Genomic DNA, 47,401 nt, shown 5'->3' with positions numbered 1-47,401 from the left:
CGGCAAAGGTCACGCCGCAATCGACCATCAGCCATTTGCCGGCGGTGCCGTAGAGATTGACGTTCATGCCGATTTCGCCCGATCCGCCGAGCGCGACGAAAAGCAGTTCGTTCTTGGGTGTCACTGGGTTCCTGACTTTGGAAATGGGTTTGGCCGGTCGCAAGATGTGCGACGATATGCGGCACCACGATGTTTAAGGTTGGATATGGCGACGCTGCCACAGGATCGCCAGCCCCTGAATGGTGAGGTCTGGTTCGATGACATCGAACGCGTCGCTATGCTGTTCGAACAACACCGCCAGCCCGCCGGTCGCGATCACGCGCGCGGGCCGGCCGATTTCAGCGCGCATTCGCGCCACCAGCCCCTCGATCATGGCGACATAGCCCCAGAAGATGCCGATCTGCATCTGGCTGACCGTCGTGCGTCCGATCACGGTCGGCGTATCGGGCGCCTGAATGGCGATACGCGGCAGCTTGGCCGCCGCCCCCACCAGCGCGTCGAGCGACAGGTTGATGCCCGGCGCGATGATCCCGCCCTTATAGGCCCCCGAATAATCGGCGACGTCGAACGTGGTCGCGGTGCCGAAATCGACAATCACCAGATCGCCGTCATATTTTGCGTGGGCCGCAATCACGTTCAGCGCGCGATCGGCACCGACATTGTCCGGTTCGTCGACATCCAGCGCAATGCCCCACGGCAGGTCGCGGCCGGCGACCAGCGCAGGCGTGCCGAAATATTTCTGCGCCAGCACTTCCAGATTGTGCAGCGCGCGCGGCACGACGGTGCCGATCACCACTGCCTCCACGTCCTCACGCGAATAGCCCTCCAGCATCAGCAACTGGTTGAGCCAGACGACATATTCGTCGGCGGTGCGGCGCGGATCGGTGGCGATGCGCCAGCGCGCGCGAATGCTGCGGTCGGCATCGACCAGCGCGAAAACGACGTTGGTGTTCCCGGCATCGACCGCGAGCAGCATTTGGATAATCTCCGCGAACTTAAAGAAGGAACACGTCGCCTGCGTGGATGACACGCGCGCGCCCGTCCGCCAAGCGCAGGATGAGCGCGCCGTCACCATCCAGCCCTTCAAACAGGCCGGACACTGCTGCGCCGTCGGCTTCGTGCAGGCGAATGGGCGTGCCGTGGGGATGTGCCCGTTGCAGCCACGCCGCGCGCACGGCCGCCACGCCGCCGTGACGCCAGCGATCGACCCAACGCGCGACCGCCTCGACAAGCGTGTCCGCAAAGATCGCGGGCGATACGGTCCCACCCTGCGCTGCGATCGAAATGGTCGGGCGGTCCGGCAGATCGGGATGGTGCGCCAGATTGACGCCGATCCCGATCACAACCGCCTCATTGCTGCGTTCAAGCAGGATACCTGCCAGCTTTGCGCCGCCAAGCAACAGATCATTGGGCCATTTCAGCCGCAGGTCGCGTGCGTCGGGCAAAAAAGCGGCCACCACTTCGTGCAGCGCCACGCCCGCGATCAGCGACAGCGACGGTGCAGGCGGATCGCCGGGACGAAGCCGAACCAGCGCGCTGCCGTAAAAATTGCCTGCCGGGGACGACCATGTGCGCCCCTGTCGGCCCCGCCCCCCGGTCTGCCGTTCGGCGCAGAGCCATGTGCCCTCCGCCGCTCCGCTCGCGGCGAGCGCGAGCAGGTCGGCATTGGTCGAACCCGTTTCCCCGACGGATAGAATGCGGCTCAGAACAGCGCCCGTGCAGCCGTCAGGCTGGCGGCGCTGAGCGCCGGGATCAGCAGATAACCCAGTGGCGAGACAAACACCGCGCTGACGGCGATCAGGCCCTTTTCGACATGGCTGTCGCTCGGTGCAAAGGCCGGCGCCGCATCGTCGAAATACATCGTCTTGACGATCCGCAGATAATAATAGGCGCCGATCACCGACGCGGCGATGCCGATCACCGCCAGCGGGAACAGCCCGGCCTGAACCGCGGCGTCGAACACCGCGAACTTGGCATAGAAGCCGAACAGCGGCGGGATGCCCGCCAGGCTGAACATGAACATCGCCAGCGCCAGCGCCAGGGCCGGCCGCGTGCGCGACATGCCCGACAGGCTGGCGATATCCTCAACCGGCTGCCCGTCAGCGCCGCGCATCTGCAACACGACGAGGAAGCTGCCCAGCGTCATCACGACATAGATGACCATATAGGTTAGCACCGCCGCCACGCCCTGCTCGGTCGCGGCGGCAAGGCCGACCAGCGCAAAACCGACATTGTTGATCGACGAATAGGCCAGCAGGCGCTTGATGTTCTTCTGCCCGATCGCCGCGACCGCGCCGAGGATGATCGAGGCGAGTGCGGCAAAGATCACGATCTGGCGCCAGTCGGCCGATGCCGGTCCCATCGCCTCGATCGCGACGCGCAGCGCGAGCGCAACGGCGGCCACTTTCTGCGCGCTGGCGAAGCTGAGCGTCACCGGCGTCGGCGCGCCCTCATACACGTCGGGGGTCCACATGTGGAACGGCACCGCCGCGATCTTGAACGCCAGCCCCGCGAAGACGAACACCAGCCCGAACAGCAGCCCGGTCGAGGTGCCCGCGGCATAGGCGCTCGCGATGCCGGTATAGAGCGTGGTGCCCGAAAAGCCGTAAACCAGGCTGATGCCGTAGAGCAGGATGCCCGAGGCCAGTGCGCCGAGGATGAAGTATTTGAGGCCCGATTCGGCCGAACGCTGGTCACGCCGCATGAAGCTGGCGAGGACATAGGCCGCGAGACTCTGAAGCTCCAGGCCGACATAAAGCGTCAACAAGTCCGCCGCCGACACCATCATGCCCATGCCGACTGCCGCCAGCAGCATCAGCACCGGATATTCGGGCCGCAGGTCGTCGCCCGAGGTTTCGGCGAAGAAGCGCGGCGCGATCAGGATCGCGACGGCGCTGGCGATATAGATCAGCACCTTGGCAAAGGCGCCGAACGCATCGGCGCGCCACAGGCCGTCAAAGGCCATGCCTCCGCTGGAAGCGGGTCCGAACAACGCGATGCCCGCGCCCGCCAGCAAGGCCACGGACGCATAGCTGATCGCGCGGGTCGCGGCCTGACCGCCCCATGCCGCCGCGAGCATCAGCGCCAGGCTGCCCAGCGTCAGCACCAGTTCGGGCAGGATGAACAACATCTGTGTCGCGTAGGACATTAGTGGCCTCCGCCATGCGCGGGCGCTTCGGCAGCGGCGGCATGACCGCCCGCGCCGTCCCCGCCATGGGCCGTAACTTCTTCGACATGGGCGCGGTGCGCGGCGACGGCCTGCGGATTACCCGCAGTGGGTCGCGAATCGCCACCCGGATTGGCGCGGTCGATCCGCTCAAGCAGCGTGGTCACGTCGGCCCGCATCGGCGCGATGAAGCTTTCGGGATAGACACCCATCCACAACACCACCGCTGCGACAGGCGTGAGCAACGCCATCTCCCGCTTCGAAAGGTCGGGCATCACGCGTACATCGTCGGACTTGATCTCACCCCACACCACCCGGCGATAGAGGTAAAGCATATAGGCCGCGCCCAGAATGATGCCGGTGGTGCAGATCAACGTCATCCAGGTCGACACCTGATATGTGCCGGCAAGGCTCAAAAACTCACCTACGAACCCGCTGGTGCCCGGCAAGCCGATCGAGGCCATGGTGAACAACAGGAACAGGATGGCGTAACGCGGCATGTTGTTGGCCAACCCGCCATAGCGCGCGATCTCACGCGTGTGCAGCCGGTCATAGATGACGCCGACACACAGGAACAGCGCGCCCGACACCAGCCCGTGGCTGAGCATCACGATCATCGCGCCTTCCAGCCCCTGCTGATTGAAGGCGAACAGGCCGATCGTCACGATCGCCATATGCGCGACCGATGAATAGGCGATCAGCTTCTTCATGTCCGACTGTACCAGCGCGACGAGGCTGGTGTAAACGACCGCCACCGCCGACAGCCCCAGGATCAGCCACGCCAGTTCGCCCGATGCCTCAGGGAACATCGGCAGGCTGAAGCGCAGGAAGCCGTATCCGCCAAGCTTGAGCAACACGCCCGCCAGGATGACCGAACCCGCGGTCGGCGCCTGAACGTGCGCGTCGGGCAGCCAGGTATGGACCGGCCACATCGGCATCTTGACCGCGAACGACGCAAAAAAGGCCAGCCACAGCCATGTCTGCACCCCGCCGGGGAAGTCATAGGCCATCAGGTCGGGGATGAACGATGTGCCCGCCGTCACGCTCATATAGAGCATGGCGATGAACATCAGCACCGAACCCAGCAGCGTATACAGGAAGAACTTGTAGCTGGCGTAGATCCGGTTGGCGCCGCCCCAGATGCCAATGATGAGATACATCGGAATCAGGCCGGCTTCGAAGAACATATAGAACAGGAACAGGTCCTGCGCCGCGAAGGTGCCGATCATCAGCACTTCGACGCCCAGGAACAGCGCCATATATTCGGGCACGCGTTCCTCGATCGCTTCCCAGCTGGCGCCGATGCAGATCGGCATCAGGAACACGCTGAGCATGATGAGCATCAGCGCGAAGCCGTCGATGCCCAGCGCCCAGGCGAAGCGGCCGAAGACCGGCGCATATTCGGTGAACTGCCATTGCGGCGCCGACGGGCTGAGGTCGAAATTGGCCCAGAGCAGACAACCGAGCACAAAATCGACCAGCGTGGCAATCAGCGCGACCCAGCGCGCCATGTGCTTGTCGACAAACAGGCAGGCGACCGCCGCGATGAGCGGCACGGCCAGCATGACGGAGAGGATTGGAAAACCGTTCATGACCTCACCGCCCCGCAATGGCCCAGGTGACCGCGGCGGTAAGCCCGATCAGCATGACGAAGGCATAGGAATAGACATAACCTGACTGGACGCGCCCCGCGACCCGGCTGCCAAGCGAAACCAGCGCCGCCGAGCCGTTGGGGCCGAAGCGGTCGATGGTGCCCTCGTCCCCGGCCTTCCAGAACAGGCGGCCGAACGCGAAGGCGGGCTTGACGAAGAGCAGGTCGTAAAGCTCGTCAAAATACCATTTGTGGAGCAGGAACCGGTGCAGCACGCGGAACGTGTCCGCGAACTTCGCCGGAAAACCCGGACGGATGAGATAGGCATAGATCGCCGTCACCAACCCGATGACCATCACGATCGTCGCCGCCAGTTTCACGAACAGCGGCACTTCGTGCATCGCGTGCGAAAGCTCGGCATTGAAGAACAGCGATCCGTTCCAGAACGCCGCTTCCTCAAGGAAGGCGTGATGGAACGCCAGCCCGGCGCCCACCGCACCGATGGTCAGCACCAGCAGGGGCACCAGCATGACCAGCGGGCTTTCATGCGGGTGATAGCCCGCCGTGCCTTCAACCTCGGCATGACCGTGATCGTCATGGGCATGAGCCGCGTGCGCGACCGGGGCGTGGCCGGCATCTTCCTGCGCGGGCGCGTCATGATCGTGGCCATGGCCGTGATCGTCGTGCACCGCGTGCTGGATATGCTCGGACCCGGCCCAGCGCGGCTTGCCCCAGAAGGTCAGGAACATCAGCCGCCACGAATAGAAGCTGGTGAGCAGCGCCGCCAGCGTGCCGACCCAGAATGCGCCCTGGCCCGCGCCCGACGCCCAGGCTGCCTCAAGGATCGCGTCTTTCGAATGGAAGCCCGCGAACCCGCCGATGCCATAGATACCAACGCCGGTGATCGCCAGCGTGCCAGCCATCATCGTCCAGAAGGTGATCGGGATATGACGCCGCAGGCCGCCGTAGAAGCGCATATCCTGTTCATGGTGCATCGCATGGATGACCGAGCCGGCGCCCAGGAACAGCAGCGCCTTGAAAAAGGCGTGCGTGAACAGGTGGAACATCGCCGCACCATAAGCGCCGACGCCCGCCGCAACGAACATATACCCAAGCTGCGAGCAGGTCGAATAGGCGATGACGCGCTTGATGTCGGTCTGCACCGTGCCGATCGTCGCGGCGAAGATACAGGTCGCGGCGCCGATGCCGGTGACGACGGTCAGCGCGAATGGCGAGACCTCAAACATCGGCGACAGGCGGCACACCATGAACACGCCCGCCGTCACCATTGTCGCCGCGTGGATGAGCGCCGACACCGGGGTCGGCCCCTCCATCGCGTCAGGCAGCCAGGTATGCAGGCCAAGCTGCGCCGACTTGCCCATCGCACCGACGAACAGCAGCAGGCACAGCACCGTCATCGTATCAAGACGATAGCCCAGGAACCCGATGGTCGCGCCCGCCATCGACGGCGCAGCCTCGAGGATCGCCGGGATCGAGATCGTGCCGAACACCAGATAGGTGCCGAAAATGCCGAGCATGAAGCCCAGATCGCCGACGCGGTTGACGACGAACGCCTTGATCGCGGCGGCTTGCGCCGAGGGCTTTTTATACCAGAAGCCGATCAGCAGATAGCTGGCGAGGCCCACGCCTTCCCAGCCGAAGAACATCTGGATCAGGTTGTCGGCCGTCACCAGCATCAGCATGGCGAAGGTGAACAGCGACAGGTAGGCGAAGAAGCGCGGCTGATCGGGGTCCTCCGCCATATAGCCCCAGCTATACAGGTGGACGAGCGCCGAGACGGTCGTGATGACGATCAGCATGACAGCCGTCAGCGTGTCGACGCGCAGTGCCCACGCCGCCTCCATCGTGCCCGAACGGATGAAGTCGAGAACATGGGTGACTTCGGCTTCGCGACCGCCCGACAGGAAGCCGAGAAAAATCGCCCATGACAGCGCGCACGCCGCGAACAGCGCGGCCGTCGTGACGGACTTGGCCGCATAGTTGCCGATCGCGCGGTTGCCGAAGCCCGCGACGATTGCCGCGATCAGCGGCAGAAAGACGATTGCCTGGATCACCAGATGCTTACCCCTTCATCCGGTTGGCATCATCAACCGCGATATTGCCGCGGCCACGGAAGTAGATGACGAGAATGGCAAGGCCGATGGCGGCCTCGCCCGCCGCGACGGTCAGCACGAACATCGCGAACACCTGTCCCACCAGATCGCCGAGAAAGGCGGAAAAGGCGACGAGGTTGATGTTCACCGCCAGCAGGATCAACTCGATCGCCATCAGGATGACGATCAGGTTCTTGCGGTTGAGGAAAATCCCCATCACGCCCAGCGCGAACAAAATCGCTCCGACCGCCAGATAGTGGTTGAGACCAATCATAGCTCCACCCCCTGCCCGACGGGCTGATTAATGTTGCGGGTTGCGTCCTTTTGACGCCGCGCAACCTGCCGCCCTACATTCTGCTTGTGCACGCCCGTCCGGTCGCGATGCGTGAGCACGATCGCACCGATCATTGCGACCAGCAGGACCAGGCCGGCCCCTTCGAACACCAGCAGATAACGGGTGTAGAGCAGCCGCCCGATCGCCTCGATATTGGGGACCATCGTGTCGATCGGCGCGATGCGCGTCGACAATTCAATCCCGCCCGCGCTCCATGCGCCGACACCGATCATCAACTCGGCCGCAAGCGCGATCGCAAGGACGAGCCCAAGCGGCAGATACCGCACGAAGCCCGCGCGCAGTTCGGCAAAGTCGATGTCGAGCATCATGACGACGAACAGGAACAGCACCGCGACCGCGCCGACATAGACGATGACCAGCAGCATCGCGATGAACTCGGCGCCGACCAGCACCATCAGGCCCGCCGCATTGAAAAATGCCAGGATCAGCCAGAGCACGGAGTGCACCGGATTGCGCGCGGTGATGACCATCGCCGCCGACAGGACGACGATGGCCGCGAACAGATAGAAAGCGATTGCCTGGATCAAGCGAACGCCCTCCCGGCTGCGACCGCGCGGCGCATGTCGCGCCCGGCGGAGTGGAACTGTTGCATGGCTGACCCCTTATGCCCGCGCCGCTTAACGATAGGGGGCGTCGGCGGCAAGGTTCGCGGCAATCGCGCGTTCCCACCGGTCGCCATTCGCGAGCAGCTTTTCCTTGTGATAGATCAGCTCTTCGCGCGTTTCGGTCGAAAACTCGAAATTCGGCCCCTCGACCACCGCGTCGACCGGACATGCCTCGGCACACAGGCCGCAATAAATGCACTTGGTCATGTCGATGTCGTAGCGCGTGGTGCGACGGCTGCCGTCCTCGCGCGGTTCGGCCTCGATCGTGATCGCCAGCGCCGGGCAGACCGCTTCGCACAGCTTGCACGCAATACAGCGCTCCTCGCCATTGGGATAGCGGCGCAGCGCATGTTCGCCGCGGAAACGAGGGCTTAGCGGGTTTTTCTCATACGGATAGTTGATCGTCGCCTTTGGCTTGAAGAAATACTTCAAGGTCAGGAGGTGCGCCGACACGAACTCGGCCAGCGCGAAGGATTTGAGGGTCTGAGCGAAACTCATGCCGAAACTCCAACCCGCGCCAGCATCAGGAAACCCGACACAAGGAACACAAACACCAGGCTGAGCGGCAGGAAGATTTTCCAGCCCAGCCGCATCAACTGGTCATAGCGATAACGCGGCACCGTCGCCTTCACCCAGCTGAACAGGAAGAAGAAGAAGCCCATCTTCAGGAACAGCCAAAGGATGCCAGGCACCACATAAAGCGGCGCCCAGTCGAACGGCGGCAGATAACCACCCCAGAACAGCAGCGCGTTGAGCGCGCACATCAGGATGACATTGGCATATTCGCCAAGCCAGTAGAGCGCGAATGCCATCGACGAATATTCGGTCTGATACCCCGCGACCAGTTCCGACTCCGCCTCGGTCAGGTCGAACGGCGCGCGGGCCGTCTCTGCCAGGGCCGAGATGAAGAACACCACCGCCATCGGGAACAAGAGCGGGTTGAAGCCGAAGCCGTTTATCGGGAGGAAAGACAGACCCCAGACGCTGCGCTGCGCCTCGACAATGCTGGTCAGGTTGAAGCTGCCCGCCCACAACACGACCGACACCAGCACGAAACCGATCGCGACTTCATAGCTGACCATCTGTGCCGCGGCCCGGATCGCGGAGTAGAAGGGGTATTTCGAGTTTGATGCCCAGCCCGCGAGGATGATGCCGTAAACACCCAGCGACGACGCCGCGAGCACGTAGAGCAGCCCGACATTGATATCCGCGAGCACCACTTCGACATCGAACGGCACCACCGCCCACACGATCAGTGCGACGGTGAAGGTGATGATCGGCGCAAGCAGGAACAGCCCCTTGTTCGCGCCGGTCGGGATGATCGTTTCCTGCAGAAACACCTTCAGCCCGTCGGCAAACGACTGAAGCAAGCCGAACGGACCCACGACGTTCGGTCCCCGGCGCAGCGCCATCGCCGCCCAGATCTTGCGATCGGCATAGATAATCATCGCCACCGCCAGCATGACCGGCAGTGCGATCAGCAGGATGCCCGCCAGCGTCGCGACGGTCCAGGCCGCCTCGAAAGGCAGGCCGAGCCATTCGAAGAAAGACGTCACTCGGCGGCCTCCGCGAAATCCTCGCCATGGATCAGTTCAGCCGAGCAGCGCTGCATCGTCGGCGAAGCTCGGCAAATGGCGTTGGTGAGATAGAAATCCGCGATCGGATACGCGACCGCGCCTTTGCCCTTGCCATCAAGCGCGGGCGGATTCCAGTCATAACCGGCCAGCCCTTCGCGGCCCAGCGCCGGCACGGCGGCAATCATCGCCCGGCGCAGGCCGGCGAAATCGTCGAACGGCAGCGTCTTGCCCAGCACATCGGACAGCGCGCGCAGGATCGACCAGTCGTCGCGCGCATCGCCGGGGGCGAACACCGCGCGCTCGCTGAACTGCACACGGCCTTCCAGATTGACATAGGTGCCGGGCTTTTCGGCATAGCTGGCGGCGGGCAGCACGACATCGGCGTGATGCGCGCCCTTGTCGCCGTGATGACCGACATAGACCTTGAAACTGCCTGCAAAGGCCGCGAAATCGACCTCGTCGGCGCCCAGGAAGAACACCAGCTTCGGCGCCGCCGCGACGATATCGGCAATCCCGCCCGGCTGTGCATAGCCGAGCATCAGCGCGCCCATGCGAGCGGCAGCGGTGTGGACGACATTGAAGCCGTTCCAGCCATTCCGCACCACGTTGAGCGATTTGGCCAGCGACAGCGCCGCGCCGTGCCCGGCCTTGAGCGCGCCGGGACCGACGACGATCATCGGCCGCTCGGCCTTTTCGAACATATTGGCCGCGACCGAGGGCAGATTGCCCAGCAGCGACAGGTCGTCGCCCAGCCATTCCACCTTGTAGGTCAGGTCGACCTGCCGCCCGATTGCGAACACACGCGCGCCGCGCTTGATCGCCTTGCGGACGCGCGTGTTGATGAGCGGCGCTTCCCAGCGCAGGTTGCTGCCGACCAGCAGGATCGCATCGGCGTCCTCGACCCCGGCAATCGTCGTGTTGAACGCGACCGCACCCAGATTGCTGACGTCATAGGCCATGCCCGTCTGCCGCCCCTCGAGCAGCGACGAACCGAACGCACCGACCAGTTGCCTGGCCGCGAACATCGTCTCGCAATCGACCATGTCGCCGGCAATCGCGGCAACGCCCTGCCCCGCGGTGGCGGCGACCTGAGCGATCGCGGCGAACGCCTCGTCCCAGCTTGCGGGCTGGAGCTTGTCGTCACGGCGGACATAAGGCTTGTCGAGGCGGCGACGGATCAGGCCGTCGACATGATGGCGCGTCTTGTCGTGCGCCCATTCCTCGTTCACATCCTCGTTGATGCGCGGCAGCACGCGCAACACCTGACGACCCCGGCTGTCGAGACGGATGTTGCTGCCGACCGCGTCCATCACGTCGATCGCCAGCGTCTTCTTCAATTCCCACGGCCGCGCGTTGAACGCATAGGGCTTCGACGTCAGCGCACCGACCGGGCACAGGTCGACGACATTGCCCGACAATTCGCTGGTCACCGCCTTTTCCAGGTAGGACGTGATCTGCATGTTCTCGCCGCGATAGATCGCGCCGATTTCCTCAACCCCCGCGACTTCCTCCGCAAAGCGGACGCAGCGCGTGCACTGGATGCAGCGGGTCATGATCGTCTTGACGATCGGACCCATATATTTCTCGGTCACGGCGCGCTTGTTCTCGGTATAGCGCGTCGACCCGCGACCATAGGCCATCGTCTGGTCCTGCAGGTCGCATTCCCCGCCCTGATCGCAGATCGGACAATCGAGCGGATGGTTGATGAGCAGAAACTCCATCACCCCTTCGCGCGCGGCCTTCACCATCGCCGAATCGGTCCGCACTTCCTGATTGTCGGCGGCGGGCAGCGCGCAGCTGGCCTGCGGCTTGGGCGGCCCCGGCTTCACTTCGACCAGGCACATGCGGCAATTGCCCGCGATCGACAGGCGTTCGTGATAGCAGAAGCGGGGAATCTCCTTCCCCGCCGCTTCGCACGCCTGAAGCACGGTGGCGCCCTGGGGCACCTCGACTTCGATTCCGTCGACTTTAAGTTTAGGCATTAGCGCACCACCTCAATATTCTTGGTGCAGAGCGATGGGGTAGGCGTGTGCGGTCCCGTCATTCGAACACCCCACCCATTCTCGACGTAGTCAGCAACCTCTGACAGTGAAGCCGCCATGCGAGCATTTGCAGTTATATTCCCCCGCCGTTTTCCGTCAGGACCGACAACTCCCTCTGGCGAATACACGCGATAGAACCCATCCGCGTATCGATGAGGCTCTCTGGTTTCGACCAAGCCCTTTCGCGGTCCAGTCGAAAACACGTGACGCTTGGTGATAACCGTCACTCCGCCGCCTCCTGATAGGGCGCGTCACCCCCGCCCTGCCGCTCCATGATCCGCCGCTCCATCTCGGGGCGGAAATGCTTGATAAGACCCTGAATCGGCCATGCCGCCGCGTCGCCCAGCGCGCAGATGGTGTGACCCTCGACCTGCTTGGTCACCTGATACAGCGTGTCGATTTCGCTGATGTCGGCGTCGCCGGTCCGCATCCGCTCCATCACGCGCCACATCCAGCCGGTGCCTTCGCGGCACGGCGTGCACTGGCCGCAGCTTTCGTGCTTGTAGAAATAGCTGATGCGGCTGATCGCGCGGACGATGTCGGTGGACTTGTCCATGACGATGACCGCGGCGGTGCCCAGGCCCGACCCGACGGCCTTCAGCCCGTCGAAGTCCATCGGGCAGTCCATGATCTCGGCTGCCGGCACCAGCGGCACCGATGAACCGCCGGGGATCACCGCCAGCAGATTGTCCCAGCCACCGCGAATGCCGCCGCAATGCTTTTCGATCAGCTCGCGAAACGGGATGCTCATCGCTTCCTCGACCACGCAGGGCTTTTCGACATGGCCGCTGATCTGGAACAGCTTGGTGCCCTTGTTGTTCTCCCGCCCGAAGCCGGAGAACCATTCGGGGCCGCGCCGCAGGATCGTCGGCGCGACCGCGATCGATTCAACATTGTTGACCGTGGTCGGGCAGCCATACAGGCCCGCGCCCGCCGGGAAGGGCGGCTTCAGCCGGGGCTGGCCCTTTTTGCCCTCAAGACTCTCCAGCATCGCGGTTTCTTCACCACAGATATAGGCGCCGGCGCCGCGATGGCAGAACACGTCGAAATCATAGCCCGAACCACAGGCGTTCTTGCCGATCAGACCCTTGTCATAGGCTTCCGCAATCGCGGCGAACATCACCTCGGCCTCGCGGATATATTCGCCGCGAATATAGATATAGGCCGCCCGCGCGCGCATCGCGAAGCCCGCGACCAGCGCGCCCTCGATCAGCTTATGCGGATCGTGGCGGATGATCTCGCGGTCCTTGCACGAACCGGGCTCGGACTCGTCGGCATTGATGACCAGGAAACTGGGGCGCTCCGGCGTCGGGTTTTTCGGCATGAAACTCCACTTCATGCCGGTCGGGAAGCCCGCGCCCCCGCGCCCGCGAAGCCCCGATGCCTTGATCCGATCGATGATCGTGTCCTGGCCCAACTCCAGCAGCGCCTTGGTATTGTCCCAATCGCCGCGCTTCATCGCCGCGTCGATGTTCCATGGCTGATAGCCATAGACGTTGGTGAAGATGCGGTCCTTGTCAGCGAGCATTACTTGCCGTTCCCCAGCAATTTGCGGCCACCCGCCAGGATGGCGACGACGATCGCGGCACCGATCAGAACGCCCAGCAGCTTGAAGCTGAGTTTCAGAACCCAGCCCAGCACGACGATCGCGCCAATGACCGCCAATATGGTGATAAGCGTGTTCTTGCTCATGCCGACCATTCCGAACGGTAATCGTGATTGGCGTCGACCATCGCCGTCAGCGTGGTCGGGCCGCCTTCCGGCTCCGACGTGTGACGGCCGTTCTGCGGGCCGACCTTCGGCGTATCCCCGCCCGCCAGCGCCGACAGGATCGCGACCGTCCTGTCGTAATCCAGGTCCTCGAAATTGTCGTCGTTGATCTGGACCATGGGTGCGTTGGCGCAATTGCCCATGCACTCCACCTCGGTCAGCGTGAACAGGCCGTCGGGCGTCGTGCGCCCCTTGACCAGCCCCTGATTCTTGCACGCCGCCAGCACATCGTCCGACCCGCGCAACATGCACGGTGTCGTGCCGCACACCTGCACGTGATAGCGGCCGACCGGCGCCAGATTATACATGGTGTAGAAGGTCGCGACCTCGAACACGCGGATATAGGGCATGTCGAGATAAGCGGCGACATATTCGATCACCGGGACCGGCAGCCAGCCTTGCGTCTGCGTCTCCGCCCCCACCTGACGCTGCGCCAGGTCGAGCAGCGGCAACGTCGCAGATTGCTGGCGACCGGCGGGATAGCGGCCGACGATTTCCTTCGCCTTGGCCGCATTCGCCTCGTTCCACGCAAAGGCGCTCCAGCGCGCGCGGACTTCGGCTTCGTCGGGGATGTTAGCTGCATCGGCCATCAGCGAATGAACTCCACGCGGCTCACCTCGTCACCGCTGAACGAATAGACGGTCATCACGTCGAACGGCTCGGCATCGGCCGAGCGATAGACGCGCTCGTGCAGGACGACGCGGTCGCCCAATTCGAACTGCTGGAGCACATCGGCGCGATTTTCGGGAAACTGCTCGAACACCTTGGCCATGCCGGCGCGCACGCCTTCGCGGCCCTCGCGAACCACGTCACCGCGATAATTGGCCTCGCAGCCATCGACGGCGAACATGTCGGCATAACCGTCGGCATCACGGGCATTGTAACGGTCCATCAGCCGTTCGATGATCGGCAGGCGGCTCAACGGTCGCACTCCCCGAACACGATATCCATCGCACCCAGAATGGCGGTGGTGTCGGCCAGCATGTGCCCGCGGCTCATGAAGTCCATCGCCTGCAGATGGCTGAACGCGGTCGGCCGGATCTTGACGCGATAGGGCTTGTTCGACCCGTCGGAGACCATGAAGATGCCGAACTCGCCCTTGGGGCTTTCCGTCGCGACATAGACTTCGCCGGCGGGGACGTGAAACCCTTCGGTATAGAGCTTGAAGTGATGGATCAGCGCTTCCATCGAACGCTTCATCTCGGCGCGCTTGGGCGGCACCACCTTGCGGTCAAGCGAGGCGATGGGACCGTCGGGCATCTCGTTCAGACACTGCTTCATGATGCGCGCCGACTGATACACTTCCTCGACACGGACCATGAACCGGTCATAACAGTCGCCGCGCGTGCCGACGGGCACGTCGAAGTCCATGCGGTCATACACGTCATAGGGCTGCGACTTGCGAAGGTCCCAGGGCAGGCCCGCCGCGCGGATCATCGGTCCCGAAAAGCCCCATTTCAGCGCGTCTTCGCGGCTGACGATGGCGATGTCGACATTGCGCTGCTTGAAGATGCGGTTTTCCGCGACCAGGCTGATCGCGTCGCCGAACAGTTGCGGCAGCCGTGTGTCGAGCCAGTCGGCGATATCGGTCAACAGCTTGAGCGGCACGTCCTGGCGCACGCCGCCGACACGGAAATAATTCGCGTGCATCCGCGCGCCCGAAGCGCGCTCGTAGAAGTTCATCAGGTCTTCGCGCAGCTCGAACATCCACAGGTTCGGCGTCATCGCGCCGACATCCATCACATGGCTGCCCAGGTTGAGCATGTGGTTCTTGATGCGCGTCAACTCGGCAAAGAAGACGCGAAGATACTGGGCGCGCAGCGGCACTTCCAGGTCGAGCAGCTTCTCGGCCGCAAGCACATAGCTGTGCTCCATGCACAGCGGCGAGCAGTAATCCAGGCGATCCATATAGGGCAGCGCCTGCGTATAGGTCTTATACTCGCACAACTTCTCGGTGCCGCGATGGAGCAGGCCGACATGCGGGTCGATCCGCTCGATCACCTCGCCGTCCATTTCCATGACGAGCCGCAGCACACCGTGCGCCGCAGGATGCTGGGGACCGAAATTGATCGTATAGTTCTGGATGGCGACGTCGCCGGGGCTTTCCGGCGACTGCCCCGGCGCGTGCATCAACTGGGTCGTGGTGTCGGTCATTACTGGTTCTGACCCCCGTGCTTCGAGGGAACGACATCCGGGTCAGCGGGCTTGTCAACCGCGCGGTTACCCGGATGCGGCTGGCCCGCGCCGGTTTGTCCGGTGTTTTCGGTCGTCTTCACTTCGTTCGCCTGCGGCTCGGCCGTCTCGCCGTCGCCACCCTTTTTAAGTTGGTCGGCGGTAACGGGCGACGGTGCGCCCTTTGCCTCGGGCACAGGCTGCGGCGCGGGTGCCTTTTCATCGCCGGGCAGCACATATTGCGCGCCCTCCCACGGACTCATAAAGTCGAAGGTGCGGAAATCCTGCGCCAGCTTGACCGGCTCATACACCACGCGCTTGGCCTCTTCCGAATAACGCAGCTCGACATAACCCGTCAGCGGGAAGTCCTTGCGGAACGGATGCCCGCGAAAGCCGTAATCGGTCAGGATACGGCGCAGGTCCGGGTGCCCGTCGAACAACACGCCGAACATGTCATAGACTTCGCGCTCCAGCCAGTTGGCGACCGGCCACAGACCTGTCACCGTCGGCACCGGCGTATCTTCGCTAGCGGTCACGCGCACGCGCATCCGGTGATTCCGCGTCACGCTGAGCAGGTGATAGCAGACGTCGAAACGCTCCTCGCGTTCGGGATAGTCGACGCCGGCGATTTCCATCAACTGCTGATATTCCAGCCCCGGCGTATCGCGCAGCGCCGTCATCGCCGCGATCAGGCCGTCGCGCGTCACCGTCAGCGTGACTTCGCCGACCTTGTCCTGTGCATCGATCAGGGCCGGACCGATCGCCGCGGTCGCAGCGTCGATCACGCCCTCGTTCGGGGCACAACGGGGAGCAGGCGCTCTCATCGTTCAATCGTTCCCACGCGGCGAATCTTCCGCTGGAGCTGCATCACGCCGTAAAGCAGCGCTTCAGCCGTCGGCGGACAGCCGGGGACATAAATGTCGACCGGCACGATCCGGTCGCAGCCGCGCACGACCGAATAGCTGTAATGATAGTATCCGCCGCCATTGGCGCACGATCCCATCGAAATGACGTATTTCGGCTCGGACATCTGGTCATAGACGCGGCGCAGCGCCGGGGCCATTTTGTTGCACAGCGTGCCCGCGACGATCATCACGTCCGACTGACGCGGTGACGCGCGCGGCGCGGCGCCGAACCGTTCCATGTCGTATCGCGGCATGTTGACGTGGATCATTTCGACCGCGCAGCACGCAAGGCCGAACGTCATCCACCACAGCGAACCGGTGCGCGCCCATTGGAACAGTTCCTCCGTCGAAGTGACGAGGAAGCCCTTGTCCTGAAGCTCACCGTTCAGGTCGTTGTAAAAGCCCACGTCCGGCGTCGTGCCGGGGGCGGGCTGTGCGAGGTTCACTCCCAATCGAGCGCTCCCTTCTTCCAAGCGTAGACGAGGCCGAGCGCGAGTTCGGCAATGAAGATCATCATCGAGAACCAGGCCGTCCAGCCCAGATCGAACACGCTCACCGCCCATGGATATAGGAAGGCAGCTTCGAGATCGAAGACGATGAACAGGATGGCGACGAGATAAAAGCGCACGTCGAACTGGCTGCGCGAATCCTCGAACGCGGGGAAGCCGCATTCATATTCGGTCAGCTTTTCAGGCGTCGGCTTGTGCGCGCCGGTAAAGCGCGCCGCCACCATCGGCAGGAACACGAATGCCGACGACAGGATCAGTGCCACGCCCAGAAAGAGCAGGATCGGCAGATATTGCGACAGGTCGACCAAGGGTCATCTCGCGGTTGCAACAGGGAATGGCGCGCTTCTAGGACGATGACCCGAAGGGGGCAAGGCGCGCGCCGTGTGAGAATGAATCGCAACTGAATCGGCGCATGCTCGCGCGCCGATTCAGCGACAAGGGTCAGCGCAGCGAGGACGCGAGCAGCTTGTGCAGTTTCGAATGCAGCAGGTCGTTGGCGGCCAGCACCTCGCATTTTTCCAACGCCTGGTCGGCACCCCGGAAATCGGTGACGAAACCGCCCGCTTCCTTGACGATCAGAATGCCCGCCGCGATGTCCCAGGGCTTGAGGCCGCTTTCCCAGAAACCGTCGAACCGCCCAGCCGCGACCCAGGCAAGATCGAGCGCCGCCGCACCCAGGCGCCGGATACCGGCGACTTCGGGCGCGACCGCGCCAAAGATGCGCGTCCATTCAGGGAAATTGCCATGCCCCAGAAACGGAATCCCCGTGGCGATCAATGCGTCGCTCAAATCGCGCCGCGCCGATACGCGCAGACGCTGGCCCGTCAGCCACGCACCGCGACCCTTTTCGGCCCAAAAACTCTCGTCGGTCAGCGGCTGATAGATCAGGCCGTGGGTGATGCCGGCGCGCGGATCATCGACAGCGATCGAGATCGCGAAGTGCGGAATACCATGCAGGAAGTTGGTCGTACCGTCGAGCGGATCGATGATCCAGCGCGGCTTGTCGGGATCGCCCTCGATCACGCCGCCTTCCTCCATGACGAAGCCCCAGTCGGGCCGCGCCTTGAGCAGTTCGTCATACAAGGTGCGCTCGGCCCGCTGGTCGGCCATTGACACGAAGTCGGCCGGACCCTTTTTGGAAACCTGCAGGTGCTGGACCTCGTTGAAGTCGCGGCGCAGGCGGGGCGCCGCCTTGCGGACGGCGCGCTCCATGACGGTGATGAGGCCGGATTGGGCAGTCATATCAAAACTCCTCCCCCTCCCCGGCGGAACGAGGAGGAGTTGTCAGCATTCAGTCGGCGCGGCGGACGTATTCGCGCTCATACACATCGACAACGATGCGCGTGCCCGACGAGATGTGCGGCGGCACCATCACGCGCACGCCGTTGTCGAGGATCGCGGGCTTGTAGCTGGACGAGGCGGTCTGCCCTTTCACAACGGCGTCGGCCTCAACGATGGTTGCCTCGACCGTGTCGGGCAACTGGACGCTGATCGGGCGTTCGTCGTGCAATTCCATGACGACATCCATGCCGTCCTGCAGGAACTCGGCGGCGTCGCCCAGCACGTCCTTTTCGAGCGTGATCTGCTCGTAATTTTCCTTGTCCATGAAGGTCAGCGTATCACCCTCTGCGAACAGGAACTGGAAGTCCTTGGTATCCAGCCGCACGCGCTCAACGGTCTCCGCCGACCGGAAGCGGACATTGGTCTTGCGCCCGTCGATCAGGTTCTTCATCTCGACCTGCATATAGGCGCCGCCCTTGCCGGGCTGGGTATGCTGAATCTTGACCGCACGCCAGATGCCGCCTTCATACTCGATGATGTTGCCGGGACGGATGTCCACGCCGCTGATCTTCATGGGACTTACCTGTTGGAAAGAGCTGGTGGGCAGCGGCCTTAGCGGCGGTCGTCCGAATCGGCAAGAGACCGACCGGCGAGCAGCGGGGTCGGGTCGACGGCGCGCCCCTGCCACCAGCGGTCGCCCGGCGCCATGACGCTCATGCCGAAATGCAGGTGGGTGTTGCCCGGCCCGGCATTGCCGGTGTCGCCGACCGCACCGATCACCTGTCCCTCGCGAACCTGGACCCCTTCCACGATGCCGGGTGCATAGGCGGACAGGTGCGCGTAATAATAGCTCCAGCGCCGGTCGGGCGAGCGGACATACAGTGTGTTGCCGCCCCCGCCCTCGCTCCAGTACCGTTTTTCAACCACGCCATCCGCGGCTGCGACCACCGGCGTGCCGCCCGGCGCCATGATGTCGTTGCCCCGGTGCAGCCGCGCGCCGCCGCCGCGCGGATCCCCCCAATTGGCGACGATTTCAGCACGGCTGACGCCCGCGACCGGCACGGCCAGCAGACCCTTGCCCCACGCAACCCGACCCGGTGGCGGCGGCGCCACGGCGGCGCGAGGCGATAGCTCAGGCGCGGGAACGGCAGCGGTCACCGGCACCTCCGGCCCACCGAAGCGCAGCATGGTGGCGAACAGGCCGCCCGCTATGACGATCAGCGCCAGAATCGCCCAGCCAAGCCGCGTCATCGCGTTATCGCTGGAACACGGCCTTGGTCCCCGGCTTGACCATCATCGACAGCCGCGCGGCATCCCAGTTGGTCAGGCGGATACAGCCATTGCTTTCGGTCCTGCCGATATTCTGCGGCTCCGGCGTGCCGTGGATCCCGTAATGCTCCTTGGACAAGTCCATCCACACTACGCCGACCGGATTGTTCGGCCCCGGCGGCACCACGGTTTCCTCGGCATCGGGCGCGCTGCCGGCGATCAGATCGGGGTCGAAGCGCCAGTCGGGGTTATAGGCGTTGCCCTTGATCGTCCATTCGCCGATCGGCAGCGGGAATTGCGACGACCCCATGGTGGCCGGGAACTGGGCGATCAGCTTGTCATCGGCATCCAGCACCTTGAGCACGCCTTCACTCTCGTCGACAACGATATGATCGGCCTCCGGCTGGCTGGCGTCGACGTTCAGATAAGCGACCGTCCGCTTCCATGTGGCATCGTCAATCGAATAATCCCGCGAGGTCGGCAGCGCGTTGGGCACGACGATCGTCTGGCCCGCGCGCAGCGGCGTGTCGCGACCGTTCAGGTCGACCAGCATCTGCGGCGATGTGTGGAACATTTCCGCCAGCTTTTCCAATGGCGAGCGATAGGGAACGCCCTCCAGCCTGGACAGGTCGGCATAATCTTCGGGCATGGGGTTCAGGAACGGACCGGCCAGCATCTGCGGCGCGAGTTCGACCGTCTTGGTGGGCCGCCAACCGCGATGCCGCGACAGCGCGGCCAGCGTCGGACGGTCGAGCCGCCCGGTCACGCCCAGCCCGCGACTTTCCTGAAATCCTCGCAGCGCCGTCTTGAACGCCGGACTGTCCTTGGCGTCCAGCAAACCCGATGAAAAACCGAGCTTGGCCAGAATGACCTGTGCGTGCAGCACGTCGCGATCAACGACCGTTGCCGGGCTGGCGGCTGGCGCTTGCGCGGGCGTTGCTTCCTGAGCGGTCGCGCGTGGCGCGTCGGCGAACGCCAGTGCGGTTGCCGTTACCGCCGCAAGGCCAACCGCTCCCAACAACGCCCTGTTCCGCATGTCGCTTTGCCCCATTTCATTGCCTTTCGTTTCGACCCGAACGAGCAAGGCAGGGCATTGTTTCCGAAGCCGTTATTTGAGGCGGCTGGCAAAGGCTCGCATCGCCGCTTCCTCATCCCCGCCCCAGACGGCGCTGGACACGGCAAGGAAATCGGCCCCCGCCGCGATCAGGGGCTGAGCGTTCTCGGGCGTGATCCCCCCGATCGCGACGCAGGGCACCTCGAACAGCGTCGACCACCAGGACAGGATGACCGGCTCCGGCCGGTGATGCACCGGCTTGGTCGTGGTGGGATAGAATGCACCGAAGGCGACATAATCGGCCCCCGCCTCACCCGCGTTCATCGCCAGATGGCGGCTGTCGTGACAGGTGACGCCGATCTGCGCCGATGGGCCGAGCGCCGCACGCGCTTCACGCGGATCGCCATCATCCTGGCCCAGATGCACGCCATCAGCTCCCAGCCGTTTGGCGAGACTGACCGAATCATTGACGATGAAGGCCACCTCATGGTCGGCGCAGATGCGCTGCAACGGTTCGGCCAGCGCCGCCGCCTTGTGCTGGTCCACGCCCTTCACCCGGAACTGGAACGCTGCCACCGGCCCCGCGCCCAGCGCACGCTTGAGGCGTTCGGGAAAGGCGTCACCGACATCAGCCGGGGAAATCAGATAAAGCTGGCATGGCGGGCGACGATCGTCGCGCCGGAATTGCGTGGCGAAATCGGGGTCCAGCGGGCCAAGCGGATCGTCGTGCATATCGGTCATGGCACGCGCGGTAATGCCGACACGGCCGGGCCGCAACCATCGCCCCTCAACCGCAAGCGGAGAACCCCTCCACCCCGGCCTTGCGGCCGCGGTCCCCCTCCCCGTGCCGGGGAGGTATGCGGCGGCAGTCAGGCCGCCAGCGCGACCTTGCGCGTGGACGCCGCGTGGATTTCATCGATCGCCGAACCCAGCGCCGCGTCGAATTCGTCATCCGACATCTGGTGACGCAGATCGGACAGCAACGCGCGGCTGAAGCTGGCGATCATGCCGCGATTCCTCGCCAGTTCGGCACAAGCCGCTGTTCGGGCAAAGCCGCCCGACAGCGCCACGACGCGCAGCACGCGCGGATGATCGACCAGCGCCTCGAACAGGCCTGCTTCGGCGGGAATTGACAATTTCAGCATCACCCTGCCGTCGCCCTGCATCGCGTCCAGCGCCTTGAGCAGTTCCTCGCGCAGCATCCGATCGGCCTCCGCGCGCTCAGCGCTTTTGATGTTCACTTCCGGCTCGATGATCGGCACCAGACCCGCGGCCAGCACCTGCCCCGCGATTTCGAACTGTTGGCGCACGATCGCGGCGATGCCCGCCGGATTGGCGAGATTGACGACCGAGCGTTCCTTTGTGCCGAACACGCCCAGCCCGCGAGCACGCGCCAGCAGCGCGTCCAGATCGGGCATCGGCTTCATCAACTGAACGCCGTCTGTCTCTGCCTCCAGCCCCTTGTCGATCTTGATAAAGGGCACGACGCGGCGTTCGATCAGCGCGTGTGGGGTCGGCTTGCCGTCGACCTGCCCGTCCATGGTGCGTTCGAACAGGATCGCCCCCAGCACCTTTTCGCCCGAAAAGCTGGGCGCGGTAATGATGCGCGCGCGCATATCGTGAATCAGATCGAACATCGCCTCGTCCGAATCCCACGCGCCTTCTTTAATGCCATAGCCGGCCAGCGCCTTGGGCGTGGAGCCGCCCGATTGGTCGAGCGCGGCGATGAAGCCTTCGCCGTCGGCGATCCGGGCAGTCATTTCGGCAGTATTCATCGCGTCAGCCTCCTTGGCGCCAGCGCGCCTGCATACGTATGCGGGACTGCATAGCCGCGACGATGCCGCGCTGCAACGTCGCTGTTTTCAGCGCGACAGCGCGGCGACGCCAGGCAGTTCCTTGCCCTCCATCCATTCCAGGAACGCGCCGCCCGCGGTCGATACGAACGACATTTCGCCCGCGACACCCGCCTGGTTGAGCGCCGCGACGGTATCGCCCCCACCCGCCACCGACACCAGCGACCCTTCGCGCGTCAGCGCGGCTGCGGTGCGCGCCAGTGCCATCGTCGCGGTGTCGAACGGCGGCGTTTCAAACGCGCCGAGCGGTCCGTTCCACACCAGCGTGCGACAGGTTTTCAGCACGTCGCCCAGCGTTTCGGTGGCCGCCGCGCCGATGTCGAGAATCATCTCGTCGCTGGCGACTTCGTGGACGTTCGCGGTCCGAAGGCTGGGCGGATTGGGCGCGAACTCCTTCGACACCACCACGTCATAGGGCAGGTGGATGGTGCAGTTGGCCCGTTCCGCCGCGTCAAAGATTTCTTCCGCCACGGGCACCAGATCATGCTCGCACAGGCTCTTGCCCACATCGACGCCGCGCGCGGCCAGAAAGGTGTTCGCCATGCCGCCGCCGATAATCAGATGGTCGACGCGCGCGACCAGATGCTTGAGCACGTCCAGCTTGGTCGACACTTTCGCGCCGCCGACCACCGCCGCGACGGGGTGTTCGGGATTGCCCAACGCCTTGTCCAACGCGTCCAGTTCGGCCTCCATCTGCCGCCCGGCAAAGGCGGGCAGCTTGCGCGCCAGCCCCTCGGTCGAGGCATGGGCGCGGTGGGCGGCGGAAAAAGCGTCGTTGACGTAAAGCTCGCCCAGCGCGGCGAAACGGGCGACAGTGGCGGGGTCGTTCTTTTCCTCGCCGCCGAAGAAGCGGGTATTTTCCAGCAGCGCGACATCGCCGGGTTGCAGCGTGGCGGCGGCTTCGGCGTCGCCCTCCCAGTCGATGTAACGAACCGGGCGCCCCAACACGTCGGACAGCGGTTGCGTCAGTTGCGCGGTCGAAAGCTCGGGGGACGGTGTCTTGGGACGGCCGAAATGGGCGAGGATCAGGACGATGGCGCCCCGGTCGGACAATTCGCTGACGGTCGGCACCGCCGCGCGCAGTCGCGTGTCGTCGCTGACCTTCCCGCCCGCCATCGGCACGTTCAGATCCTCGCGCACCAGCACGCGCTTGCCGGTGAGGTCGCCCATATCGTCCAGCGTCTTGAAGCTGCGTGCCATGTCCTGCTCCCTACCCTTCGATGATTTCGATCGTGTCGCCAACGGCAATCACGCCGCCCGCGATCACCCGCGCCAGCGCACCGCCGCGCCAGTCGGGCGTCAGCGCGGCCTTCAGCCCTTCGGCCACTTCCTCCATGCGGCTGCATGGATCGCATTCCTGCGTGATTTCCAGCACCACCTGGCCGATGCGAAGCCGGGTGCCGGGCGTTTTCGGCAGATCGAGACCCTCGACCAGCAGGTTCGCGCGGCGGTGCCACCATGGCAGGCTGTGGCCCGTTTCGGCCATCGCCGCGGCCCAGTCCCCCGCCTCGATCAGCGACACCTGTCGCCGTCCGCGCCCGCCGGGTTTGACCGCGCCGCGGAAGTCGCTCGCCAGTCCGCTCTCGACGCTGACCGAAACCTCGGCCAGCGTCTCAATCGGGCCGCGCGGCCGGGCGTGACGTGCGATGCCGCCCAGGCGGCCGGTCACGCCCGTCGTCATCAGATAAGCTTCGCCATCGCCGCCGCGGTATCGACCATGCGGTTCGAGAAGCCCCATTCATTGTCATACCAGCTGACCACCCGGACCAGCTTGCCGTCGATCACCGCCGTTTCCAGGCTGTCGACGGTCGAGCTGAACGGCGTGTGCACGATGTCGGCCGACACCAGCGGATCGGCGCTGAACTCCAGCACGCCCTTCATTGGCCCTTCGGCAGCGGCGCGGAGCAGGTCGTTGACCTCCTCCTTGGTCGTGTCGCGGCCGGGCATGAAGGTCAGGTCGATCAGGCTGCCGTCGGGCACGGGCACGCGCACGGCCGAACCGTCCAGCTTGCCCTTCAGTTCAGGCAGCACTTCACCCACCGCGCGGGCAGCGCCGGTCGTGGTCGGGATCATCGACATCGCCGCCGCACGCGCGCGGCGCAGGTCGGGGTGGATCTGGTCGAGGATCTTCTGGTCGTTGGTATAGGCATGGACCGTAGTCATCAGGCCGCGTTCGATGCCGATCGCGTCGTTCAGCACCTTGGCCACCGGTGCCAGGCAGTTGGTGGTGCACGATGCGTTGGACACGATCTTGTGCTCGGCAGTCAGCTTGTCGTGGTTGACGCCGTAGACGACGGTCAGGTCGACATTCTTGCCGGGCGCGGAGATCAGCACCTTCTTCGCGCCTGCTGCGATGTGCTTTTCGCAAGACGCCTTGTCGGTGAAGAAGCCGGTGCATTCCAGCACCAGTTCGACGCCGTTTTCAGCGTGCGGCAGGTTGGCGGGATCGCGCTCCGCCGTCACCTTGATGCGCTTGCCGTCGATGACGATGTCGTTGCCGTCGGCCGACACGTCGCCCGGATAACGGCCATGCACCGAATCGCGGCTGAACAGCCACGCATTCGACTTGGCGTCCGACAGATCGTTGATCGTCACCAGTTCCAGCCCGCAATCGGGCCGCTCCAGAATGGCGCGCGCCACCAGGCGGCCGATGCGCCCGAAGCCGTTGATCGCAACCTTGGTCATGCGCTTATTCCTTCCCAGCTTGCAGCCGTTCCTTGACGGCGCGCGTAATGTTCTCGGGCGTCAGCCCGAACTTGGCATAGACGTGGTTGATCGGACCCGATGCACCCCAACCGTCGATGCCGAACCGCATCCCGTGCACCATCGTATAGCGTTCCCAACCCAGCGTCGTGCCCGCCTCGACCGACACGCGCAGGATCTGCGACGGATCCACATCGGGCAGCACGTCATGGCGATAGTCGGCGGGCTGCTGCTCGAACCGTTCCCAGCACGGCATCGACACCACATCGGCACCGATCCCGTCGGCTTCCAGCAGGTCGCGTGCCTTGGCCGCGATTTCAACCTCCGATCCCGTGGCGATCAGGATCACGCGCCGCTCGGCCTCGGCCGCGAACAGGCGATAGGCACCACGCGCCGTCTTCATGCCACCACTGTCGCGAAGCTGGGGCAGGTTCTGGCGGCTGAGCGCCAGCACCGACGGGCCATCCTGCCGCGCCAGCGCCAGCGCCCAGCATTCCGCCGTCTCGATTGTGTCGCAGGGCCGATAGACATCGAGATTGGGGATCAGGCGCAGGCTGGTCAGATGCTCGATCGGCTGATGCGTCGGGCCATCTTCGCCCAGACCGATCGAATCGTGCGTCAGCACATAGATGACGCGCGCATTCTGAAGCGCCGACAGGCGGATCGCGCCGCGCGCATAGTCGGAAAAGACCAGGAAGGTGCCGCCATAGGGGATGACGCCGCCATGCAGCGCCATGCCGTTCATCGCCGCCGCCATGCCGAACTCGCGGATGCCGTAGGAAATATAACGGCCACCGTAATTCCCGGCGTCCAGCGGGCCGGTCGACTTGGTGCGGGTATTGTTAGACCCCGTCAGGTCGGCCGAACCGCCGACCATTTCGGGAATCGCCGCCGTCAGCACGTCGAGCGCCATTTCGGACGCCTTGCGCGTGGCCACCTTTTTCGGGTCGGCCAGCAGCGCGGCGATATGCTCGCCAGCGGGATCGCCCGCGGGCAGCTCGCCGCGCATCCGCCGCTCGAACTCGTCACGCTCACCATGCGAGGCGAGACGCGCGTTCCATGCCGCGTGCGCCTCGCCGCCGCGCTTGCCGGCGGCCAGCCACACTTCGCGGATATCGTCGGGCACGACGAACGGCTCGTGCGTCCAGCCCAGCGCTTCGCGCGCACCGGCGATTTCGGTGGCGCCCAGCGGCGAGCCATGGCTGCCCGACGTGCCCGCCTTGGTCGGCGCGCCCTTGCCGATGATCGTGCGGCAACGGATCAACGTGGGCAGGTCGCTGGCAATCGCCTCGTCCATCGCGCGGGCGATATCGGCATGGTCATGCCCGTCGCATTCGACGACATGCCAGCCGGTCGCGCGGTAGCGGGCGGGAATATCCTCGCTCGACGATTTGGACACCGCGCCGTCGATCGTGATGCGGTTATCGTCCCACAGCACCTTCAGGCGGCCCAGCTTCAGGTGCCCGGCCAAGCCGATCGCTTCGTGATTGACGCCTTCCATCAGGCACCCGTCACCCGCGATCACCCAGGTGCGATGATCGACGATCCCGTCACCGAACTGAGCGTTCAGGTGCCGCTCGGCCAGGGCAAAGCCGACCGCCATCGCCAGGCCCTGCCCCAGCGGGCCGGTCGTCGCCTCGATACCGGGCAGCTCGAAATTTTCCGGGTGGCCGGCGCACGGGCTGCCGATCTGGCGGAAAGCCTTGATGTCCTCGATCGTCGGACGCGCAAAGCCGGTAAGGTGCAACAGCGCATAGATCAGCATCGAGCCATGGCCCGCCGACAGGATGAACCTGTCACGATCGGCCCAATGCGGGTCGGCCGCGTCGAACTTCAGATAACGCTGCCACAGCACCGTCGCGACATCGGCCATGCCCATCGGCATACCCGGATGTCCCGAATTGGCCGCTTCAACCGCATCCATCGCAAGGGCGCGAATCGCGTTCGCGCAATCGGTGTCGGTAATCTGCATCGCCACTCCGTTCAGGCGCCAGCCGACGGGCCACGCCGTTCGGGTGGAGCCTTTGGGACGCACTGGCGTCCGCGTCAACCGGGCGAGCGTGCAACGATGTGATCGCCGCTTGCCCGCGAATCTGCCGATGCTATTGATTCGACATGGAGGCTGACGATCCGCACCCCGCAATCCGCCGCATCGAATCCGCCGTCGCGCGGATCGAACGCGCCGCAACCGCACGCGCCTTTGCCGCCGATTCGCTGGCGCGCCGCCACGCGGCGCTGCGCGCCCGCATGGAAGAGGCGGTCGCCGTGCTCGACGAACTGATCGCGCGGGAGGGCAAGGACTGATGCCACAGGTCAGTTTCGAGGTGGCAGGCCGCCCCTATACCGTCGGGTGCCGGGCGGGCGAAGAGCCGCATCTGCGCGCGCTGGCCGACCGGCTGAATTCACTGAGCTCCGCCGCGGATCGCGCGTCGGGCGGACTGGGACCGGAGCGCACATTGCTGTATATCGCGCTGATGCTGGCCGATCAGTTGAGCGACATGGAACATGCGCCCAGCACCGGCGTGCCCGCCCCGTTGCTCGATCGCCTGGCCGAACGCCTGGAAGCCATCGCATCGGCCCTTGAGGAAGAGCCGGCGAGCGCCTAGATTAGCGATTGGCGGGCACTGCCCGGTACGAGCTTTAGCGATTATCCCTGAGGCGATACACACATCCAAGGGGGCTGTCCCTGCCCGGATCCTGGTCCGACGTAAACGGCTCCCACCTGACGTTTGGGCGTCAGAGGATATTCAAGCAAACGGCCATGGCGGTCCCGCCACCTTGAACCCCGCCCCGCCCTCCGCGCCCGACAAGCGGGCATTGCGCGCCAGGCTTCGCGCCGAACGCGATGCGTTCGTGGCGGCAGGACCGCGCGTTATCGCGCCGCCACAGCTCTATCTTAATCGGTTGAGGCGGGGGCTGTGCGTGGCCAGTTACCTCCCGCTCGGCTCGGAGGCTGATCCCGCTGTCCTTGCCAATGCCGCGCGCGCGGCGGGATGCGTGCTGGCACTGCCGCGCACGATCGACCGGGCGACGCCGATCGCTTTCCATCGCTGGGACGCCGCCGACCCGATCGAGACCGCTGCCTATGGCCTGCGCCAGCCGCTGGCGGGATCGCCGCGCATGGTGCCCGACATCGTGCTGGTGCCGCTGGTGGGATTTGACGCGCGCGGAAACCGGCTGGGCCAGGGGGCGGGCCATTATGACCGCGCGCTGGCCGCGCTGCCGCATGTCTGGACGCTGGGCGTCGCATGGTCGATGCAGCGCGTGGCGGCGCTGCCCGTCGATCCGTGGGACCGGCCGCTGGATGCGGTCGTCACTGAAACCGGCCTGTTCGAAAGGATATCCGAATGACCCCTTCATGGCGCAAGCCCGCCGGTGCGTTGCTGATCGTCGGCCTGATCCTGTTCTGGGCGGTGCTGGTGACAAGCTTTTCGGGCAGCATCGCGCGGCTGCATCCGCTGGTGCAGGCACTGGTCTATCTGCTGACGGGGATCATCTGGATCGCGCCGCTGAAACCGTTGCTGCGCTGGATGGAAACGGGCCGCTGGCGCGCGTGACCGCACGATAGGGCGAAGAAGCCAGAAACAACAAAACCCAACCATCGCCCGATGGCCGGGTTTTGTTATGTTCGCCAATAATGGCGCGAGTGACGGGGCTCGAACCCGCGACCTCCGGCGTGACAGGCCGGCGCTCTAACCAACTGAGCTACACCCGCGTATCGTTGCGAGGACGCGGCCTCTAGACGGGGGCTCGGACCCTGTCAACTCGCTTCGCCATCCTTTTCCTGAAAAGCCGGATGGCGGGGCACCGGACGACTGGTCAGGGTGCCGTGTTCGAACAGAAAGCCCGCAATATCGGGCTTGCCCGCGGCGCTCATTACGGTCTGGACGATGATGAGCAACGGTACCGCCAGCAGCGCGCCGGGTGTGCCCCATACCCAGCCCCAAAAGCTCAGCGAGACGAGGATCATGATCGGGCTGATCGTCAGCCGGTGACCCACGACCAGCGGCGTAATCGCATTCGCCTCGATCAGATGCGCGCCGGTCATGATGACGGCGGGCAGCAGCGCCCACCAGAGTTCGTCAAAGGTCATCAGCCCGCCCAGCGCCAGCAGCGCCGCCGCCATCACCGGCCCGAAATAGGGAATATAATTCAATAGTGCGACGATCCCGCCCCACATCAGCGGCGTCGGCATGTCGATCAGATACAGCGCGCCCGCGACGCTCAACCCCAGTGCTACGTTGATGGCGGTAATCGTGCCCAGATAGGCCGAGGTGTCGTCGACCACGTCCTGAATGACGCGCGCGGTGGCCAGCGCGCCGCCAAAGCTGGTCCGGCTGGTGATCGCCGCGCGCCGCAGCCGGGTCCAGCCCGACAGGAAGAAATAGATGAGGAGGATGGCGAAGAACATCTCGATCAACGCCGACGGGGCCGAGGTTCCGACCAGATCGAGCAGCCCCGTCGGCGGCGGCGCGGCGACGGTTGCCGGCGCTTCGCGCGCGGGCGCGCTGGCGAAATTTTCGATCGTTCGGTTCACGAACCGCTCGGCATTCGAGTAGAAATCGATGACCGGTTTGACGTTCGACTGGATCAACTCGATCCGCTCGGGCAGCAGGCGCACCCATTGCCAGGCCGGCACGACGATCGACGCGAGCGCCGCATTGGTCGCGGCCAGGAACACGAGGACGCAGGTAAAGGCCGCCAGCGGCGCCGGCAGCCCGCGCCGCTCCAGCCATTCCAGCGCCGGCACCAGCGCGATCGCGATCACGATCGCGGCGGTCAGCGGCAGGAAGAAGGGCGACCCCGCCTGAAGCGCGAAGGGCAGCGCCAGGAACAGCCCCGCCCCCGCCATCAAGGTGAGCGCCGCGAGTAATCGGTCGCGGCGCAGTTCCTCAGCCGAATCGTCGGGCACCGGCGGCATGGGCGGCAGGGGGGGATGGCGGTCGTCGGACAGCGGATGATCGTTCACGGCCCTTGTCTAGCGCGTCGCCGCGTCGGGCGAAATGGGGCATGACTGGCGGCGATCCGCACCCTGCCCTAAACCCCGCGTGCATGAGCGACCTGATCCTCGTCCTCGATGAAGGCACGACATCGACGCGCGCGATGTTGTTCGATGCCGACGGCAATCGCCGCGACAGCGAAAGCGCCGCCATCGACCAGCATTATCCCCGCCCCGGCTGGGTCGAACATGACGCCGCACAGATCTGGACGCGCACCCTGGCGGTCGGACGCGCGGTGGTGGCGCGCGCAGGCGGCCATGAGCGGATCGCCGCGATCGGCATCGCCAACCAGCGTGAGACCGTGGTGTTCTGGTCGCGACGGACCGGCGAGCCGCTGGCCCCGGCGATCGTGTGGCAGGACCGCCGCACCGCCGGCCTGTGCCGCACGCTTCGCGACCGGGGCGAGGAAGCGAGCGTGCAGGCGCGCACCGGGCTGCTGCTCGACCCCTATTTCTCCGGCACCAAGATCGCCTGGGCGCTCGACAACTGGCCCCAGCTTCGCGAGGCGGGCGACGATCTGGCGATCGGCACGGTCGAGAGCTGGCTGGTCTGGAAGCTGACCGGCGGCGCGCATGTCAGCGATGCCAGCAACGCGTCGCGCACGCTGTTGATGGCGCTGGGGAGCGGACAGTGGGACGACGGGCTGGTCGACCTGTTCGGCGTGCCGCGCGCCGCATTGCCGCGCATCGTCGACAATGTGGGCGATGCCGGATCGACCGCCATGTTCGGCGGCGACATTCCCATTCGGGGGCTGGCGGGCGATCAGCAGGCGGCGACGATCGGACAGGCGTGCCTGGCGCGCGGAGAGGTCAAGGCGACGTTCGGCACCGGCGCGTTCATCCTCGCCAATTGCGGGACCACCCCGCCCGCCTCGCGCCACCGCCTGCTGGCCACGGTGGGGTGGCAGATCGGCGGGCGGCGCACCTATGCGCTGGAAGGGTCGGTGTTCGTCGCGGGCAGTTTGATGCAATGGCTGCGCGATGCGGTCGGCATCATCGGCGACGTCGCCGAAAGTGCGGCGATTGCCGCCTCCGTCGCCGACAATGGCGGCGTGTATTGCGTCCCCGCGCTGGCGGGCATGGGCGCGCCGTGGTGGCAACCGCACGCACGCGCGGCGATCACCGGGTTGAGCTTTGCCACCGGTCGCGCGCACATCATTCGCGCCGCGCTTGAATCGATGGGGCATCAGACCCACGACCTGAAAACCGCGTTCGCCGCCGATGGCACCGACTGGACGCGCCTCAGGATCGACGGCGGCATGGTCGCCAATGACTGGATGGCACAGGATCTGGCCGACATTCTGGCGTTGCCGATCGAGCGGCCGCGCATGGCGGAGACGACGGCGCTGGGCGCGGCGATGCTGGCGGCGGTGGGCGCAGGCTGGTTCGCCGATCTGACGGGGGCAGCGGCGATGCGCGGGGCGGTCGAAACCTTTACGCCCGCCCTGTCGGAAGAGTCGCGAACGGCGCGGCTGAATGGCTGGAGCGACGCGGTTCGCGCCGCCACCGGGTCCGCGCGATAATATCCGCTTAACCCTTTCGGATTAGCTTGCGCCGCCGAAAGGGATGCGATCGTGACGAGTGCCGCCGAGACGATGGAGGGACACGAACAGCGCGCGCATCTGCGCCTGACGCTGCAGGCGGAGGGGCGGCTGTCCGAACCCTATTCGGGCAATCACGGCATCGAACTGCTCGACATTTCCGCGACCGGCGCACGCATCGCCACGTTCCGGCGCTTTCACCCCGGACAGGCGGTTTACCTGACCGTCGATCAGATTCGCGCGATCAAATGCGAAGTGCGCTGGGCGCGCGCGGGCGAGATCGGCGTCGCGTTCGAACGGCCGCTGCATGTCGCGGTGCTGGAGCACCTGGCCACCGCGCACCGGGCGAGATAGATTGCCCGCCGTCCCGGCGTTGCCGATCAGGGGCGGCACCAAACCTACAGCAGCGCTTCGATCAGGCCGATCAGGGGCCGATCGGCGGGCGGCATGTCCAGCCGGTGCAATTCGACCGGGCGCACCCATTTCAATGCCTCCGCATGATGCGCCATCGGCACGCCGCGCCATTTGCGAAGCGCAAAAAGCAGCAGCAGCAGGTGGCGGTCGCCCAGCGGTTCGCTGGCGAACACCGCGGGCGCGAGGCAGGCATGGTCGACATCGACGCCCAGTTCCTCCTGCAACTCGCGGATCAGCGCCGTTTCGGGGGTTTCACCCGCGTCCACCTTGCCGCCGGGAAATTCCCACAGCCCCGCCATCGGCTTGCCCGCCGGGCGGCGCTGAACCAGCACGCGGCCGTCGCCGTCAACCATCGCCGCCGCCGCGACCATCAGGATCGGCGCGTTCGCACGCACTTCCTTAACCCCATTCATATAAGCACCGGCACCGGAATTGCGGAGGGAAAGGACGATCATGGCGCGACTGACGGGACTGGCGCAACGGATATTCGCCGACCGTCGCGGCGCGACCGCGGTCGAATATGGCCTGATCGTCGCGCTGATCGTGCTGGCGATCATCGCCGGGGTGACGGGCGTGGCGGACGGGACGATCGCGATGTGGGAAAAGGTCAATTTCCGCGTCGACGAGGTGATGTGATCGACGGTCCGAAAGGTTCCGCCAAAAAGTCGGCCGGCAGGGTCGGCTTAAACCTTTTCCTAACCGGACTGCCGCTAATCAGGGCACGCTGGTTCGACCGATTTTCGAACGGCCGGGTGTTTGAAGCTTTGAACCGATGGAGACCGGAATGCAGACTATTCGCAAGATTTTTGCCGACAAGAAGGGCGCGACCGCGATCGAATACGGCCTGATCGCCGCACTGATCGCCGTTGCCGCCATCACCGCCATGGGCGCGATCGGCACCAACCTGAACGAAACCTTCACGACGGTTTCGAACAGCATCGACACTTCAGAATAATTTTCTGAACTGACGGATGGTTGGGGCGGCGCGTGGACAGTGCGTCGCCCTTTTCATGTCTGGCACAATCCGTCGCCCGAACCGCGCGATCCGTCGCAGCGGCAGCACCCAGGCGGCGGGGTTCATTTGACTTTAGCATTTGTCCGTCACACCCCGGCGGACATGGCCGGGATGGCCGGACGGCGGGGGCCGCACCGACTTGTTTCTGAACGACGACCAGCAATGGCTTGACGGATCGGGCACCGGAACCCGCACGATGGGGCGTGCCCGCGCACTGGCGCTGCCACCCCCGACCCGCATCGATATTCTGCGCGACCGCCTGTCGCGCTTCGACCCGGTGGTCGACCTGGGCAGCGATATCGGATCGCGCACCTGGGCGTGCGGCGCCGCGACGTGTTTGGGGCTGTGCGCGCTGACGCTGGCGCTGGCCCCCGATCTGGACCGCCCGATCCACGACCGCACCGCCACCCCCCTGCCCTCCACCGATCGTGAGGAACTGGCGTCGCAATCGATCGCCCCGCTCGCCTTTGGCGCGACCAGCGGCCGGCGGATCGGCGCGACCAGCGCGGTCTCCCCCCTCGCCGACACGCCCGAGCGGCCGACGCTGGCCCTGTCGGCCACGCTGACCGGCGGTCAGGCACTTGCCCGCACGCTGCGCCGCAGCGGGGTGAGCGCGGCTGAGGCCGATCGCGCCGCCGCTTTGGTGGCCGAAGCCGTGCCGCTGACCGATATTCCGGCGGGCACGCGGATCGACCTGACGCTCGGCCGCCGCGCCAGCCGCGACGTGCCGCGCCCGCTCGACCGGCTGTCGTTCCGCGCGCGCTTTGACCTGGCGCTGGAGATGGTGCGGCAGGACGGCGCCTTTGCGTTGAAGCCGATGCGGATCGCCATCGATTCGACCCCGCTTCGCATTCGCGGACGCGTGGGCGGCAGCCTGTATCGCTCGGCCCGCGCCGCCGGTGCGCCGGCCAAGGTGGTGGAGAGCTTCCTTCGCCAATTGGCGACACGCGTGCCGATGTCGCGCATCGGCAGCGACGACGAATATGACCTGATCGTCGAACAGGATCGCGCCGCGACCGGCGAAGTCCGGCAGGGCAAGCTGCTTTACGCCGCGATCCGTCAGGGTGAGCGCGAAACGCGGCTGGTGCGGTGGGAACGCGACGGCCGCACCCAATGGTTCGATCCACGCGGCGTGGGTGAGCGCAAGGGGATGATGGCGATGCCGGTTTCGGCGCGCGTGTCGTCGGGCTTTGGCTGGCGCCGCCATCCGGTGCTGGGTTTCCGTCGCCTGCACAAGGGCATGGACTTCGCCGCCCCGCATGGCAGCCCGATCCGCGCCGCGACCGACGGCGTGGTCGGCTTTGCCGGCCGCAATGGCGGCTATGGCAATTTCGTCAAGCTGGTCCATGGCGGCGGACTGGCGACCGGATATGGTCATATGAGCCGCATCGCCGTGCGCCGTGGCGAGCGGGTCAGCCGGGGCGAGGTGATCGGCTATGTCGGTTCGACCGGCCTGTCGACCGGTCCGCATTTGCACTATGAATTGTGGCGCAACGGCACACCGATCAACCCGACATCGGTCAGCTTTACGACGACATCGCAATTGTCGGGCCGTGACCTGTCCGATTTCCGCAGCCAGGTGTCCAGGCTGATGCAAGTGCCGGTCGGCAGCACACGCGCGGCCTCACCCGCCCAGGACTGACGACCCCCGCGCGGCGTCAGTGCCGCTGGCTGCGCCAGCGTCGGATGGTGCGCGCCAGCGCCGCTTCGTTGCCGCCCTGCTTCCACAGGCTGCTGAACGACGGGTCGGCCGATGCCGGGCGGCGCGATTCTTCCAGATCGTCGAAGACCAGCCGGATCGGTGTCGCCACGCCTTCGCCGCAGATGATGCATTCGCGGTTGCGAAGCGCCGGGATCGCGTCGAGAAAGCCGCGCGCGCCCTCCGGCATGGCCGCGCGGACGAATGCCTGGTCGCGGTCGTTGTTCAGGCGCATCGAGATGATGGTGCCGCATTGCGACAGCACCCCTTCGGCAAGGTCCGACGGACGCTGGGTAATCAGGCCCAGCGATACGCCATATTTGCGCCCTTCCTTGGCGATGCGGCTCAGAATGCGGCCGACCGACGATGCGTCGGCCTGCTTGTCGTTGGGGACATATCGGTGCGCTTCCTCGCACACCAGCAGGATCGGGCGCAGCGCCTCTCCGCGCGACCAGATGGCGAAATCGAACACCATCCGGCTGAGCACCGCGACCACGACGGTCGTGATTTCCGACGGCACGCCCGACACGTCGATGACCGAGATCGGTCGCCCGTCGGCGGGCATACGGAAAATGCGCTGGATGAACGTCGCCATGGTATCGGCCACCAACATGCCGGAGAACATGAAGGCATAACGGGGATCGTTCCTGATCTCTTCGATCTTGGTCTTCAGGCGCAGATAGGGGGCGGTGTCGCCCGCGCGGTCCATCTTGCCCATTTCGGCCTGCACCAGCGCGGTCAGGTCGCTGAGCAGATAGGGGATCGGTGAATCGACGGTCAGCTTTACATCGGTCGCAAGCCGGTTCTTTGCCCGCGCGGCAAGCAGGCATTTCGCGAGGATGTCGGCATCGACCTGTCGCTGCGATCCGGTGCTGGTCACGAACACCTCGCAATGTTCGTCGAAGTTCATCAGCCAATAAGGCATCGACAGATTGCCGACGTCATAGATCGCGCCCGTCGTGGCGAACGCCGCGGCATATTCGCCATGCGGGTCGATCATCACGATATGCCCATGCGGCGCGGACTGACAGATGCGGTGCAGGATCAGCGCGGCCGCAGTCGACTTGCCGGTGCCGGTCGAGCCGAGCAGCGCGAAATGCTTGCCCAGCAGCGCGTCGATATACAGCGAGGCCGGAATGTCGCGCGTGGGGTAAACGGTCCCGATCCGCACATTGGCCCGGTCGTCGGTGGCGTAAATCTGATGCAGGTCGCCGGTCGCCACCGGATAGACCGGAGCGCCGGGCGTCGGATAATTGGTGACGCCCCGGCGGAAGCGATAGAGCTTGCCGGTCAGCCGTTCCTCCTCCCCCTCACCCAGAAAGTCGATCCGGGCGGCGATGTCGGCATGGCCGTCGGCGGTCAGTTTCAGGTTGCGGACGCTGGCGATCAGCCAGTGCGCGCCGCTGCGGATCTTGACCAGGCTGCCGACCCGCGCGGCGCTCGCCAGCGTGGGATCGCTTTCCTCCGCCAGCGCCTCGACCGCCGCGCGGTCAAAGGTGACGCCGCTGTCGGCGCCCGAAATATCGGTGACAAGGCCGATCGGCCGCGCACCGCTGCCCGAAATGACCGCCGATACCCGGTCGGAACCCGGCGATGAGGGGCTATGTTCTGCCCGTGCGAACGCTGCACCATCCATGATGTTGGCGTTACCGGAATGGAGGTAAATTTTACGTTCGCTCGCAACGCCCTAGATACGCCGCCAGATCGCCCCCGCCGCCCAGCCGAACGCGACCGACAAGGCGACCGCGATCAGACCATAGAGGACGCCGTGATTTTGGGCGGCAGCGGCGACAAAGCGCTCGAACCCCGATTTGCGGATGTCGATTTCCCGCACCGCCGCCGCCAGCACGCGGCCATCACGGATCAGGAACGTCTCGGCGGTGAACCGCCCCACCGGCACGCGCGCGGGAATGGCGATTCGGGCGCGATACAGCACGCCGTCGGTGATCTCGACCGCGCCCGGCGCCTCGACATACAGGCCCGATCGGCGGCGTAGGTCGACCAGCCCCTTGACGAAGCGCGACTGAACATCGGCCGGCTCGCTGCCGATCGGCGACAATTGCAGGCTGTCGAGACCCAGTTCGTAGATGGCGCGCGTGCGCTCATCCACGATCCGGTCCACCGGACGGGACGACGCGATCGCGTAGAAGGAGGGGGCCGATCGATAACGCATCGATTCGGCATTGACCCACATGCCGGCGACCTTCTGTTTCTCGCGCATCCGCACCGACTGGCTGGGGCCTTTCACCACCACCACGATATCAGCGGGCCGTTCCGCCGCGCGGCGGTCGGGATAGAGGATGGCGCCGAACAGGAGCAGGTCGGCGCCGGTGAAGCTGTAGATGATCTCGATCTCGCGCTGCGACGCGTCGGGCACCAGGATGGGCGCGTCGCCACTCTGCGCCATCATCAGCGGCGCCAGCAACATCGCGGCAAGACGACGCCAGCGGATCATGCCAGGTCGACCGTATAAATCTCGTCTGGCCGCCATCCGAGACCCAGCGCCATGCGGATTGCAACCGCCAGCACGATCAGCGCCAGCGCGAAGCGGAGTTGTTCGGGCTTCATGCGCGACGCGAACCGGGTGCCCAGTTGCGCGCCCGCCACCGACCCGATCAGCAGCAGCACCGCCAGCACGATATCGACCGCGCGCGTCGTCGTTGCATGGACCATGGTCGCCGCGGCGGTCGTGAACAGAATCTGGAACAGGCTGGTCCCCACCACCACCTGCGCGCCCATGCCGAGCAGATAGATCATCGCCGGCACGAGAAAGAAGCCCCCGCCGACGCCCAGCAGCATCGTCAGCACGCCGGTCATCACGCCCAGCAGAAACGGGCCGAGCGGGGAAATGTAGAGGCCCGAGCGATAGAAGCGCCAGCGAAACGGCAGGGCGGCGATCAGCGGATGATGACGCCGCCGGGCAACGCGCACCACCTGCCCCCGTTTTCCCGCCCGCATCGCACCGAGCGATTCGCGGAACATCAGTCCGCCGACCGACCCCAGCATCAGCACATACAGGACCGCGATCACCGTATCGATCAGGCCGCTGGCGCGCAGCACTTCGAACAGCCAGGCGCCCAGCAGCGAGCCGAGCACGCCGCCGACGACCATCACCCCGCCCATATGATAATCGACACCCTTGCGCCGGGCATGGGCGAACATGCCGGACACGCTGGCCCCCGTCACCTGGCTGGCGGCCGACGCGGCGGCGACGGTCGGGGGAATGCCGTAGAAGATCAGCAGCGGTGTCGTCAGAAACCCGCCGCCGACGCCGAACATGCCCGACAGCCAGCCCACGCCGAAACCCAATGCGATGATGACCAGCGCATTGACCGACAGATTTGCGATCGGAAGATAAAGGTCCATCGACATCCCGCGCGACTGGTCGCCCCTGCTAGGCCAGCCGGGGACGAAAGAAAACCGCCTTCCCCGATTAAGCCGGTTACGACAGTCACTTGTTTTTCGTTCGCTTGCGTCGAATGGTGCAACGCGTTCGAATCGGTTGGGGCAGGCCGTTTGACACAGGGGGATTGGCTGCTGGCGTTCGCCGATGCGGCCGCGCACGAAGCGATGCTGTTCGCCGCGATCGGCTTTGCGATCGGGGGGTTCGACGATTTCCTGGTCGATTCACTCTATCTGTTCCGCCGCGCGGGCCTGTGGGCGCGTGGCATCGGCACGCCGACGCTCGCCGACCTGCCGCCGCCGGATCGCACCGGCCGTATCGCGGTGTTCGTCCCCGCATGGGACGAAAGCGCGGTCATCGGCGCCATGCTGAACACGGCCGGGGCGCGGTTCGACCATCCCGACTGGCGCATCTATGTCGGCACCTATCCCAATGACCGCGCGACGATCGACGCAGTGGCGGCCGTCGCCGAATGCGAGCCGCGCATCAGGCTGGTGATCGGCGATGCGCCCGGACCGACGACCAAGGCCCATTGCCTCAACACGCTGTGGCACGCGTTGCTGGCCGATGAAGTCGGCGACACGACCGGGACGCTGGCGGTCGTCCTGCACGATGCGGAGGACGTCGCGCACCGCCATGAACTGGCGGTCTATGCCCGACTGCTGGGGCGCGGGGCCGATGTCGTCCAGTTGCCCGTGCTGCCGCTGCTCGATCGCCAATCGCGGCTGGTGGCGGGGCATTATGCCGACGAATTCTGCGAATCCCATGCCAAGCAGATGCTGGTGCGCCAGACGCTGGGCGCGGCAATGCCGCTGGCGGGCGTCGGCTGCGCGATCGACCGCGATATGCTGGGGCGCATCGCCAGCCTGCGTGGCGGCGCGCCGTTCGACCCCGATTCGCTGACCGAGGATTATGAGCTGGGCCTGATGATCGGGCGGCTGGGCGGGCGCGCCGCCTTTGCCCGGGTGGCGGAATCGCCCGGTGGGCCGCCGGTTGCCGTGCGTGCCTATTTCCCCGCGCGCATCGATGCCGCGATCCGGCAAAAGGCACGCTGGATGACCGGCATCGCCCTTGCCGGATGGGATCGCACCGGCTGGGGCCGCATGATGGCGCTGGGCGACCACTGGATGCGGATGCGCGACCGTCGCGCCATCCTGTCCGTGCTGGTGCTGGCGGTCGCCTATCTCGCGCTGGTCGGGTGGGCGGCACTGGCCGCTATCCACTGGTGGCGCGGCGATGCCGGGCAGCCGATCGGGCCGGCGTTGAGCTGGCTGCTGGGCGTGAACGCGGGTTTCCTGGCGTGGCGCATCGCGATGCGGGTTGCCTTTGTCGCGGCTGCCTATGGCCGGGTCGAAGCGATATGGTCGATCCCGCGCATGGTGGTCGCCAACTATATCGCGCTGCTCGCCGCGCGGCGCGCGATGTTCCGTTATGTCGGGTTGCTGCGCGGCGCAAAGCTGGAATGGGACAAGACCGCGCATCATTTCCCCGACCCGCGCCAGATGCCCGAATGAGCGACGCACGCGGCCGTCCGCTGCGATTTCTGGGCATGGTGCTGGGCGGTTGGATCGTGCTTCGCGCCGCGCTGTTGCTGCCCGAAGCCGCGCAATTGCCGCGCCTGATCGCACCCCGGGCAGCGGCATCGGCGTTTGCGCTGGAATCACTGCCGCCACGCCTGCTGGACCTGCGGCCGGACAACGGCGTGATCCGCACACCCCCGCCCGCACGCACTGCCGGAAGAACACGGCGGCGCGAGGCCATCGATCACGAGCAAGTGCTGGCGCTGCTTGGCCGGATCGGCTTTGACCGGCAACAGCGGGACGCCCCCCGCACGCTGATCGCCCCTTTCGCGCCCGCTGCCGACCCGCCTCCGGCCGACCCGGCGTCCATGCCGACGGCGGCGCCCGACAGGCCGCGTCTGTCCGGCACGGGGTGGCTGGCATTGCGCGGGGGGCGCGGCGACGGATTGGGACCGGGCGGGCAATTGGGTGGATCGCAGGCCGGTGTCCGGCTCCGCTATGCCCTGGGCGCGTCGCGGCGGATCGCGCTGTCGGCGCGCGCATCGACGCCGCTGCGCGGTCGCGGGGCTGAACTGGGTATGGGCGTCGAATGGCGCCCGATCCTTGCACCGGTCGCGCTGATCGCCGAGCAGCGGGTCGGGCTGGACGGATCGCCGGGCGGGCCGACGATCATGGCGGTGGCAGGGATCGACCCGGCCCCGATCCTCTCCGGCTTCTCGCTCGAAGGCTATGGCCAGGCTGGCGGCGTGCTGCGCGACAGCCGGGTCGAGCCGTTCGCCGACGGCGCGCTACGACTCGCCGCCTCGATCGATGCGACCGAGGCATGGACGATCGGACTGGGTGCCTGGGGCGCAGTGCAGCGCGATGCCGGGCGGCTGGATATCGGCCCGTCGCTGGCCGTCCGCGTGCCCGTGGGACCGCGCGCGCTGCGCCTGTCGCTCGACTGGCGACAGCGGCTGGCGGGCGCCGCCGAACCCGGTTCGGGTCCGGCCCTGACGCTGGGCAGCGATTTCTAACGGCAGGCGACCGAACCAACGGCGCGGCAGGGCGTTTGCGAAATGGTCCCTTTCCCCCTTTCGGGACCGGTGCCTGTCGCGCACCGGCCGCGTCGTCCGCGTATCGCGGCGCGGCCAATCGGGGCCGATACGCGAAACCCGGCCGGCATCCTGCCGACCGGGTCCCCCGGTTAACCCGTGTGCAGGGCGGATTTCAGTCCGCCCGCCCTGTCGTCAGCGCCAGAAACCGCTGATGACATCGACTACAACGCCGCGGCGGCGATCGATCAGCAGCACATCGTCATAATGCCGCACCCAACGCTGGTTCCCGCGAACCGGCGGCAAGTGATAGCGATAGGGATCGTTGATCCAGTAGCGCTGGCCATAATAAACCGGTGCGATCCGCACGCCGGGGCGCCAGCGATTATAGCGGAAGGGCGCGCGCCAATTGCCACGCGCATACAGCGCGCCATTGCGGTTGCGCCAGTCGCGCCAGTCGTTGCGGCCCCAGCGATAGTCGCGGCGGTCCTGCCGCAAATCGCGGCGCGCATCACGCACATCGCGCTGTTCGCGGCGGACGTCACGTCGGTCGCCGTAACGCTGCGCCTGACGAAGCTCGCGCCGTTCCTCGCGAACGTCGCGTCGGCTGCGCTCGACCTCGCGCCACGACTGGGCGCTGGCGATGCCGGGAACCGCCAGCGACGGGATCGCGACGGCAGCCATCAAAACGGTGGTCATCAGCTTACGCATCACTTGTCCTCCATGTTCCTGCTCTCGAACGACGCCGGCACTCGCCGGTGGGGTCGTCCGTGCTGGAGCCATTCATGGCGCCGCGCCACTGAACGGCGCGGGAACGGTCAAGTCAGCGTTGCGAAAGGATCAGGGGCCGCCGGGCGCACCGGCGCCGGGCGCGCCGACAGTGCCGATATTGCCGAACAATTCCTGAAAGAAGCCGCGCTCGCGACCCAGGGTCGGGGTCTTCTTCTGCGTGGGGCTGACTTCCGCCACCTGCTCCAGGCCCATGCGGTCGATCGACGCAACGTTGTCGTTGTCGTCGAACCGGATGCGGATCGTCGTCTGGGCATTCGGATCAGGATTGTTGAAGGCATAGTTGCGGCTGTCGCGCGACACATAATACCATTCGCCCTGATCGAACTGGCCGGTCAATGTGGGCTTACCCAGCGTCCGCAGCACCGAGTCGCGATTGTCGACGCCCGGCTGCACCGAATTGATGAGGTCGGCATCGACGACATAACCCTGATGGCTTTTCAGCGGCGCGCACGCCGACGCCGCCAGCGAAAGGGCCAGCAACGATGCGATCGCACGGGGACCGGACGGCGCCATCGAAAATCTCCTGAACTCGACTTCACTCACGCGCGCCCATTGCCGATTGCATCGGACGCGATGCGCCTCAATATGCGCGCAGCGCACGCCAAACAAGGCCGCGCGACGATCAAGGAACCCGATGGGACTGCTGCAACGCCTTTTCGGCTCGACACCCGCCCGCGAGGGCGAGCCGCTATACAATGCCCTCGTCGCCCGCGCCCGCCAGCCGCACTGGTATCAGGCCGGTGGCGTGCCCGACACGATCGACGGGCGGTTCGACATGGTGGCGGCGGTGCTGACCATGGTGCTGCTGCGACTCGAACAGGATGCGGAAAGCGCGGCGACATTGTCGGCATCGCTGGCCGAATGCTTCATCGACGACATGGATGGGCAACTGCGCCAGCAGGGCGTCGGCGACATCATGGTCGGCAAGCATGTCGGCCGGATGATGGGGATGCTGGGCGGACGGCTGGGCGCGTATCGCGACGGCATGACCGGTGGCGATATCGACGGCGCGATGATCCGCAATATCTATCGCGGCACCGCGCCCGCACCCGATTCGCTGGCCCATAGCCGCGACAAGCTGCTCGCGTTTCGCGCGGCGCTGGACGGGGTGAGCGTCGAGCGACTGCGCGCCGGAGACCTGCCATGACGCCCGAGTTTTCGCGCCCGCTTCGCCTTGACCAGATCGGCGCCGGGGAAGCCAGCAGCCGTGTCGAGGCCAACACTGCCGAGCGTCAGGCACTTGCCCGCCGATTCGCGCTGTTGTCGCTTGACCAGCTCGAGGCCGATTTCGCCGTCCGGCGCGATGCGGCAGGCATTATCGCGTCGGGACGGTTCAAGGCACAGGTCGTTCAGGCGTGCGTTGCAACCGGCAAAGCCGTGCCCGCCACGCTCGATCAAGCGTTCACCGTGCGGTTCCTGCCGGAACCCGGCGACGACGCGGCCGAGGAAGTCGAGCTGGACGCCGATGATTGCGACACGATCTTCTTCACCGGCAGCGCCATCGACCTTGGCGAAGCTGCCGCGCAGACGATGGCGCTGGCGCTCGACCCCTTTCCCCGCGCGCGCGGCGCCGATGCCGTGCTTCGCGAAGCGGGCGTGCTGTCCGAAAGCGAGGCCGGGCCGCTTTCGGGGCTGGCGGCGGCGTTGAAGGACAAGCTGGCAAAGCGCGAGTGACGACGCGCGGCCGCGCTGCCAGCCACCCTTGAAATGCAAAACGCGCGCCCGGCCCGGACGCGCGTTTTGTTTATCGATACCGGGCGGTTCAGTTCGGCCGGCCAAGTCCCGCAATCGTGCGGTCGACCAGCGCGCGGTCGGCATCGGCACCATGTTTTTCGGCAAGGATCGATGCGGCTGCCTTTGCGGCGGCATCGGCGGTGCGAACGCGGATATCGGCAATCGCCTGACGCTCGGCAGCGCCGATCTTGTCCTCTGCCATGCGCGCGCGGCGCTGGACCAATTCAGCGGCGTCGGCCTCCGCCTTGGCGCGCAGGGCAACCGCCTCTTCCTCGGCATGGGCGACCATCGCGGCGGCATCGGCCTCGGCGGTCGCAAGCTTGCGCTGATATTCGGCCTTGAGCGCTTCCGCCTCCGCACGCAGCGCCTTGGCTTCGTCCAGACGACCGCGAATCGCCGCGATCTGGCCGTCGAGCATCCGCCCGATCAGCCGGGGCACGCCCTTCCACAACAGGATCAGGATGAACACTGCCATCGCCGCCGACACCCAGCCCGTGGGGTCGAGGAACAGCGCGGTGGGGTCGCTGTGCGGCACGGCTTCGCCATGCGTCTCGATCGCGTCGACGCCGGTTTCGGGCATCCCCATGCCCTCACCATGCGCGGCGGCGTCGAGTTCGGCCTGATAATTGGCATTGGGTTCGATGCCGGTCTGGACGGCCGCATCGCCCTGCGCGGGTGCATTAGCCATGGAGCACTGCCTTCACGGCGCCACGCGCCTCATCTTCGGTGACGGTTGCGCCCGACAGGCGCGCGACGATGTCGAGCGTCGCTTCGGCGGCGACGGTTTCGATCTCGGCAGCGGCGGCGTTGCTGGCGGCGGCGTTCCGTGCCTCCGCCGCTTCGACGCGGGCGGCATGTTCGGCGTCCGATACCGCGAGGCGCGCTTCGGTCGCCTGCGTGGCCTCGGCCTTGGCAGCGGCCAGCGTGGTGCGGGCGCGTTCGCGGGCCGCGTCTTCGTCGGCACGCCACTTCGCCTCATCGGCATCGGCTTGCGCGCGCGCCGCTTCGGCTGCCTTCAGATCGGCAGCGACCTGATTGTCGCGTGCATCCATCGTCGACTGGACCTTCGGCACCATGCCGCGTCCGACGATGAGAAATGCAAGGCCGAACGTCACGAGCAGCCAGAAAAGCTGCGACGCATAGGTTGCGGCGACCTGTTCGATCTGAGGCATCTGGATTTCCTGCAATCAGGGGGCCGGCGATGTGCCGGCCCCGGTTCGTCGGCGTGACGTTACGCGACGAAGATCAGCAGAACGGCCACGACGAACGCCAGCAGGCCGAGCAGTTCAGCGGCGGCGAAGCCGATGAACATGTTGCCCTGCTGACCGGCGGCGGCCGACGGATTACGCAGCGCGCCTTCGAGGAATGCGGCGAAGACATTGCCCACGCCCAGCGCGGCTAGGCCCGCACCGATTGCCGCGAGACCGGCACCCAGCAGCTTGATTGCGTCAGCTTCCATTGTTCAACTCCTTGGGAAATACGTGTGTTAGGTTGTAAACGGGAACTCAGTGATGGTCGTGCAAATGCTCGGCATCGTTGATGTAGAGCGAAGTCAGCAGCGCAAAGACATAGGCCTGCACGCCCGCCACCAACACTTCCAGCGCCGACACGCCGACCATCAGCGCGAAACTGGGGATGCCGACGGCAAAGCCGATGCCCGCGCCCGCATTGGCGGCGTTGACGACGAAGCTGGCCAGCACCTTGAGCAGGATGTGTCCCGCGGTCATCGCAACGAAAAGTCGCAGCGCCAGGCTGAACGGGCGCACCATGAACGACACGAACTCGATCGGCGCGACCAGCAACAGCACGGGGATCGGCGTGCCCTTGGGCGCGAACAGGCTGAAGAAGCGTAGACCGTGCTTGGCGAAGCCGACGATCAGCACGATCGAGAAGCTCATGATCGCCAGCACGCCCGTCACCGTGAAATGACTTGTGAAGGTGAACGGATGCAGCCGGAACAGACCCAGCGGCAGCAGGCCGATCAGGTTGCCGAACAGGATGAACATGAACAGCGTGAAGACATAGGGCACATATTTGCGCCCGGCATGGCCGATATTCTGCGCCAGCAGCTTGTCGATGAAGCCGACGAACCCCTCGACCATCATCTGCCCGCGACCGGGGACCAGCTCACGCTTCATGCCCATCAGCATGAAGGCCCACAGCGCGACCAGCGCGGCGACCATGTACAGCGCCGAGTTGGTGAACGCGATCGTGTGGCCACCGATCTGGAACAGATCGTGGATCGACTGCACCTCGAACTGGTGCATCGGATCGATGGTGCCTTGTCCTTCAGCCGCCACTGCCGTTCCCATTTGACCAAAGCGCCCGAAGCCGTGACTACGGGCGCTTGCCAGAAAGCCTGATGATGTTCCTGAACGCGCTGACAATGCCCAGGGCAAGCAGCACGAGCAGGAGCCACGGGGAGGTGCCGAGAAAATAATCGAGCGTCCACCCGATCACCGCACCGCCGACCATACCGCCGATCAATTCGGCCAGCACGCGATTGCCCAGGCGATAGCCATCCGTGTTGGACGCCCCCTCGCCTGATCGCCGTGCCTCCTGCGAGTTCGCGCGCCGCAACCGCTCATCGAGCGATTCGAGCCGCGCATCCTCGGGCAAGGGGTCCGGTCCGGGCTTGTTTTCGGCCATGCGCTCTCCCCGTTCGAAATGCCGGGGCAAATGCATCCGCCGAGCGGCAAGCCCGCCAAGGCAAGCGCCGCTTACGGGCGGGTGCCGGTCAAGTCAACCGGCCGGTCGCCCGCAACGAATTGTCGCGGAACGCTGTGGCCTAGACGCAGCGCGGATCGCGCTCGGGCGCGCCGGCACCGCGCTTTTTCCAGCTGCCGCCGGGCGCCTGATACATTTCACCCGGCTGGGTGCGCGCGATCAGGTTACACCCCGACACGAACGCGAACTGTTCGACGGTCGAACCCGCCTGCGCGCCCTGGGTGTAGGCAGCTTTGCGCTGGATGTTGATCTTGTTGACCAGCGCGCGCACGTCCGGCGTCGCCGACCCGACAATCCCCAGATAGCCGTCGGTCCGTTCCCCCACCTGCCCGGCGGCGCGCGCGGCGGCATAGGCTGGATCGCGCTGGGCATGGGCCACCGTCGCGCCGAGCGTCGCGATCCCCAGAACCAGTGCCGAAATGACCATGCGCTTCATCAGAATATCCCCGGATTTTGCTGGATCAGCGATTTCGCCTCGCCATCCAGCTTATACACCACTTCCTGCGTGATGCTGATGTTCAGGTTGATGACGATCGGCTTGTCAGGCGCGCTGACATTCACGCATCCGCCAAGGCCCGCCGCCACGCAAACCGCCACCGTCCTGAACATGGGCATTCGAATCGCGCTTTTCATCGGCGGCATCAATCCTGTTTCGCTCATGGCATGGTCTCGCTTTCGGGGGGCTGAACGTCGCGCTTTTCCTGCTGCTCGATCAGCGCAGGCAGGTTGCGTTCGATCAGGCGCGTGGGGTCGTAATAGGACTGCACCGAATCGAGCAGTTGCCGAAACGGCGCGCGAACCGTGACGTTGAACACCAAAGGCAGGCGGGCAAGGCGCCGGATGATGAAGTTGCTGCTGGCCCCTTCCCCCTGGCTGACGCCGGCAAAGCGGATTTCAGTCACCATCTCGCCATCCAGCGGGCCGTTGAGCGTCAGGTTCAGGCGCTCATATCGCAGCGACTTCAGCGCCCCGAACGCCAGATTGCCCCAGGTGCCCAGATTTTCGCGCGATACTTCACCGACATAGGCGATCGTGCCGCCCCCCTCCCGCACCGTCAGCCGCCCATTCTCGATCCGGCCGCCGCGCTCGTCAAAGATCATCGGCAGCGTGCCGTCGAATGTACCGGTCGCATTCAGATTCTCGAACTCGAACTGCTGGAGGAAGCCGGCGGCATCGACCCCCTCGACATGGAAGGTCAGCCGCCGTTCCTTGCCCGTCGACAGGTCGAGCACCGTCGGGTCGAGCGTCAGCGCCCCGCTCGCGAACGGCCAGCGACCGCCCTCCACCTGAACCTTCTGATCGCCGATCAGCCGGTAACGGACCTGCCCGTTTTCGACCGGTATGCCCGGATTGACGCTGGCGATCGTCGCCACCCCGCTTTCGCTTTTCAGGCCGAGCAAATCGGTGAAGCGGATCTCGCCCGACAGGCCGGTGACGGGACCGAATGCGGCGGCAAGATCGGTGCCCGCAGTGCGGAACACGCCGTCGCTGGTCACACCGTCCGGCGACCAGCGGATATGGCCCGCGCCCGACACGCTGCCGCGCACATCGGCGATC

Annotated in this window: 56 protein-coding genes and 1 tRNA gene; 13 read left to right on the top strand and 44 right to left on the bottom strand. The window is 65.6% G+C overall.

What is annotated here, in order from left to right; translation table 11 throughout:
* Window positions 1-193: 193 nt before the first annotated feature.
* The 28 genes from VL973_RS10980 to tkt form a co-directional block, all read right to left on the bottom strand.
* The gene (locus VL973_RS10980; RefSeq protein WP_325284058.1) at window positions 194-976 is read right to left on the bottom strand and encodes a type III pantothenate kinase; all 783 of its coding nucleotides are present in this window, start codon (window positions 974-976) and stop codon (window positions 194-196) included.
* 19 nt (window positions 977-995) lie between these two features.
* Complete coding sequence (locus tag VL973_RS10975; RefSeq protein WP_325284062.1) at window positions 996-1,697, bottom strand: biotin--[acetyl-CoA-carboxylase] ligase; 702 nt, start codon at window positions 1,695-1,697, stop codon at window positions 996-998.
* Between the two features lie 5 nt (window positions 1,698-1,702).
* Window positions 1,703-3,148 (bottom strand): NADH-quinone oxidoreductase subunit NuoN, encoded by a 1,446-nt coding sequence (gene nuoN, locus VL973_RS10970; protein ID WP_325284057.1) that lies wholly within the window; start codon window positions 3,146-3,148, stop codon window positions 1,703-1,705.
* On the bottom strand, window positions 3,148-4,758 hold the full coding sequence (locus VL973_RS10965) for an NADH-quinone oxidoreductase subunit M (RefSeq protein WP_325284056.1): 1,611 nt from the start codon (window positions 4,756-4,758) through the stop codon (window positions 3,148-3,150). The genes nuoN and VL973_RS10965 overlap by 1 nt, the downstream gene beginning before the upstream one ends.
* A 4-nt stretch (window positions 4,759-4,762) precedes the next feature.
* Window positions 4,763-6,832, bottom strand: coding sequence for an NADH-quinone oxidoreductase subunit L (gene nuoL, locus VL973_RS10960; RefSeq protein ID WP_325284055.1), 2,070 nt, complete (start codon window positions 6,830-6,832; stop codon window positions 4,763-4,765).
* A gap of 7 nt (window positions 6,833-6,839) precedes the next feature.
* Window positions 6,840-7,145, bottom strand: coding sequence for an NADH-quinone oxidoreductase subunit NuoK (gene nuoK / locus VL973_RS10955; protein WP_325284054.1), 306 nt, complete (start codon window positions 7,143-7,145; stop codon window positions 6,840-6,842).
* Window positions 7,142-7,753: an NADH-quinone oxidoreductase subunit J gene (locus tag VL973_RS10950; RefSeq protein ID WP_325284053.1), complete on the bottom strand. Its 612-nt coding sequence runs from the start codon at window positions 7,751-7,753 to the stop codon at window positions 7,142-7,144. Before VL973_RS10950 ends, nuoK begins: the two co-directional genes overlap by 4 nt.
* A 90-nt stretch (window positions 7,754-7,843) precedes the next feature.
* A complete protein-coding gene (gene nuoI / locus VL973_RS10945) occupies window positions 7,844-8,329 on the bottom strand; it encodes an NADH-quinone oxidoreductase subunit NuoI (RefSeq protein WP_325284052.1) in 486 nt (161 codons plus the stop codon).
* Window positions 8,326-9,387, bottom strand: coding sequence for an NADH-quinone oxidoreductase subunit NuoH (nuoH, locus tag VL973_RS10940; RefSeq protein WP_325284051.1), 1,062 nt, complete (start codon window positions 9,385-9,387; stop codon window positions 8,326-8,328). Before nuoH ends, nuoI begins: the two co-directional genes overlap by 4 nt.
* Window positions 9,384-11,390, bottom strand: coding sequence for an NADH-quinone oxidoreductase subunit NuoG (gene nuoG, locus VL973_RS10935; RefSeq protein ID WP_325284050.1), 2,007 nt, complete (start codon window positions 11,388-11,390; stop codon window positions 9,384-9,386). The genes nuoH and nuoG overlap by 4 nt, the downstream gene beginning before the upstream one ends.
* Before the next feature lie 283 nt (window positions 11,391-11,673).
* Complete coding sequence (nuoF, locus tag VL973_RS10930; protein ID WP_325284049.1) at window positions 11,674-12,978, bottom strand: NADH-quinone oxidoreductase subunit NuoF; 1,305 nt, start codon at window positions 12,976-12,978, stop codon at window positions 11,674-11,676.
* A complete protein-coding gene (locus VL973_RS10925) occupies window positions 12,978-13,142 on the bottom strand; it encodes a hypothetical protein (protein ID WP_325284048.1) in 165 nt (54 codons plus the stop codon). The genes nuoF and VL973_RS10925 overlap by 1 nt, the downstream gene beginning before the upstream one ends.
* Window positions 13,139-13,810, bottom strand: a complete 672-nt coding sequence (locus tag VL973_RS10920; protein WP_325284047.1) for a complex I 24 kDa subunit family protein — start codon at window positions 13,808-13,810, stop codon at window positions 13,139-13,141. Before VL973_RS10920 ends, VL973_RS10925 begins: the two co-directional genes overlap by 4 nt.
* Window positions 13,810-14,151, bottom strand: coding sequence for a nuclear transport factor 2 family protein (locus VL973_RS10915; RefSeq protein WP_414712235.1), 342 nt, complete (start codon window positions 14,149-14,151; stop codon window positions 13,810-13,812). The genes VL973_RS10920 and VL973_RS10915 overlap by 1 nt, the downstream gene beginning before the upstream one ends.
* Window positions 14,139-15,350 (bottom strand): NADH-quinone oxidoreductase subunit D, encoded by a 1,212-nt coding sequence (locus tag VL973_RS10910; protein ID WP_325284061.1) that lies wholly within the window; start codon window positions 15,348-15,350, stop codon window positions 14,139-14,141. Before VL973_RS10910 ends, VL973_RS10915 begins: the two co-directional genes overlap by 13 nt.
* Window positions 15,351-15,373: 23 nt before the next feature.
* Window positions 15,374-16,216, bottom strand: coding sequence for an NADH-quinone oxidoreductase subunit C (locus VL973_RS10905; protein WP_325284045.1), 843 nt, complete (start codon window positions 16,214-16,216; stop codon window positions 15,374-15,376).
* Complete coding sequence (locus VL973_RS10900; RefSeq protein WP_325284044.1) at window positions 16,213-16,749, bottom strand: NuoB/complex I 20 kDa subunit family protein; 537 nt, start codon at window positions 16,747-16,749, stop codon at window positions 16,213-16,215. Before VL973_RS10900 ends, VL973_RS10905 begins: the two co-directional genes overlap by 4 nt.
* On the bottom strand, window positions 16,740-17,114 hold the full coding sequence (locus VL973_RS10895; RefSeq protein WP_325284043.1) for an NADH-quinone oxidoreductase subunit A: 375 nt from the start codon (window positions 17,112-17,114) through the stop codon (window positions 16,740-16,742). Before VL973_RS10895 ends, VL973_RS10900 begins: the two co-directional genes overlap by 10 nt.
* Before the next feature lie 133 nt (window positions 17,115-17,247).
* Window positions 17,248-18,048 carry an inositol monophosphatase family protein gene (locus VL973_RS10890; protein WP_325284042.1) on the bottom strand — a complete coding sequence of 267 codons (801 nt, stop codon included), beginning with the start codon at window positions 18,046-18,048 and terminating at the stop codon, window positions 17,248-17,250.
* 49 nt (window positions 18,049-18,097) lie between these two features.
* Entirely contained in the window at window positions 18,098-18,661 is a 564-nt protein-coding gene (efp, locus tag VL973_RS10885; RefSeq protein ID WP_325284041.1) for an elongation factor P, read from the bottom strand.
* A 38-nt stretch (window positions 18,662-18,699) separates the two neighbouring features.
* Window positions 18,700-19,338 carry a M23 family metallopeptidase gene (locus tag VL973_RS10880; protein ID WP_325284040.1) on the bottom strand — a complete coding sequence of 213 codons (639 nt, stop codon included), beginning with the start codon at window positions 19,336-19,338 and terminating at the stop codon, window positions 18,700-18,702.
* Between the two features lie 4 nt (window positions 19,339-19,342).
* Complete coding sequence (locus VL973_RS10875) at window positions 19,343-20,392, bottom strand: L,D-transpeptidase family protein (protein WP_325284039.1); 1,050 nt, start codon at window positions 20,390-20,392, stop codon at window positions 19,343-19,345.
* Window positions 20,393-20,464: 72 nt separating this feature from the next.
* Window positions 20,465-21,151: a thiamine phosphate synthase gene (thiE, locus tag VL973_RS10870; protein WP_325284038.1), complete on the bottom strand. Its 687-nt coding sequence runs from the start codon at window positions 21,149-21,151 to the stop codon at window positions 20,465-20,467.
* A 128-nt stretch (window positions 21,152-21,279) separates the two neighbouring features.
* Window positions 21,280-22,185, bottom strand: a complete 906-nt coding sequence (locus tag VL973_RS10865) for a fructose bisphosphate aldolase (protein ID WP_325284037.1) — start codon at window positions 22,183-22,185, stop codon at window positions 21,280-21,282.
* Between the two features lie 87 nt (window positions 22,186-22,272).
* A complete protein-coding gene (locus tag VL973_RS10860) occupies window positions 22,273-23,463 on the bottom strand; it encodes a phosphoglycerate kinase (protein WP_325284036.1) in 1,191 nt (396 codons plus the stop codon).
* A gap of 10 nt (window positions 23,464-23,473) precedes the next feature.
* Complete coding sequence (locus tag VL973_RS10855; protein WP_325284035.1) at window positions 23,474-23,944, bottom strand: MOSC domain-containing protein; 471 nt, start codon at window positions 23,942-23,944, stop codon at window positions 23,474-23,476.
* Window positions 23,944-24,948, bottom strand: a complete 1,005-nt coding sequence (gap, locus tag VL973_RS10850) for a type I glyceraldehyde-3-phosphate dehydrogenase (protein ID WP_325284034.1) — start codon at window positions 24,946-24,948, stop codon at window positions 23,944-23,946. The genes VL973_RS10855 and gap overlap by 1 nt, the downstream gene beginning before the upstream one ends.
* Window positions 24,949-24,952: 4 nt before the next feature.
* Window positions 24,953-26,938: a transketolase gene (gene tkt / locus VL973_RS10845; RefSeq protein ID WP_325284033.1), complete on the bottom strand. Its 1,986-nt coding sequence runs from the start codon at window positions 26,936-26,938 to the stop codon at window positions 24,953-24,955.
* 143 nt (window positions 26,939-27,081) lie between these two features.
* Here tkt and VL973_RS10840 point away from each other — a divergent pair, with 143 nt between their 5' ends.
* Genes VL973_RS10840 through VL973_RS10825 form a run of 4 tightly spaced genes read left to right on the top strand, consistent with a single transcriptional unit; the run spans window position 27,082 to window position 28,523 of the window.
* Window positions 27,082-27,270: a hypothetical protein gene (locus VL973_RS10840; protein ID WP_325284032.1), complete on the top strand. Its 189-nt coding sequence runs from the start codon at window positions 27,082-27,084 to the stop codon at window positions 27,268-27,270.
* Window positions 27,270-27,572, top strand: a complete 303-nt coding sequence (locus VL973_RS10835) for a cell division protein ZapA (RefSeq protein WP_325284031.1) — start codon at window positions 27,270-27,272, stop codon at window positions 27,570-27,572. The genes VL973_RS10840 and VL973_RS10835 overlap by 1 nt, the downstream gene beginning before the upstream one ends.
* Entirely contained in the window at window positions 27,472-28,317 is an 846-nt protein-coding gene (locus VL973_RS10830) for a 5-formyltetrahydrofolate cyclo-ligase (RefSeq protein WP_325284030.1), read from the top strand. Before VL973_RS10835 ends, VL973_RS10830 begins: the two co-directional genes overlap by 101 nt.
* A complete protein-coding gene (locus tag VL973_RS10825) occupies window positions 28,314-28,523 on the top strand; it encodes a DUF2842 domain-containing protein (RefSeq protein ID WP_325284029.1) in 210 nt (69 codons plus the stop codon). Before VL973_RS10830 ends, VL973_RS10825 begins: the two co-directional genes overlap by 4 nt.
* An 81-nt stretch (window positions 28,524-28,604) precedes the next feature.
* Here the strand turns inward: VL973_RS10825 and VL973_RS10820 are convergent.
* Window positions 28,605-28,681: transfer RNA gene (locus tag VL973_RS10820), tRNA-Asp, on the bottom strand.
* A gap of 45 nt (window positions 28,682-28,726) precedes the next feature.
* A complete protein-coding gene (locus VL973_RS10815; protein WP_325284060.1) occupies window positions 28,727-29,887 on the bottom strand; it encodes an AI-2E family transporter in 1,161 nt (386 codons plus the stop codon).
* Window positions 29,888-30,018: 131 nt separating this feature from the next.
* Between VL973_RS10815 and VL973_RS10810 the strand changes: the two genes are divergently transcribed.
* Both VL973_RS10810 and VL973_RS10805 read left to right on the top strand, forming a co-directional pair.
* Window positions 30,019-31,488: an FGGY family carbohydrate kinase gene (locus VL973_RS10810; protein WP_325284028.1), complete on the top strand. Its 1,470-nt coding sequence runs from the start codon at window positions 30,019-30,021 to the stop codon at window positions 31,486-31,488.
* A 51-nt stretch (window positions 31,489-31,539) separates the two neighbouring features.
* Window positions 31,540-31,860, top strand: a complete 321-nt coding sequence (locus tag VL973_RS10805; RefSeq protein WP_325284027.1) for a PilZ domain-containing protein — start codon at window positions 31,540-31,542, stop codon at window positions 31,858-31,860.
* Window positions 31,861-31,904: 44 nt separating this feature from the next.
* Here VL973_RS10805 and VL973_RS10800 read toward each other — a convergent pair whose 3' ends face one another.
* Entirely contained in the window at window positions 31,905-32,291 is a 387-nt protein-coding gene (locus VL973_RS10800) for a (deoxy)nucleoside triphosphate pyrophosphohydrolase (protein WP_414712236.1), read from the bottom strand.
* A gap of 82 nt (window positions 32,292-32,373) precedes the next feature.
* Here VL973_RS10800 and VL973_RS10795 point away from each other — a divergent pair, with 82 nt between their 5' ends.
* The 3 genes from VL973_RS10795 (at window position 32,374) to VL973_RS10785 (ending at window position 34,577) form a co-directional block, all read left to right on the top strand.
* The gene (locus tag VL973_RS10795) at window positions 32,374-32,556 is read left to right on the top strand and encodes a Flp family type IVb pilin (RefSeq protein WP_325284025.1); all 183 of its coding nucleotides are present in this window, start codon (window positions 32,374-32,376) and stop codon (window positions 32,554-32,556) included.
* Between the two features lie 148 nt (window positions 32,557-32,704).
* Window positions 32,705-32,875, top strand: coding sequence for a Flp family type IVb pilin (locus tag VL973_RS10790; protein WP_325284024.1), 171 nt, complete (start codon window positions 32,705-32,707; stop codon window positions 32,873-32,875).
* 199 nt (window positions 32,876-33,074) lie between these two features.
* Window positions 33,075-34,577 (top strand): M23 family metallopeptidase, encoded by a 1,503-nt coding sequence (locus VL973_RS10785; protein ID WP_325284023.1) that lies wholly within the window; start codon window positions 33,075-33,077, stop codon window positions 34,575-34,577.
* Window positions 34,578-34,593: 16 nt separating this feature from the next.
* Here VL973_RS10785 and VL973_RS10780 read toward each other — a convergent pair whose 3' ends face one another.
* The 3 genes from VL973_RS10780 to VL973_RS10770 are packed head-to-tail and all read right to left on the bottom strand — an operon-like array spanning window position 34,594 to window position 38,000.
* Window positions 34,594-36,270: an ATP-binding protein gene (locus VL973_RS10780; protein ID WP_325284022.1), complete on the bottom strand. Its 1,677-nt coding sequence runs from the start codon at window positions 36,268-36,270 to the stop codon at window positions 34,594-34,596.
* Between the two features lie 51 nt (window positions 36,271-36,321).
* Window positions 36,322-37,089 (bottom strand): TIGR02186 family protein, encoded by a 768-nt coding sequence (locus tag VL973_RS10775; protein ID WP_325284021.1) that lies wholly within the window; start codon window positions 37,087-37,089, stop codon window positions 36,322-36,324.
* Window positions 37,086-38,000: a sulfite exporter TauE/SafE family protein gene (locus VL973_RS10770; RefSeq protein ID WP_325284020.1), complete on the bottom strand. Its 915-nt coding sequence runs from the start codon at window positions 37,998-38,000 to the stop codon at window positions 37,086-37,088. Before VL973_RS10770 ends, VL973_RS10775 begins: the two co-directional genes overlap by 4 nt.
* 150 nt (window positions 38,001-38,150) lie before the next feature.
* Between VL973_RS10770 and VL973_RS10765 the strand changes: the two genes are divergently transcribed.
* Together VL973_RS10765 and VL973_RS10760 are read left to right on the top strand one after the other, a co-directional pair.
* Entirely contained in the window at window positions 38,151-39,551 is a 1,401-nt protein-coding gene (locus VL973_RS10765; RefSeq protein WP_325284019.1) for a glycosyl transferase family protein, read from the top strand.
* A complete protein-coding gene (locus tag VL973_RS10760) occupies window positions 39,548-40,573 on the top strand; it encodes a hypothetical protein (protein ID WP_325284018.1) in 1,026 nt (341 codons plus the stop codon). Before VL973_RS10765 ends, VL973_RS10760 begins: the two co-directional genes overlap by 4 nt.
* A gap of 213 nt (window positions 40,574-40,786) precedes the next feature.
* On the opposite strand, the gene VL973_RS10755 is transcribed toward VL973_RS10760, so the two are convergent.
* Both VL973_RS10755 and VL973_RS10750 read right to left on the bottom strand, forming a co-directional pair.
* Complete coding sequence (locus VL973_RS10755; RefSeq protein WP_325284017.1) at window positions 40,787-41,302, bottom strand: RcnB family protein; 516 nt, start codon at window positions 41,300-41,302, stop codon at window positions 40,787-40,789.
* 129 nt (window positions 41,303-41,431) lie between these two features.
* Complete coding sequence (locus tag VL973_RS10750) at window positions 41,432-41,896, bottom strand: outer membrane protein assembly factor BamE (RefSeq protein WP_325284016.1); 465 nt, start codon at window positions 41,894-41,896, stop codon at window positions 41,432-41,434.
* A gap of 121 nt (window positions 41,897-42,017) precedes the next feature.
* Between VL973_RS10750 and VL973_RS10745 the strand changes: the two genes are divergently transcribed.
* Window positions 42,018-42,530 carry a ubiquinol-cytochrome C chaperone family protein gene (locus tag VL973_RS10745; protein ID WP_325284015.1) on the top strand — a complete coding sequence of 171 codons (513 nt, stop codon included), beginning with the start codon at window positions 42,018-42,020 and terminating at the stop codon, window positions 42,528-42,530.
* Complete coding sequence (locus tag VL973_RS10740) at window positions 42,527-43,057, top strand: YceD family protein (RefSeq protein WP_325284014.1); 531 nt, start codon at window positions 42,527-42,529, stop codon at window positions 43,055-43,057. Before VL973_RS10745 ends, VL973_RS10740 begins: the two co-directional genes overlap by 4 nt.
* 88 nt (window positions 43,058-43,145) lie before the next feature.
* Here VL973_RS10740 and VL973_RS10735 read toward each other — a convergent pair whose 3' ends face one another.
* The 8 genes from VL973_RS10735 to VL973_RS10700 form a co-directional block, all read right to left on the bottom strand.
* Entirely contained in the window at window positions 43,146-43,805 is a 660-nt protein-coding gene (locus VL973_RS10735) for a F0F1 ATP synthase subunit B family protein (RefSeq protein WP_325284013.1), read from the bottom strand.
* Window positions 43,798-44,289 (bottom strand): F0F1 ATP synthase subunit B family protein, encoded by a 492-nt coding sequence (locus VL973_RS10730; protein ID WP_325284012.1) that lies wholly within the window; start codon window positions 44,287-44,289, stop codon window positions 43,798-43,800. Before VL973_RS10730 ends, VL973_RS10735 begins: the two co-directional genes overlap by 8 nt.
* 59 nt (window positions 44,290-44,348) lie before the next feature.
* The gene (locus VL973_RS10725; RefSeq protein ID WP_096343951.1) at window positions 44,349-44,576 is read right to left on the bottom strand and encodes a F0F1 ATP synthase subunit C; all 228 of its coding nucleotides are present in this window, start codon (window positions 44,574-44,576) and stop codon (window positions 44,349-44,351) included.
* A gap of 46 nt (window positions 44,577-44,622) precedes the next feature.
* On the bottom strand, window positions 44,623-45,384 hold the full coding sequence (locus VL973_RS10720; RefSeq protein ID WP_325284059.1) for a F0F1 ATP synthase subunit A: 762 nt from the start codon (window positions 45,382-45,384) through the stop codon (window positions 44,623-44,625).
* Between the two features lie 70 nt (window positions 45,385-45,454).
* Window positions 45,455-45,766 carry an AtpZ/AtpI family protein gene (locus tag VL973_RS10715; RefSeq protein ID WP_325284011.1) on the bottom strand — a complete coding sequence of 104 codons (312 nt, stop codon included), beginning with the start codon at window positions 45,764-45,766 and terminating at the stop codon, window positions 45,455-45,457.
* Between the two features lie 139 nt (window positions 45,767-45,905).
* Window positions 45,906-46,280 (bottom strand): YdbL family probable chaperone protein, encoded by a 375-nt coding sequence (locus VL973_RS10710; RefSeq protein ID WP_325284010.1) that lies wholly within the window; start codon window positions 46,278-46,280, stop codon window positions 45,906-45,908.
* Window positions 46,280-46,459 carry a YnbE family lipoprotein gene (locus VL973_RS10705; protein WP_325284009.1) on the bottom strand — a complete coding sequence of 60 codons (180 nt, stop codon included), beginning with the start codon at window positions 46,457-46,459 and terminating at the stop codon, window positions 46,280-46,282. The genes VL973_RS10710 and VL973_RS10705 overlap by 1 nt, the downstream gene beginning before the upstream one ends.
* Before the next feature lie 41 nt (window positions 46,460-46,500).
* Window positions 46,501-47,401: intermembrane phospholipid transport YdbH family protein (locus VL973_RS10700; RefSeq protein ID WP_325284008.1), on the bottom strand; the 901-nt coding region annotated here is incomplete at its 5' end.

Origin of the sequence: Sphingomonas sp. (genome assembly GCF_035490575.1) — a bacterium.
GTDB lineage: Bacteria > Pseudomonadota > Alphaproteobacteria > Sphingomonadales > Sphingomonadaceae > Sphingomonas.
This window is presented reverse-complemented; position numbering and strand designations above follow the sequence as displayed.

What these genes read in the sequence shown, in the direction of transcription:
- nuoG (WP_325284050.1), bottom strand. Translation starts at nt 11,390, where the DNA reads ATGCCTAAACTTAAAGTCGACGGAATCGAAGTCGAGGTGCCCCAGGGC.
- VL973_RS10760 (WP_325284018.1), top strand. Translation starts at nt 39,548, where the DNA reads ATGAGCGACGCACGCGGCCGTCCGCTGCGATTTCTGGGCATGGTGCTG.
- nuoN (WP_325284057.1), bottom strand. Translation starts at nt 3,148, where the DNA reads ATGTCCTACGCGACACAGATGTTGTTCATCCTGCCCGAACTGGTGCTG.
- gap (WP_325284034.1), bottom strand. Translation starts at nt 24,948, where the DNA reads ATGACCAAGGTTGCGATCAACGGCTTCGGGCGCATCGGCCGCCTGGTG.
- nuoF (WP_325284049.1), bottom strand. Translation starts at nt 12,978, where the DNA reads ATGCTCGCTGACAAGGACCGCATCTTCACCAACGTCTATGGCTATCAG.
- VL973_RS10790 (WP_325284024.1), top strand. Translation starts at nt 32,705, where the DNA reads ATGCAGACTATTCGCAAGATTTTTGCCGACAAGAAGGGCGCGACCGCG.
- tkt (WP_325284033.1), bottom strand. Translation starts at nt 26,938, where the DNA reads ATGCAGATTACCGACACCGATTGCGCGAACGCGATTCGCGCCCTTGCG.
- nuoK (WP_325284054.1), bottom strand. Translation starts at nt 7,145, where the DNA reads ATGATTGGTCTCAACCACTATCTGGCGGTCGGAGCGATTTTGTTCGCG.
- VL973_RS10755 (WP_325284017.1), bottom strand. Translation starts at nt 41,302, where the DNA reads ATGCGTAAGCTGATGACCACCGTTTTGATGGCTGCCGTCGCGATCCCG.
- VL973_RS10840 (WP_325284032.1), top strand. Translation starts at nt 27,082, where the DNA reads ATGGAGGCTGACGATCCGCACCCCGCAATCCGCCGCATCGAATCCGCC.
- VL973_RS10730 (WP_325284012.1), bottom strand. Translation starts at nt 44,289, where the DNA reads ATGCCTCAGATCGAACAGGTCGCCGCAACCTATGCGTCGCAGCTTTTC.
- VL973_RS10725 (WP_096343951.1), bottom strand. Translation starts at nt 44,576, where the DNA reads ATGGAAGCTGACGCAATCAAGCTGCTGGGTGCCGGTCTCGCGGCAATC.
- VL973_RS10980 (WP_325284058.1), bottom strand. Translation starts at nt 976, where the DNA reads ATGCTGCTCGCGGTCGATGCCGGGAACACCAACGTCGTTTTCGCGCTG.
- VL973_RS10740 (WP_325284014.1), top strand. Translation starts at nt 42,527, where the DNA reads ATGACGCCCGAGTTTTCGCGCCCGCTTCGCCTTGACCAGATCGGCGCC.
- VL973_RS10835 (WP_325284031.1), top strand. Translation starts at nt 27,270, where the DNA reads ATGCCACAGGTCAGTTTCGAGGTGGCAGGCCGCCCCTATACCGTCGGG.
- VL973_RS10800 (WP_414712236.1), bottom strand. Translation starts at nt 32,291, where the DNA reads ATGGTCGCGGCGGCGGCGATGGTTGACGGCGACGGCCGCGTGCTGGTT.
- VL973_RS10750 (WP_325284016.1), bottom strand. Translation starts at nt 41,896, where the DNA reads ATGGCGCCGTCCGGTCCCCGTGCGATCGCATCGTTGCTGGCCCTTTCG.
- VL973_RS10855 (WP_325284035.1), bottom strand. Translation starts at nt 23,944, where the DNA reads ATGACGACGGGCGTGACCGGCCGCCTGGGCGGCATCGCACGTCACGCC.
- VL973_RS10705 (WP_325284009.1), bottom strand. Translation starts at nt 46,459, where the DNA reads ATGCCCATGTTCAGGACGGTGGCGGTTTGCGTGGCGGCGGGCCTTGGC.
- VL973_RS10775 (WP_325284021.1), bottom strand. Translation starts at nt 37,089, where the DNA reads ATGATCCGCTGGCGTCGTCTTGCCGCGATGTTGCTGGCGCCGCTGATG.
- VL973_RS10830 (WP_325284030.1), top strand. Translation starts at nt 27,472, where the DNA reads ATGCGCCCAGCACCGGCGTGCCCGCCCCGTTGCTCGATCGCCTGGCCG.
- VL973_RS10745 (WP_325284015.1), top strand. Translation starts at nt 42,018, where the DNA reads ATGGGACTGCTGCAACGCCTTTTCGGCTCGACACCCGCCCGCGAGGGC.
- VL973_RS10735 (WP_325284013.1), bottom strand. Translation starts at nt 43,805, where the DNA reads ATGGCTAATGCACCCGCGCAGGGCGATGCGGCCGTCCAGACCGGCATC.
- VL973_RS10965 (WP_325284056.1), bottom strand. Translation starts at nt 4,758, where the DNA reads ATGAACGGTTTTCCAATCCTCTCCGTCATGCTGGCCGTGCCGCTCATC.
- nuoI (WP_325284052.1), bottom strand. Translation starts at nt 8,329, where the DNA reads ATGAGTTTCGCTCAGACCCTCAAATCCTTCGCGCTGGCCGAGTTCGTG.
- VL973_RS10865 (WP_325284037.1), bottom strand. Translation starts at nt 22,185, where the DNA reads ATGAATACTGCCGAAATGACTGCCCGGATCGCCGACGGCGAAGGCTTC.
- VL973_RS10825 (WP_325284029.1), top strand. Translation starts at nt 28,314, where the DNA reads ATGACCCCTTCATGGCGCAAGCCCGCCGGTGCGTTGCTGATCGTCGGC.
- VL973_RS10780 (WP_325284022.1), bottom strand. Translation starts at nt 36,270, where the DNA reads ATGGATGGTGCAGCGTTCGCACGGGCAGAACATAGCCCCTCATCGCCG.
- VL973_RS10815 (WP_325284060.1), bottom strand. Translation starts at nt 29,887, where the DNA reads ATGCCGCCGGTGCCCGACGATTCGGCTGAGGAACTGCGCCGCGACCGA.
- VL973_RS10715 (WP_325284011.1), bottom strand. Translation starts at nt 45,766, where the DNA reads ATGGCCGAAAACAAGCCCGGACCGGACCCCTTGCCCGAGGATGCGCGG.
- VL973_RS10860 (WP_325284036.1), bottom strand. Translation starts at nt 23,463, where the DNA reads ATGGCACGCAGCTTCAAGACGCTGGACGATATGGGCGACCTCACCGGC.
- VL973_RS10770 (WP_325284020.1), bottom strand. Translation starts at nt 38,000, where the DNA reads ATGGACCTTTATCTTCCGATCGCAAATCTGTCGGTCAATGCGCTGGTC.
- VL973_RS10720 (WP_325284059.1), bottom strand. Translation starts at nt 45,384, where the DNA reads ATGCACCAGTTCGAGGTGCAGTCGATCCACGATCTGTTCCAGATCGGT.
- VL973_RS10880 (WP_325284040.1), bottom strand. Translation starts at nt 19,338, where the DNA reads ATGACGCGGCTTGGCTGGGCGATTCTGGCGCTGATCGTCATAGCGGGC.
- VL973_RS10905 (WP_325284045.1), bottom strand. Translation starts at nt 16,216, where the DNA reads ATGAGAGCGCCTGCTCCCCGTTGTGCCCCGAACGAGGGCGTGATCGAC.
- VL973_RS10710 (WP_325284010.1), bottom strand. Translation starts at nt 46,280, where the DNA reads ATGAAGCGCATGGTCATTTCGGCACTGGTTCTGGGGATCGCGACGCTC.
- VL973_RS10890 (WP_325284042.1), bottom strand. Translation starts at nt 18,048, where the DNA reads ATGACTGCCCAATCCGGCCTCATCACCGTCATGGAGCGCGCCGTCCGC.
- VL973_RS10795 (WP_325284025.1), top strand. Translation starts at nt 32,374, where the DNA reads ATGGCGCGACTGACGGGACTGGCGCAACGGATATTCGCCGACCGTCGC.
- VL973_RS10810 (WP_325284028.1), top strand. Translation starts at nt 30,019, where the DNA reads ATGAGCGACCTGATCCTCGTCCTCGATGAAGGCACGACATCGACGCGC.
- VL973_RS10910 (WP_325284061.1), bottom strand. Translation starts at nt 15,350, where the DNA reads ATGCACGCGCCGGGGCAGTCGCCGGAAAGCCCCGGCGACGTCGCCATC.
- efp (WP_325284041.1), bottom strand. Translation starts at nt 18,661, where the DNA reads ATGAAGATCAGCGGCGTGGACATCCGTCCCGGCAACATCATCGAGTAT.
- VL973_RS10925 (WP_325284048.1), bottom strand. Translation starts at nt 13,142, where the DNA reads ATGAGCAAGAACACGCTTATCACCATATTGGCGGTCATTGGCGCGATC.
- thiE (WP_325284038.1), bottom strand. Translation starts at nt 21,151, where the DNA reads ATGACCGATATGCACGACGATCCGCTTGGCCCGCTGGACCCCGATTTC.
- VL973_RS10875 (WP_325284039.1), bottom strand. Translation starts at nt 20,392, where the DNA reads ATGCGGAACAGGGCGTTGTTGGGAGCGGTTGGCCTTGCGGCGGTAACG.
- VL973_RS10920 (WP_325284047.1), bottom strand. Translation starts at nt 13,810, where the DNA reads ATGGCCGATGCAGCTAACATCCCCGACGAAGCCGAAGTCCGCGCGCGC.